We start from the raw sequence: 48,330 nt of genomic DNA on the forward strand, positions 1-48,330 counted from the left end.
TCACAAAATGTTGCGCACCATCTTCTTCATGCTCAAGCGTGGCGAACACTACCGGGATTCCGCCATCAACTATGAGCAGCTCTCCGTGCAGCGCAACGCTTCTCGCTGGATCAAGGCTCTGACTCCCTTCGGCTTCATCCCCGCAGCCGCTTGATTCACGACAACCCATTTCCATGACCGGTGCCGGTCAGGGCTTCGTGCGTCTTCAAGGAGGGTTCTTTCTTAACCACTCGGTGACCCCGCACTCCTTGACCGACAGGCTTTAGTCAGCGAGTCCTCGGCGGGCCGGAAAGCGAATTCACCATGCCCACCGCAAGCACCGGGCACGAGGCGTTGCCGTGAAACCGCAACGACCCGGCGGCGAACTTTGCGCTTCGTTAGCACTCTCATGCAGCGAGTGCTAAAATCTACCATGTGAACAGCAAGGAGGAGTCGATCCAAATGACACAAGCTTTGACGTTACCAGCGGTCTCCGCTGTCGGCAGTATCGACGCGTACATCCAGGCGGCCAGGCGCATTCCGCTGCTTACCGAGGAGCAGGAGTTTGGTCTGGCGACCCGTTTCCGCGATGAAAACGATCTGGACGCCGCGCGGCAACTGGTTCTTTCGCACCTGCGTCTGGTGATTTCCATCTCGCGCGGCTACCTGGGGTATGGGCTGCCACACGCCGATCTGATCCAGGAGGGCAACATCGGGCTGATGAAGGCCGTCAAACGCTTCGACCCGGCACGCGGAGTTCGCCTCGTTTCCTTTGCCATTCACTGGATCAAGGCCGAAATTCATGAATACGTCCTGAAGAACTGGCGGATGGTGAAACTGGCAACCACCAAGGCGCAGCGCAAGCTGTTCTTCAACCTGCGCAGCATGAAAACCGACAGCCAGGCGCTAGGTCAGGTGCAGGTTGCGGATATGGCCCACCGCCTGAGCGTCAAGCCGGAAGAGGTTGTCGAGATGGACACTCGCCTGTCGGGTCACGACCTGGCTTTCGACGCGCAGATCGATGACGATGAAACGTTTTCGCCGGCCGCCTACCTGGCCGATACCTCGGGAGAACCGTTGCACGTGCTGGAAGCCCGTGCCCGCGAGCGGGTGCATAGCGATGGGCTCCAGAATGCATTGGGCTGCCTCGATCCGCGCAGCCGCCGGATTGTCGAAGCGCGCTGGCTGGCGGAGGAAAACCCCTCTACCTTGCACGATCTCGCGGCGGAATTCTCGGTGTCTGCCGAGCGTATTCGCCAGATTGAAGCGAAGGCGATGCAGAAGATGCGCGCCAATCTGGCGCCGCTGGTGGCGAACACCTGAGGGGCTCGCCCGCGCCGCGGCTTTGCGATCAAAACCTGATCAGCTTGCCAAGCTCACGGATGAAGGCTTTTGGATCGGGGTCGTCGGCGTAGCGAAAAACCACCAGGCCCCGCCGGTCGATCAGGTTGATATGACGGCTGTCGCTGCCGCCAAGAACTTCCAGCACCTTGTCATCGGTAGCCTTGACCAGGAGCAGGTCGGGATGTTCGGCCAGCAGCTGCGCCGCTGGCTTCGTCGAATCGGTGATCAACCACAGGCGATCGAGACGGGCTATGTTGCGTCCCTGCGCGGTGCGCGCCTGCCGGGTCAGGTAAAGCGTGTGCTCGCAGCGGGCGTCGCATCCACCGGGCGCGGTAAGAATCAGCAGCCACTTGCCGCCGACTTCCGGATGCTGGAGCGGCTGGCCATCAGTGGTTTGCAGCCATTCAAACGGTAGCGGCACCGGGTCGAGCGACTCGCCTGCCGTCGCCGTGATTTCTGGTGGAGATACATAACGAAAGTACAAGGCCGCCAGAAGCGGCAAGACGCAAATCGCGACGATCGCCAGCAGGGTCAAGCGGCCCCTGAGCTGACCGGACGAGGAGGCAGCGGCCAAGGCGGGGTGGGCTTTCAGCGCATCTGCATTCGATTCTTCTGTGGTCATTTCCGTCGCCATGCAAAGAGCCCGTAGGCCGCGGCCATAAGAGCAAAAACCAGCCACATCATGGCGTAGCCGTAATGTCTGATCGCCGGATTGTCGGGGGTATCCCAGTCACGGATCAGGCCATCGTCGCCGGAGCCGACTTGCAGCAGAATCACCGGTAGCGCGTCGAGACCGCTGCGCCGCCGGTACTCCGGTTCACGGACATGCTGCCAGATCGGTCCTTCCGGCACGGTTTCCTGCAATTCGAAGGCTCTGGTCTCGTAGCTGCGGGTGACCCCGGCCAGTTCAACCTCGCCCGCTGCCGTCGGCACCGATGGGAGATCGGAACGCAAGCGCGGCGCCGCGATCCAGCCCCGATTGACCAGCACTACCCTCTTGCTGCCGGCCAGCTGCAAGGGGGTGAGCACGTGATAGCCCGGACGACTGCGATAGATCTTGTTGTCCAGAAAGAAGGTCTTTTCCGCGAGCCAATGACCGCGCACCGTTGCCGCCCTGTCGACCAGCTCCTCGCGCTGGCGCTGCTGCGCCGACAAGGCAATCGGGACAGAGATCAACGCGGCCTGTTCGCGCGCGAAACGTTCCCCACGGGTGTCTGCACGCCACAGTTGCAGGCGGGCCATGGCCAGGCAGACGACAATCAGCAGCATGATCAGCGACCAGCGCAGATACCCGCGTTTTCGAGGAACGATTGGCATTGCCAGAGCAGTCTGACCGGGTTGTGGCCCCAAGCGAACCGCGAGTCCGGTAGACTGGGGTTTTGAGGAGGAAGGCCCATGCGCATCGTAGTCATACTGATGCTGATCGGCATCGTCGCCAGTCTCGGCAGTGCGCTGGTGTTTATCTTTCGCGATCAAGGCCAGGGAAAGACCCGGGCGGTCAAGGCGCTGTCCTTGCGTGTGGGTCTTTCGCTGGCCCTGTTTGCGTTGTTGATTGCATCGCAACGCTTGGGCTGGATCGACCGCCTGTGATCGAAGAAGGGCCGTGCGGCAATGTTCGCCAGGCGCCGCACGGCCCCCCGTCCTACAGCCAGTAGATGACTACAAACAGACCGAGCCAGACGACGTCAACGAAGTGCCAGTACCAGGCGACACCCTCGAAGGCGAAGTGACGCTCGGCGGTGAAATGTCCTTTCATCGACCGCAGAAGAATCACCGTCAGCATGGTCACACCCAGGGTCACGTGAAAACCGTGGAAGCCGGTCAGCATGAAGAAGGTTGAACCGTACACGCCGGTGGTCATCTTGAGATTCAGATGGCTATAGGCTTCAAGGTATTCATACACCTGCAGGCTGAGAAACAGCACGCCGAGCAGGATGGTCAGCACCAGCCCGATGATCAACTGCTGCCTCTTGTTGGCGACCAAACCCCAGTGCGCCCAGGTCACCGTGACGCCCGAAGTCAGCAGCAGCAAGGTGTTGACGGCCGGAATTCCCCACGCGTGCATTTGCGTAAACGGATCCTTGGCCGCCGGTCCGGCACTCGGCCATTGGTCCCTGAAGCCTTCCCACAACGCGGCCTGTTCAGGACTCGCAAGGTCGGGAATCGCCAGCACCCGGATATAGAACAGCGCGCCGAAGAAAGCCACGAAGAACATCACTTCCGAAAAGATGAACCAGGCCATCGCCAAACGGAACGAGCGATCCACCTGCAGGTTGTAGCGCATGCTCTCCGATTCGCCGATCACGCGACCGAACCAGCCGAACAACATGGTCGCCAGAACGGCGAAACCGCCGATCAGCACATAGCCGCCGTGGGCAATGGAATTCATCATCAGCACCGCGCCGCTGGCCAGCAGCAGCAGCGCAATCGAGCCAACCAGCGGCCAGTGGGAAGGCTGAGGAACGAAATAGCGGCTTGCGGATACGGGGTGACTCATCTTGACTTCCTCCAGATCATATTATCGTTATTACCCTGTTGCCTTGTGCATGCGTCCGATCAGTGACCACTGATGGAGATTGCCACGGTCACCAGAACCAGTACAAAAACCAGCATGAAAACCAGCGCGGTGACCAGAATCCGCAGCGGCGACAGCGCCGGCGCGTCGTCCCCCAGCGGTTTGTGTCCGCGCACGCCCAGCAGACCCCAGGCTACGGTGCGAATGGTGCGAAAGCGCCCGCCTGTCGGCGGCGGTGCCTTGGGCGTTGGCGCCGGCATCGATCACTTCCCGCTTTCTGCAGTCGCCGCCGCCGAGTTGGCGCTGCCCGCCGGCACTTCAAAAAACGTATACGAGAGGGTAAGCGTGTTGACCTCTTCAGGCAGCCTCTGGTCAAGCAAGAAGACGACCGGCATCTCGCGCACTTCATGCGCCGCAAAAGTCTGTTGCTTGAAGCAGAAGCAATCGAGCTTCTTGACGTACCCCCCCGCATACTGCGGCCCGTAGCTCGGAATGGCCTGGCCAATCACCGTCCGGTTGAGCGTATTCTCGACGCGGTACACCACATGCACGATCTCGCCCGTTCTGGCCACCATGCTGCTCGTTTCCGGACGGAAGACCAAGCCACCCGCATGACTATTGGCATCAAACTCAAGCGTTACCGGGCGGGGTGGGATCGATGATGCAGCGATCCGTTCCGCTCGATCTATGTCGTAGAGCCCCGTCCACTCGCAAAACGCCCGGTACAGGCGCGGCTGCACGGACACGAAGAGCAAGCTGCCAACGACGACCGTCAGCATGACGGTAACGATGCGCCGGTTGCTACGCGCTCGCGCCCGTGGCCGCGCAGCCGCCACCGTTGCGAGTGGCCCACTGGCGGTATTCACGTATTGCTCAGCCACTGCCGGATGACGAAGCTTAGAAAGACGGCCGCAGCGAACAGGGCAAGAGCGATCGCGATGCGCCGGTTGCCCTGCTCGCGCGATTGGTCACGAGTCATCCGTGCGCCTCGGCCTGATTGAACACTGGCGGATCTTCAAAGGTGTGGTAAGGAGCTGGCGACGGCAACGTCCACTCCAAGCCGTGCGCACCATCCCAAGGCCGGCTCGACGCCTTGGCACCGCCTTTGATGGCCTGAATGACGACCACCAACACCAGCAGCTGGCTGAAGCCGAAGCCGAAAGCACCGATCCCGGAAATCACATTGAAATCCGCGAACTGTTGTGCATAGTCCGGAATCCGCCGCGGCATGCCTGCGAGACCCAGGAAGTGCTGCGGGAAGAAGGCGATGTTGAAGAAGATCATCGACGACCAGAAGTGGAGTTTGCCAAGACCTTCGTTATACATGTGACCGGTCCACTTCGGCAGCCAGAAGTAGAGGCCAGCGTAGGCGGAGAAGAGAGCCCCGGCAACCATCACGTAGTGGAAGTGTGCGACGACGTAATAGGTGTCCTGCAGCTGGATATCCACTGCGGTCATAGCCAGCACCAGGCCGGTCAGTCCGCCGATCGTAAACAACACCAGGAAGCCAAGCGCAAAGAGCATCGGTGTCTCGAAGGTCAGGGACCCGCGCCACATGGTGGTAACCCAGTTGAACACCTTCACCCCGGTCGGGATAGCGATCAGCATCGTCGCGTACATGAAATAAAGTTGACCGGTGAGCGGGATTCCGGTCACGTACATGTGGTGTGCCCAGACGAAGAAGGAAATCAGGCCGATCGCGGCAATGGCATAGACCATCGAGGCATAGCCGAACAACGGCTTGCGCGAAAACGCCGGAATTACGTGCGAAACGACGCCAAACGCCGGCAAGGCGATGATGTAGACTTCGGGATGGCCAAAAAACCAGAATATGTGCTGAAAGAGAACCGGATCACCGCCACCGGCCGCATTGAAGAAGCTGGTACCGAAATGGCGGTCGGTCAGCAACATGGTCACCGCGCCGGCCAGGATCGGCATCGAAGCGATTAGCAGGAAGGCGGTGACCAGCCACGTCCAGCAGAACAGAGGCATCTTCATCAGCGTCATGCCGGGCGTGCGCATGTTGAGAATGGTGGTGACGATGTTGATCGAGCCCATGATCGAAGACATGCCGAGGATGTGCACCGCGAAGATCGCCATGTCCATCCCCATGCCCATCTGGATCGATAGCGGCGGGTACAGCGTCCAGCCGGTTCCGGCGGCGCCTCCGGGCACGAAGATCGAAGCGGACAGCAGGATGGCAGCCGGCGGCAACAACCAGAAGCTCCAGTTGTTCATCCGTGCGAAGGCCATGTCGGAAGCCCCGATCATCATCGGGATCATCCAGTTGGCGAAACCGACGAAGGCCGGCATGATCGCCCCGAAGACCATGATCAGAGCGTGCAGGGTCAGCATCTGGTTGTAGAACTCGGGCGACACGTACTGCAGTCCCGGAGTGAACAGCTCGGCGCGGAGGATCAACGACATCGCCCCGCCGACAAGGAACATCGCGAAGCTGAACCACAGGTACATCGTACCGATGTCCTTGTGGTTGGTCGTCGTTACCCAGCGCTTCCAACCGGTTGGGTGCCCGTGGCTGTCGTGATCGTGATGGCCGGCATAACCGGCGTGTGACGTGGCTTGCATACTCGGAATCTCCTGGTGGCCTGTGGCGCGATTACTTGCCGCGAAGCGCCTTGACTTCGGCGGGCTGAATGATTTCGCCGAGTTTATTGGTCCATGCGTTGCGCTCGTAGGCGACAACGGCCGCGATATCGGTGTCACTCAACTGCGCTCCGAAGGCCGCCATTGCGGTACCCGGCTTGCCGTTGATGACCAGCTCCAGGTGAGCCTGTTTGGGACCCATGACGATCTTGGAGCCGTCGAGAGCGGGGAACACCGGTGGCAATCCCTCGCCGTTCGCCTGGTGGCAGGCCGCGCAGTTGGCGGTGTAGACCTTCTCACCATGGGCAAGCAACTCGTCAAGCGCCCAGACCTTGTCCGGATCCTCGGCGACCGCCGCCAGTTGCGTCTTCTGCTCGGCAACCCAGGCCGCGTACTTTTCCTCGGAGACGACTTCGACCACTACCGGCATGAAGCCGTGATCCTTGCCGCAAAGCTCAGAACATTGACCGCGGTAGATCCCCTCCTTCTCGGCGCGAAACCAGGTGTCACGCAAGAACCCGGGGACCGCGTCGGTCTTGACGGCGAACGCCGGGACCGACCAGTTGTGGATCACGTCGTTGGCAGTGGTCAGGATGCGCACTTTCTTGCCGACCGGCACCACCAGCGGCCGATCCACCTCCAGCAGATAGTGCTCTCCCTTGGGTGCCTTGTTCTCGATCTGGTCTCGTGGCGTTGCCAGCACGCTCATGTACTTGACCCCGGCGGCGTCCCCGGTAAGGTACTCGTAACCCCACTTCCACTGGTACCCGGTAACCTTGACCGTGAGATCCGGCTGCGAGGTGTCGCGCATGTTCACCAGGGCAGACGTCGCCGGAAAAGCGATCGCGATCAGGACCAGCGTCGGCACAATGGTCCATGCCAGCTCCACGGCTGTGTTGTCGTGAAAAGTGGCGGCCTGGTGCCCTTTAGACTTGCGATGAAAGACCAGCGAATAGGCGACGACTGCGAAGACACCGACGAAAATGACCACGATTACCCACAACAGGAGACTGTGCAGCTCGTAGACACGCTTGGCCACGGCCGTGACAGGCTCCTGCAGGTTGAGTTCCCAGGCCGCGTTGGCGACGCCACTGAGCACCGCGAGCAATCCCGCGCACAGCCGTCCGGCGAACGCCGGTCGCAAGCGATTGGTATCGCGATTATTGTTTGAGTTTCGTGCCATCTTCTCCCTCTCACCATCAGGTTACGCGGCGCGCGGCACAGCGGCGGCGCAAGCACCTGACGTTGTCTAAAACGTGCCAATAAGGATCCTGTCGAACCCCGTTCCAGTTTTTCACCAGCGGCGAAGGTTAACACAATCCAATTGATCTGGATCAATGTCGCGGGCAAAAATCTTACGGGAATGGCACCAGAAGCACGCCCTGAGCCAAGCTCAGGTCGGCGTCCCGCCAGCAGTCGATGGCCACCACGTTGCGCACACCGAGGACCGTGCGCGCACGACACACGTGCCGGTGGCAGTGATGTGTAGCACCACCGGTTGCCAATCACCGATCCGGCTGCAGGAGACAGCAATTTCTTCAGTGCTGCAGCCGCCCGCCTTGCTGGGCCGCGTCGCGATCACCAGCCAAGACGAATGCAATCATGCTGTTGGGCCGGGTTGTTGGCAACGGCGTCTGGCCCCGTGCTAGAATTTCGCGGTCGATACCTTGATTTGGGTCAACTCCAGCCAGGCCGCGCCTGAGTCTGGCCATCCGGGAGGGGGGTTGATGAGCCTGGTTGCTGCACAGACACTGACCGTGCGAACGTGGGTGGCCCGCCCGAACAACTCGCTTTCGGTATCCGCACGCAACTGGGTGTTTGCCGTTACGGTCGCCGTTTCCAGCAGCATCGCCCTGGTCTTCTCTTATTTCGGCGCCTGGCCGGTAGTTCCTTTCACAGGCCTGGAGCTGGCGTTGCTGTGGTACGCGTTGCGACATGTCGAAGCGGCCGCCAGAGATTTCGAGAAGATCACTCTTGAGTCCGGGCGGCTGATCATCGAGAGCCGACGGGGCCAACTGGTCGAGCGTCATGAGTTTCATCCGTACTGGGCACGTTTGCATTGTTTCAAGCCGGCGGGACAGTACAACCACCGCTTGCTGATCGGCTCGCATGGCAAGCAGGTCGAAGTCGGCCGCTTGCTGACCGAGGAACAGAAGATGGCGCTCGCCACCGAGCTGAAGAACAATCTGGGAGCGGTCTGGCCCGACCACCCGCGCTAGCTAGGGGATGCGATTGAACAGGCTTTATCGTCTGCTGCGGCTGCCGGGCTGCTCGCCAGCGCTGCTTGCGGCGGCGCTTCCTTCGCGCGCAGGCGCTGATTACAGCGCCAGCTTCGCGACGCAGGTCGCCGGTATCGGCCACGAGTCGCTGCCAGTGCACGGCTATTTCCTGGCCATTCTGGCGGTGTTGTTCGTGGCGCTTTTTGGCATCATGGTGTACACCATGGCCAGACACGGCAAAAGGGGCAGCGATCACCTGGAGAAGGTCGCCGGGTCGAGCGGGGCGGTTCAATGGTTGTGGGTAATGGTACCGTTCGCCATTCTGCTGTTCGTCGACTACGTGCTGATCAGGCTCCACTTCACGAGTTGAGCGACGGCGTCGCTACCGGACGATGGATTGGCTGGGCAAGGGTGTTCGAGCAGGCGGTGCGGAGACGATGCAAGGGCCTCGACCGCGTGCCGCGGTATTCGTGGGCAGGATAAAACAGGAAGGCATATGGCAGTATTGAGTACCAGTCCCCGACGTTCGCTGGGGCAGCGCCTGGGGGCTTTCTTCGAATTGTGCAAGCCGCGGGTCAACAGCCTGATCGTGTTTACCGCCATGATCGGGATGTTTCTGGCGGCTCCCGCATTTCCTCCGTTCGGGGTTTTTGTTGCGGCGTCGGTCGGTATAGCGCTGGTCGCGGGCGCCGCGGCGGCGATCAATTGCCTGATCGAGCAGCAAATTGATGCGCTGATGGCGCGTACCCGTGCTCGGCCGACGGCCCGCGGCGAAGTCTCGGCGACCGAAACGCTGACTCTGGCCACGCTGATCGGCGGCCTCGGACTGTGGATTCTCTACGCTTTTGTCAATCCGCTGACGATGTGGCTGACGCTGGCCACCTTTCTCGGATACGCGGTGATCTACACCGTCGTGCTGAAGCCGGCGACACCGATGAACATTGTTATCGGCGGCGCTTCCGGCGCCATGCCACCGCTGCTCGGCTGGGCGGCGATTACCGGTCAGGTGGGTGCCGAAGCGCTGATCCTGTTCCTGATCATTTTCATCTGGACGCCGCCGCATTTCTGGGCCTTGGCGTGCTACCGATGCGCCGACTATGCCAAATCCGGCTTGCCGATGCTGCCGGTGACCCACGGCATCCGCCTGACCTGCCTGCACAGCCTGCTCTACGTGGTGATGCTGAGCAGCGCGACCATCCTGCCCTACACCCTCGGCATGAGCGGTCCATGGTATCTGGCGGCGGCGCTGATTCTCGACGCGATCTTCCTCGTCTACAGCGTCACCCTGTGGCGCGATTACAGCGACAAGCTGGCCAGATTGACCTTTCGCTATTCGATCATCTACCTGACGCTGCTTTTCGCCGCGCTGCTGGCGGACCACTTCCTGCGCTGATCGCTCAAGCCGCGAGCGCCGCCAGCAGTTTCTCGTGGATGCCGCCAAAGCCGCCGTTGCTCATCACCAGAATTTGATCGCCGGGGCGACTGCGGCCAGCAATCTGCGTCACCAGCGCGTCAAGATCGTCTTCGACGACGGCCTTGTCGCCGAGTGGCGCGAGTGCCTCGGCGACGTTCCAGCCGAGCCCCCCCGCGTAGCAGAAGACCAGGTCGGCGGCGGCGACACTTGCTGGCAGCGAGGCCTTCATGACCCCCAGCTTCATGGTGTTCGAACGTGGCTCGAGGACCGCCAGGATGCGCGCCCCTCCGACCTTGCGCCGCAAGCCGGCGATAGTGGTCGCGATCGCCGTCGGATGATGCGCAAAATCGTCGTAGACATCGACGCCGCGGGCGCTCCCCCGCAGTTCCATACGACGCCTGACACTCTCGAAGCTGGCCAGCGCCGCCAGTCCCTTGGCGAAAGAGACGCCGACGTGCCGGGCGGCCAGCAGGGCGGCCAGCGCGTTGTGGCGATTGTGGTCGCCGGTCAGTTGCCATTGCGTGCTGCCGAGCAGTTGCTCGCCGTGCCGCAAGTGCAGTGAGCCATTGACGTCATCGCCGTCGACGCACCAGCCTCGCGGATCATTGAAACGCTCGACCGGCGTCCAGCAACCGCGCGCCAGGACCCGCTCCAGACTGGCTTCAGCGGCATTCGACACCATCAGCCCGTTTCTCGGCAGGGTGCGCACCAGATGGTGGAATTGCGTCTCGATCGCCGCCAGATCGGCGAAGATGTCCGCATGATCGAACTCCAGGTTATTCAGGACTGCGGTTCGCGGATGGTAGTGCACGAACTTCGAGCGCTTGTCGCAGAAAGCGCTGTCGTACTCGTCGGCCTCGATCACGAAGAACGGCGAGTGGACATCGTTTCCGGACAGCCGCGCCGAGACTCCGAAGTTCAGCGGCACGCCACCAATCAGGAAGCCGGGGCTGAGACCTGCGTACTCCAGAATCCAGGCCAGCATGGCGGCAGTCGTCGTCTTGCCATGCGTTCCGGCGACGGCCAGCACCCAACGTCCCTGCAGGACGTACTCGGCCAGCCACTGGGGCCCCGAGAGGTAAGGCAGGCCGCGGTCGAGGATTTCCTCGAGCAGCGGATTACCGCGCGAAATGGCGTTGCCGACCAGGTAGCAATCGGGTTCAAAAGACGTCTGAGCAGCGTCGTAGCCTTCGATCAGTTCGATTCGCGCCGCTTCGAGTTGCGCGCTCATCGGTGGGTAGACGCTGCTGTCGCAGCCGGTCACCCGGTGCCCTGCCGCCCGGGCAAGCTGCGCAACGCCACCCATGAAGGTGCCACAGATGCCGAGGATATGAATATGCATGTCAGCGATCCAAGTTAAAATTGGCCCGGGGAAGGCGCGATTGTACGCCTCCCCGCGTGCTGCTTCCCCTTGCCTACCGTTGCGAAACTATCCATGAGCAGCCGACACGATCGCCAGCGCAAGGCCCCCCAGCGCGGCCTGATCGCCAGTGTCGCGGCACGGCTGATGGCCGAAGACGGCATCAGCGCACCCGCGCTGGCCAAGCGCAAGGCAGCGCGCAGCCTCGGTTTTCCGGACAGTTCGCCGATGCCTGACGACCGGGAAGTCGAAGCCGAGCTGCGGGCCTACCAACGCCTCTTTCAGGACCAGGAGCAGCGGGCAAGAAACCTGCACTTGCTGCGCGTCGCCGCCCGCTTGATGGCCACCGTGCAGCGCTTCAATCCCTACTTGAGCGGGCCGGTGCTCGACGGTACTGCCGGCCGCTACGCGGAGATCGACATTCAGCTATTCACCGACGGGGCCAAGGACGTGGAAATCTTCCTGCTCAACGAACGCATCGCGTATCGCCACAGCCAGCCGCGCACCGACCGTGCGGAGGCGGTACTGACCATTTCCTCCGACGACGCGATCGCCAACCTGGTGGTCTATCCGCGTGATGACGAGCGCGTCAGCTTCCGGACGCGCGATGGCCGGGTGCGCGAGCACGCACGCCTCGAAGTGGTCATCAGGCTCCTGGGTGCGAACTCCCGGGCTGAGCGATGAGCCGGCGAAGCACCGTCCTGATCGGGCTGTTTGCCACGATCGTCGCGATTCTTGCCGGGTTCTACGGTCTATCGCAGCGTTTGGGTTCGATTCAGCAGACGACGCCGGCGTCTGCGACAACCGCGATGGAGCTGTTCTTCGCCAGCGCGCTGGACGATGCGCTCGGGCAGCGACAGGCGCTCTCCCAGTGGCAGGGAAAGACGCTGGTGGTCAATTTCTGGGCTACCTGGTGCCCGCCGTGCCTGGAAGAAATTCCGTCATTTTCTCGTTTACAGGGCTCCTATGCAGAAAAAGGCGTGCAATTTGTCGGTATCGCTCTGGACTCCTTGGAGCATGTCGGGGCCTTTTCGGAGCACCAGGCGGTCAGTTACCCGCTGCTGATCGGCGGCGTGCAAGGCGTCGAACTGGCGCAGCAGTTCGGCAACGCGAGCCTCGGTCTTCCCTACACCGTCGTGATCGGCCCAGAGAAGGAAGTGCGACTGGTGCGCATGGGACCGTTGTCGGAGGTCGAGCTGGACCGCTTTCTTCGGATAACGACGTCTCGCTGAAGACTTGTTGCTGGACAATATGCCGCCATTTGCGGCAAACTTGCCCCCATGAAGAAGCAAAAGAACACCACGGCGGAAACTGACAAGGCATCGGCGCTTCCCCGCCTGCTCGTTCTGCACGGACCCAATCTCAATCTTCTCGGCACCCGCGAACCCAAGTACTACGGTTCGACCACGCTCGCCGAGATCAACATGGCTCTGGCTCACCGCGCCGAAGGCGCCGGCGTCGACCTGGAGGCATTTCAGAGCAATCACGAGGGAGCGCTGATCGAGCGCGTGCACGCCGCTGGCGAACAGGGCGTCGCCTACATGATCATCAATCCGGCGGCGTACACCCATACCAGCGTCGCCCTTCGCGACGCCGTTGCCGGGACCGCCATCCCCTTCATCGAAGTGCACCTCTCCAACGTGCACGCGCGCGAATCTTTCCGCCACCGCTCGTATTTTTCCGACCTGGCGATTGGCGTCATTACCGGCCTTGGCAGCGAGGGTTACCTGCTGGCGCTCGAGTACCTGCTCAGCAGGATTTCTGCCGAGTGAGACCTTCGGCCGGCGGCTGCGGTCGCGTGGCGCCCATCACACCAATTGCCGCCCACACGAATATTCATCCGGAGAGAGTTCATGGATTTGCGCAAGCTCAAGAAACTGATTGATCTCGTCGAAGAGTCGAGCATCACCGAACTCGAGATCAACGATGCCGAGGAGAAGGTCCGCATCGTCAAGAATGGCGGGGCAATGGCTCACCACGCCTATGCGATGTCACTGGCCGGCCCGGCGCCGATGACCGCTGCCGGCCCGGGTCCAGCGACCGCATCACTGCCCGCGGAGCCGGACGTTCCCGAAGGCGACGTTGTCAAGGCGCCGATGGTCGGTACCTTTTACCGGGCGTCGAGCCCCAGCGCCGCGCCCTTCGTCGAGGTCGGCAGCGTGGTCAAGGCGGGCGAAACGCTGTGCATCATTGAAGCGATGAAACTGCTCAACGAGATCGACGCCGAACGGGCGGGAACGGTATTGGCCATTCTGGTAGAGAACGGCGAACCGGTCGAATACGGTGAACCGCTGTTGATCATCGGCTAGGGAGAAGCTTCGCTCATGTTCGGGAAAGTCCTGATTGCCAATCGCGGAGAGATTGCCCTTCGCATCCAGCGTGCATGCCGCGAGCTCGGCATCAAGACCGTGGTCGTGCACTCGGAGGCGGACCGCGAAGCCAAGTACGTCAGGCTGGCCGACGAATCGGTGTGCATCGGTCCGCCGCCTTCCGCGCTGAGCTACCTCAACGTCCCGGCGATCATCTCGGCGGCCGAAGTCACCGATGCGGAAGCGATACACCCGGGCTATGGTTTTCTTTCCGAGAACGCCGATTTTGCCGAGCGAGTGGAATCGTCCGGCTTTGTTTTCATTGGTCCGCGCCCGGAAACCATCCGCCTGATGGGCGACAAGGTATCGGCCAAGATCGCCATGCGCGCGGCCGGAGTTCCCTGCGTTCCCGGCTCCGAGGGGGAGCTGCCGGAGGATCCCAGGGAAATCCTGCGCCTTGCCCGCGAGGTCGGTTACCCGGTGATCATCAAGGCTGCCGGCGGCGGCGGCGGTCGCGGGATGCGGGTCGTCCATACCGAAGCGGCACTGGCCAATGCGGTGACCATGACCCGCGCGGAGGCGCAGACTTTTTTCGGCAATCCGAACGTCTACCTGGAGAAGTACCTGGAAAACCCGCGGCACGTCGAAATCCAGGTGCTTGCCGACAGCTTCCGGAATGCGGTCTATCTTGGCGAGCGCGATTGTTCGATGCAGCGCCGCCACCAGAAGATCATCGAGGAGGCGCCAGCCCCGGGCATCCCGCCGCGCTACATCGTGCGTATCGGCGAACGTTGCGCCGAAGCGTGCCGACGGATCAACTATCGCGGCGCGGGAACCTTCGAATTTCTCTATGAGAACGGCGAGTTCTATTTCATCGAGATGAACACCCGCATCCAGGTCGAGCATCCGGTCACCGAACTGATCAGTGGCGTTGATCTTGTCGCCGAGCAGATTCGCATCGCTAACGGCGAACGACTTCGCTTCAAGCAGCGCGATCTCGACTTCCGCGGTCACGCCATCGAATGCCGAATCAATGCCGAGGACCCGTTCACCTTCGTGCCGTCGCCGGGGAAGATCACCTTCTATCATCCGCCCGGTGGCCCGGGCATCCGTGTCGACTCGCACATCTATCAGGGTTATACGGTTCCGTCGCACTATGACTCGATGGTCGCCAAGGTGATTTCCTACGGTGACAGTCGCGACCAGGCCATCCGTCGGATGCGCACGGCACTGTCGGAGATGAGCATCGAAGGCATCAAGACCAATATCGCCCTCCATCAGGAACTGATGCACGACGCCCGTTTCATGGAAGGCGGTACCAGCATTCACTATCTCGAACAGCGGCTGGCTGCCAAGAACGAGGTCCAGAAGGGCAGCTGACCGGCGCCAATCATCATGCCCTGGCTATCACTCAGTATTCAGACCGACGGCGCGCACGCTGAAGCACTGGCCGACGCGCTGCTGGCCGAAGGCGCGATGGCTGCCAGCATCGAGGACGCCGACGCCGGGACGCCCGATGAAACCCCGCAGTTCGGCGAGCCCGGATCAATCGCACGGCCAGGCTGGGAGCGCTCCCGCGTCGTCGCGCTGGTCACGCCGGAAACCGATGCGGCGCGCCTGGTCACCGTCTGCGCGGCGACCGCCGGACTCGACGAGGTGCCCGACTACACCCGGGAGGAGATTGCCGATCAGGACTGGGTGCGGGTGACGCAGGCCCAGTTCGAGCCGATTCGCGTCTCCGAACGGCTGTGGATTGTTCCCTCGTGGCACCAGGCTCCCGACCCCGGGGCGATCGTCCTGGTGCTCGACCCGGGAATGGCTTTTGGCACCGGCTCGCATCCGACGACTCGCCTGTGCCTGGAATGGCTGGAGCGCTGCGTCGCCCCCGGGCAGTCGGTTCTCGACTACGGTTGCGGTTCCGGGATTCTGGCCATCGCCGCGGCCCGGCTCGGCGCGACCGAGGTGCTCGGCGTCGATATCGACCCGCAGGCGGTGAGCGCTTCGATCAGCAACGCCGAGCGCAATCAAGTCGGGGCACGTTTCCAGAATGCGGAACGTGCGCTGGCAGGACAGTTCGACATCGTCGTCGCCAACATCCTGGCCAATCCGCTCAAGGTACTGGCGCCGGCGGTCTGTGCCCATGTGCGCCCGGGCGGAAGCCTGGCGCTGTCAGGGATCCTGTGCGAGCAGGCCGATGAACTGATCGCCGCCTACGCCTCCTTCCTGCCGCTGCGGGTTGCGGATACGCGCGACGGCTGGGTTTGCCTCGCCGGCGTAAAGGAATAGCTGATGAAAACGTGCTGCCCTGGCTGCCAGACCGTCTTTCGCGTCACCTCCGAGCAACTCAAGGCGCGCGCCGGCAAAGTGCGCTGCGGGCAATGCCGCAAGATATTCAGCGCCCTCGAAAGTCTGCTCGACGACAGCGAACCGATCATCGGTGCGCCGCTTCCGACTGAGTCGCTGGCTCGCGAGCAGGCTGCCGTGCTGTCCGCAACGTCGGTCACCCCCACGGTAGCGGTTCTGTTGCGCAGGCAGGAGACGGGCACCGGCGCCGGGATCGCGGCCGCTGATGAAAGCCCTGCCGAGCAAGCCCCTGCCGACACCACCCCCGCCCGCATGACCGCCGACTCGCTGCCCGACTCAGTAGTGGCGCCACAGCCTGTCGCGCAGGCCGACTGGTCGGCCGCCACACCTGACGAGGCCGCTGGCGCCGCGGGAAACGGCGACGCCGACGGCACGGTCGCGCCGCGCAAGACCAGGGACTTCGCCAGCTACGTCAGGTGGCCGAGGAGGCCGTTCCTGATCGCCATCGTGCTGCTGGTGCTGCTGCTGGTCGGCCAGCTGGCCTTTCACTTTCGCGGCACCATCGTCCTGATCGCGCCGACCCTGCGACCGGCACTGACCATGCTGAGCGAAGCGTTCGGTACGGACATCCCGCTGCCGCGTCACGCCGACCTGGTGAGCATCGAGACCTCCGAACTGCAGAGCGAACCGGGGCGCAGCAAGCTGCTGGCCCTGCAGGCAACACTACGCAACCGCGCCAGCTATGCGCAAGCCTACCCGGCGATCGAACTGACGCTTACCGATACCGACGACAAGGCCGTTGCCCGGCGCGTCTTCATGCCGGAAGAGTATCTCCCGGCGAGCGCGCTGGCCGACAAGTCGTTCCGCGCCAATGGCGACGTCGAGGTTCGCCTGTCGCTTGACGCCAAGACGGTCAACGCGGCGGGCTACCGGCTGTACGTCTTCTATCCGTAATCGCCACCTTGGGGGCGAGCATCGGAACCGATCAGCAACGGCGGCAGATTCCATCCCCTCAACACCTCGTTCAGATTGCCAAAAAATCCATGTCCACACTCATTTGCGGCTCGATCGCCTTCGACAACATCATGGTCTTTCATGATCGCTTCAAGAACCATATCCTGCCCGAGCAGATCCACATCCTCAACGTCGCTTTCCTGGTTCCCGAGATGCGGCGGGAGTTTGGCGGTTGCGCCGGCAATATTGCCTATAACCTCAAGCTGCTCGGCGGTGACCCGCTGATCATGGCCACCGTCGGCGACGACGCCGACCGCTACCTGCTGCGACTCGACGACCTCGGACTATCGCGGGCGCACGTGCGGCGGATCGCCGACAGCTTTACGGCGCAGGCCTTCATCACTACCGACCTCGACGACAATCAGATCACCGCGTTTCACCCCGGCGCGATGACCTATTCGCACCTCAACCGGGTGAGCGATGCGCCGGGCGCAACGCTCGGGATCGTTGCCCCTGACGGGCGCGACGGCATGCTGCAGCACGCCCGGGACCTAGCGACAGCGGGCATTCCCTTCGTTTTCGACCCCGGCCAGGGTTTGCCGATGTTCTCGGGCGACGACCTGATGCAGTTCATGAAGCTGGCCAGTTACGCCTGCTTCAACGACTACGAAGCGAAGCTGCTGTGCGACCGGACGGGTCAATCCCTCGAACAGCTGGCTGGAGAAGTCGAAGCGCTGGTCGTGACCCTCGGCGGCGAGGGTTCACGCATTCACGCCGGCGGTCGGTGGCACGAGATTCCCTGCGTCAAACCCTACGCTGTTATCGATCCCACAGGATGCGGCGACGCCTACCGCTCGGGCCTCCTGTACGGCATCGCTGCCGGCTGGGATTGGCAGCAGACCGGCCGGCTGGCGGCGGTAATGGGAGCGATCAAGATCGCCCATCGCGGTGGCCAGAACCATCGCCCGACTCGCAGCGAGATCGCCAAGCACTTTGTCAAGGCGTTTGGCAGCGCTCCCTGGTAGAGGCCCTTGCCGGGCTGGTGGCAGCCGACCGGAACAGCCATCCGTCACCGCCGATGGCGAGCCCGCTGGCGACCTAACCCAGCTTGCACTCGTTGGCCAGCGGCTGCCCGGTCCTGGCATCCATCAACACGCTCTTCCAGGGCAGGTCTATCCACAGCAGGCCATTCTGCCGGTCTTCGTAACGCGGCAGGCCGGAGGTCGAGTCGTAGCGCAGCAGTGTGCGGCGTTGGCCCTGCCAGCCGAGCTCGATCAGATTGCTGTTGATCGCGTCGCGCTGGACCTGGACCCTGCGTCCGGCCTCGCAACGATAGACCCCGCTGGCCAGCTGGAACTTCAGTTGCTGCCCCTCGCTGCGGACCGCCGGCTGACGACCCGGTGCCGCCGGCTGCGGTGCCGTGGTCAGGCAGGCGGGCAGCATGGTGCCCAGGACAGTGATGATGATCGGGTGATACCGCCTCACGCTCTAGCCTCAAGTACTTGACGAGATCCGCAAGGTAGCATCACAAGCAGCTGAAAGGCCAGCGATTTCGCTGTTCCGCGCGACTTGCGAGGTGCGCGCGGGCGGCTCGCGGCGCCGGTGGTGCTGGCCTTTCGGCAGATGCGCCGGGCTCGCGTCTGGTCGCAATCCCGGGCCCGAGTGCGGCGATTGACTGCGGTTGACAGGGCCGAGCGGGCCAGAGACACTCTGGCCGGTGCCCACCATCCCCAACCTTTGTGCCCCGGACGATGAATGAACGCGACGCCCTGCTGACCACGGCTCTACGGGCGCTTGAGACCGTCGACGCGGACCGTCAGACCTGGACCGACAGCGATCGCTCGTGGGCCAGCCAGGCTGCGGCGGAAGTCGTCGGCGAGGCGGCAAGCGCCGCCGTCTTCGTCGCCCGCCGCGCAGATCTCGCGCTGGAGCGTCTGCGGGCCCGCGACGCCGGCTTCGCCCAGGTCGTCGACGGCCTCGTGTGGCGGCCGTGGATCGGGGCACTCGTAATGACCGTGGCGTTTTTTGCAGGCGTCGCCAGCGACCGTATCGGCTCCGGGCGAGAGGTCAATCTCCTGGCGCCACCGGTAATCGGACTGCTGACCTGGAACTTGGCGGTCTACCTGCTGATCGTCGTCGGCTGGCGTTGGCGCAGGAGAACTCCGAGCCGCCAGCCGGGGCCCCTGCGCCGCCTTCTCGGCGGTGGCTTACTGGCTCCGGAACGATCGCTGCGCCAGCGCGGGGCGCACATCCCGGCAGCGGTGCTGGCCCGCCTGATCGGCGACTGGAGCACAACCGCGGCGCCGCTGCATGCCGCTCGCGCCGAACGCATCCTCCATTTCTCCGCGGCGCTGTTCGCCGTCGGGATCATCGCCGGACTCTACTTGCGAGGGTTCGCCTTCGAATACCGCGCGGCCTGGGAAAGCACCTTCGTCGGCGCCGAGGCCGCGCACCGCATCCTGACGGTGATGCTGGCGCCTGGCTTGTGGCTTACCGGCGGGGCCTTGCCCGACGTCGACGCCCTGGCCGCGATTCGTTCCGGGGCCGCGCCGGCGACCGCGAATGCGGCGCCCTGGCTGCACCTGCTGGCGGCAACCATCGTCGTCGTGGTCGTCGTGCCGCGAGTTCTTCTTGGGCTGCTTAGCGCCTTGGTCGAGCGACGCCGGTCCAGGCAACTGATTACCCGCTTCGACGACCCGTATTACCAGCGACTGCTGCACGGCTACCACGCCGGCCCGGTTCATCTGAAGGTAGTTCCCTATAGTTACCGCCCCCTGCCGGCCGCGATGGCCGGGCTCCAGCTCCTGGCCAACCGGGTTTTCGGGAGCCACGCGACGATGATCTGTGCGACACCGGTGCGCTATGGCCAGGAGGATTCGTTGCCGCCTGCGTCGCGGCCCGACGGCAGCGGTCCGACGGTCGCGCTGTTCAGCCTGGCAGCGACCCCCGAACGTGAAACGCAGGGCGCTTTCATCAGTGCCTTGCGCTCTGCCGGCGGCAGCGCGCCGCTGCTGGTGCTGGTCGACGAAAGCCCGTGGCACGCCCGCTTCGACGCTGACAGCAAGCGCCTCGACGAGCGCCGTTCGGCATGGCGGGCCGAACTCGCTGCCGCCACCCCCTTCGCCGAAAGCACTGGCAAGGCCGACCGCTGCATGGCACCGGTATTCGTTGATCTGGCGCAGCCCGATCTGGCCTCGGCACAAGGCGAGATCGAGCGCCGCCTGGAGGGCTCGTGATGAACGACGGTCTGATCTCCCTGTCACTGATTTCGCACACCAACGCCGGCAAGACGACGCTCGCGCGCACCTTGCTCGGGCGCGACATCGGTGAAATCCGCGACGCGCCGCACGTCACCATCGACAACACCGCCCATTCGCTGATCAGCACACCCGCCGGCGACGAACTGCTACTCTGGGACACGCCGGGATTTGGCGACAGCGCGCGGCTTGCCAAACGTCTGCGTCAGCAGGGCAACCCGATTGGCTGGTTCCTCGGACAGGTATGGGATCGCTTTCGCGATCGTTCGTTCTGGTTTTCGCAGCAGGCGGTAGCCAATGTCCGCGACCAGGCGGACGCCGTGCTGTATCTGGTCAACGCCTCCGAGGAGCCGGCCGACGCCGGCTACCTCGAACCCGAGTTGGCCGTCCTGGAGTGGATCGGCAAACCGGTGATCGTTCTCCTGAACCAGACTGGCCGCAGCCGGCCTGGCGACGAAGAGGCCGCCGAGCTCGATCGCTGGCGACAGCTGATGGGCGGCTACCAGGTCGTTCGCGCGGTGCTGCCACTGGACGCTTTCGCACGCTGCTGGGTGCAGGAGATCACCCTCCTGCGCGAAGTCCGAAAGGCACTGCCAGCCACACGCGAGGCCGCCTGTTCGCGCCTGATCGACGCCTGGCAGCAGCGCCGCGAGGCGCAATTCGACGCCTCGATGGGCGTCCTCGCCGAGACCGTGGCGCGCGCCTCGCTGGACATCGAAACACTGCCCGAAACGCGGATCAAGGGCGCTTTGCGCGATCTTGGCCGGGCGATGGGGGTGGGCCACAAGGACGGCGACGAAGACAAGGCGAGCGCTTTGCGGGCACTTGGCGGGCGTGTTGATGCCGACCTCAGGGCGGCGCTTGATCGCCTGATCGGCATTCACCAACTCGCTGGCCAGGCCAGCGAAGATCTGCTGCGACGGATGGCGCGCACGGTGACCCTCGAAGCGCCGGTCAACGAGAAGAAAGCGGCGCTGATGGGCGGCGCGCTGTCCGGTGCGCTGACCGGAATTGGTGTCGACATCGCGCACGCCGGACTCACCCTCGGCGCCGGCATGCTTACCGGCGCGGTCCTGGGCGCGCTGGGTGGGGCCGGTATCGCGCGCGGCGTCAACATCGCGCGCGGCCGCCGCGGCACCACCTTGCGCTGGGACGACACCTTTCTCGTCGAACTCGTGGTCAGCTCGCTGCTGCGCTACCTGGCGGTGGCGCATTACGGGCGTGGGCGCGGCGAATGGCGCGAGACCGAGTATCCCCCATTCTGGCCGCCTCTGGTCAGCGCGGCAGTGGCCGAGGCCAGCGACGCGCTAATCGCGAGCTGGTCGGTGCACGATCCCGGCCAGGCCCCGATCGTCATCGCCACGCGTGCTCGGGCGGTAATTGACGAAATCGCCCGGACGATCCTCGAGCGCCTTTATCCGGGAACACTCGACAGCGCGGCCGAGTCGTCGGCAAACGACGCCGGAGGCTGATGATCATGGAGTGGATAGCGCTGGTCATCGCCGGTGTCTTGGAATGGGGCTGGCCGGTCGGCCTCAAACTCGGCTGGTCGGACACCGGGGCGCTCTGGGGCTGGCTGGCCTTTGCCGCCGCGAGCATGGCGGCGAGCGGCACGCTGTTACTGATCGCCCAACGTCGGATCGCCATGGGCACCGCCTACGCAGTATGGACCGGCATCGGCGCGGTCGGCACCTTCCTGCTGGGCATCGCCATCTTTGGCGAGGCGGCGAGCATCGAGCGCTTTGTTTTCGTGGGCCTGATCGTCGCCGGCATCGTCGGCCTCAAGATCGCTTCAAAATAGGCGCCACGAACAATGGACTGGGTAGCACTCCTCGTCGCCGGCGTCTTCGAGTGGGGATGGCCGGTCGGCGTCAAGCTCGGGCAGACCGAGCGCGGCATGCATTGGGGCTGGATCGGCTTCGCCATCGTCTGCATGGTCGCCAGCGGCGCACTGTTGCTGTACGCGCAGCTGAGCATTCCGATGGGCACCGCGTATGCCGCGTGGACCGGCATCGGCGCGGTCGGCACCTTCGCGCTCGGCATCGTGGTGTTCAAGGAGCCCGCCAGGCTGGCGCGCTTCTTCTGCATCGGGCTGATCGTCGCCGGCATCCTGGGCCTCAAGCTGGTTACTTAGTTCTACCTTGCCGGATTCGTTTCACATCATCGGACTGGGTCATGTAACAAGATCTATGCTGTCAAGATTCTTCAATCCATTCATGGAATTGTGAATTCCATGGGCAATGCCAAGCGTGCCAGCAGCATGCCTGACTACCAGGTGCGGCGCTGGCCGGCGTGGCGCCATCACATTCACTGGCGTTCAAGCTCGAACGACGACGGATCAGGCAGGGCCTCGAGAAGAACTTCGGCCAAATGAGCACGCTCTTCCGGGGACAGCGCGCAAGCTTTTCGCTCCAACCCGTTCAACAAAGCGGACATGTGGTGTGCTCCGTAGCGTTGCCGGCGACATGCTACGTGTGCCGTGAGCAAAAGTCGTGAACGCCGCTGACGACCCACTCGCAGTCAGAGCTTGGGCCGCGACTCCCCGACTCAGCGCTGACCCAACCCCGGGCGAGGGCACGACGGATCGTCGAGCCGTCGCATGCCGAGTTTGACCATGATGCTCTCGGCCGGGCAAAAGCGGGTGAAGCCGCTCTGCAGCAGGTTGGCGCCGACGAAGACGGTGAACCACAGGAAGTGTTTCGAGACGAATAGCGGACTGGCTTCGACGCCCAGGGCGAGCGAGACAAGGATGAAGCTGCCGGCCATGATGCGCACGGCGCGATCGGTAGTCATGTCTGGTACTCCTTTCGGAAGGCTGCGTAGTAAAGCACCGGGATTACCACCAGCGTTAGCAGGGTGGAAACGAGTATGCCGAAAATCAGGCTGATCGCCAGCCCGTTGAAGATCGGGTCGTCGAGGATGAACAGCGCGCCGAGCATCGCCGCCAACGCGGTCAGCGCGATCGGTTTGGCGCGTACAGCCGCCGACTGGATGATCGCTTCGCGAAAGTCGATTCCCTGGTCGACCTGCTGCGCGATGAAATCGACCAGCAGGATCGAATTGCGAACGATGATCCCGGCCAGCGCGATCATCCCGATCATCGAAGTCGCGGTGTATTGGCTGTGCAGCAGCGCGTGCCCGGGCATCACACCGATCACCGTCAGCGGAATCGGCGCCATGATGATCAGCGGCACCAGGTAGCTCCTGAAGTGCGCGACGACCAGCAGGTAGATCAGGATCAGCCCGACGCCGTAGGCAATGCCCATGTCGCGGAAGGTCTCGTAGGTCACCTGCCACTCGCCATCCCACTTGATGCTGTATCCGGCGTCCGGCGCGGCCGGCTGCGTGATGAACCACTCACCGAGCGTCCCGGCAGCGTGATCGACCCCCTCCAGCGCCCGACCGGCGATCTCGCTGCGCGCGGCGAACATGCCGTAGAGCGGCGAATCGAGCCTGCCGCCCATGTCGGCAACGACGTAGACCACCGGCAGCAGATCCTTGTGGTAGACCACCTGTTCGCGCGCCAGTTGACGCACTTCGACCAGCTCGGAAACGGCCACCAGCCGCCCCTCTTGCGAGCGGACGCGCAGCTTGAGCAGCGTGTCGAGCGAACCCTGCTGCTCGGCCGGCAGCGTCAGGCGGACGGGAATCTCGTACTTCGAACCGGTGTTATGCACCGGCGTGACATCGTCGCCGGCCAGCGCCATGCGCAGCACGTCAACCACGTCGCTCTGCCTGACGTCGAGCATCGCCGCCTGGTTCTGCCGGACGCGCAGCACGGTCCGCTGGCCACCGGCATTGACCGAATCGTCGATCGCCACCAGATCGGGCGTTGCCTCGAGGATTTTGCGCACTTCCTTGGCGACTGCGCTCTGACCGCGGTAATCCGGGCCATAGACTTCGGCGACGATCGGCGACAGGACCGGCGGCCCGGGCGGCACTTCGACCACCTTGGCGTTGCCACCGGCACGCCTGCCGATTGCTTCGACCGCATCGCGGATCGACACCGCGATCTCGTGACTCTGGCGTGAACGCTGCTGGTGGTCGACCAGGTTGACCTGCAGGTCACCCAGCTCCGGCGCCGCGCGCAGGTAATACTGACGAACCAGGCCGTTGAAATTGATCGGGCTGGCGGTACCGGCGTAAGCCTGGTAGTCGCTCACCTCGGGCACCCTGGCGACTTCGGCACCCAGCGCCCGCAGCACGCGTGCCGTTTCCTCGACCGGCGTCCCGACCGGCATGTCGAGAACCACCTGGAATTCGCTTTTGTTGTCGAACGGCAGCATCTTCAGGACCACCAGTTGCAGCGCCGCCAGCGCCAGCGATCCGGCGATCAGCAAGATGATCGCCAGCAGCAACCAGCGGCGCGCTGCCGCGCCTCGCCGCGGATCGAGAAACGGTGTCAGCAGACGGCGGAACAGGCGATCCAGCAGGATCTGACCGCGCGTGCTGGTGGCACTGTTCGGCGCGCCGTCCGGGCCATCGCCGGCCACCGCCGCGTGCGGCGTCGTGGCCAGCAGCCGTGCCGCCAGCCAGGGCGTGACGACAAAGGCGACAGCCAGCGAAATGAACATCCCCAGCGACGAGTTGATCGGAATCGGACTCATGTACGGCCCCATCAAGCCACTGACGAAAGCCATCGGCAGCAGCGCGGCGATCACCGTGAAGGTCGCCAGGATCGTCGGGCCGCCGACTTCGTCGACCGCCAGCGGGATGATTTCGAGCAGCGGCTTGTCGGGCTGCAGCGCCTGCCAGCGGTGGATGTTCTCGACGACGACAATGGCGTCGTCAACCAGGATGCCGATCGAGAAGATCAGCGCGAACAGCGAGACGCGATTGAGCGTGAAGCCCCAGGCCCACGAGGCAAACAGCGTTGCGGCGAGGGTCAGGCTGACCGCGACGCCGACGATCAGCGCCTCGCGCCGGCCCAGGGCAAAGAACACCAGCAGAATCACGAAAGCGGTCACGAAGACCAGCTTGCCGATCAGTTTCTGCGCCTTGTCGGTCGCCGTCCGGCCATAGTTGCGGGTGGTCGTGACTTCGATACCCTCGGGGATCAACGTCCCCTTGAGCGACTCGGCGCGGGCGATCACCGCGCTGGCGACGTCGGCGGCATTGACTCCCGGCTTCTTTGACACCTGCACCGTCACCGCCGGAAACTCGCCGTCGCGGTTACCGAACCAGACGTACTGGTGGGGTTGGTCGGGACCTTCCTCGACAGTCGCGACGTCGCCGACAAACACCGGCTTGCGCTCACCGGCCTTGCCGCGCACGGCGACGACCAGTTGCCGGACGTCGGCCGCTGATTCGAGATAGGTGCCGGTCTCGACCAGCACTTCGCGGTTGTCGGCAACCAGGCTCCCGGAGGACGCCCGGCTGTTGCCGAGACGCAGCGCGACGGCCAGATCCTGCGGCGTGACGGCAAAGGCGTTCATCCGCTCGCTGTCGATCGACACCCGCAAGACGTGGTCTGGACCGCCGAGCGTCGACACGTCGCGAGTACCCTTGATCCGCTTGAAATCGACCTCTGCGGCGCGTGCCACCTGCTGGAGGTCGAAAGCCGAACGTGCCGGGTCGGCAGTCCAGAAGGTCAGCGAGACGATCGGCACGTCGTCGATCCCGCGTGGTTTGACGACCGGCTCGACGACGCCGAGGTTCGGCGACAGCCAGTCACGATTCGAATTCACCGTGTCGTACAGGCGAACCACCGCGTCCATGTACTTGACGCCGACGGCGAACTGCACGGTGACCACCGCCATTTCCGGTCGTGACACCGAGTAGACGTGCTCGATTCCCGACATCCGCGACAAGACCTGTTCCGCCGGCGTCGCCACCAGATTCTCGACGTCCTGCACCGACGCGCCGGGAAAGGCGATGAACACGTCGGCCATCGTCACGTCGATCTGCGGCTCTTCCTCACGCGGCGTCACCAGCGTCGCGAAGACGCCCATCAGCAGCGCGACCAGTGCCAGCAGCGGAGTCATCTGCGAGCTGGCGAAGAAGCGGGCGATACGGCCGGATACGCCCATTGCTACTAACTCGGGCGCTTGCCGGACTTCAGCTCGACCGCCGCCTTGACCGGATCGAGGACCACCCGCTCACCGGCGTGCACACCGGCCAGCACCTCGACTTCCCGGTCACCGACCGACTCGCCCAGGCGTAGCTGGCGCAGACTCAGCGTGCCGTCCGCCAGCTGGACGTAGACCGCGGCCACGGCGCCGCGGCGGACGACGGCGGCCTGCGGGACGGTGAGCTTGCTGGCGCGGCCTAGAACGAAGTGCACCCGCGCGTGCATGCCGGGGACGATTCCGGCCATCCCGGCCGGCAGGCCAACGCGTACCGGCGAGGCGTGCGTCGCCACATCGGCGGTCGGCAGCACGGTGACGCTGCTGGCCTCGACCCATTTGCCGAGTTCGGGAAACTCGACCCTGGCCCGGACGACGCCGCGCATCTGCGCCAGGCGGTACTGCGGGATGCTGGCGGTGACCCGCAGACCGTCCGGGTCGTGAATGGTCAGCAGCGGCTTGCCGGGCGTCGCCATTTCGCCAAGCTCGGTCAGGCGCTCGGCAACGATTCCCGAGATCGGTGCGCGTACCGTCGCATGGCCTACCCCGACGGCAGTCTGTCCCCGCGCCGCCTGTGCGGCGTCCAGGTCCGCCCTGGCCTTGTCGACCGCCGCCTGGCTGACGAAACCCTGCTGGCGCAGGCTCAGCGTCCGCTGGTAGCTGGCGCGGGCATTGATGTACAGCGCCGATGCGCCGGCCGCCGCCTCGCTGGCCTCGCGGGCATCGATCTTCATCAGCAGCTCGCCTTTCTGTACCGCCTGGCCCGCGTCGACATGCACTTCGACGACCCGACCGGAAACCTGGGCCGCCAGCGTCGCCTGGTTGACCGCCTCGACGACGGCCTCGACGGGCAGCGTCAGGTCGACCGGATGCGGCTCGACGACCACCGTCGGCAGCGGCTGCGCCTGGGCAGCGAGCGAGGCGGCGCTGGCCAGCGCCGCGAGCAGCGCGCGCCACCAGGGCAATCCGGGTCGGGGATCATTGATCATGTCCATAAGCGTATCCTGATATACCGACAAAAACAAGGGGGCGCGGTCACCTTTGAGGTCGCCGTCGAGCACTTCCTCTTGACGCCTGGGCGGCTTGAATGAGACAAAGCGGAAGTCCGCTCACCCAGCTCCCGCCATGAAACGTTTCCACTTTGTCGTCCTGGTCAGCGCCTTGCTGGCCAGCGCTTGCAGCCACGCGCCGTCCGCCACCCGACCGGGCGCCTCGGGCGGCGCCGAATTCCGCCAGCCGGAGGGCGCGTCGGGTTTGATCGCCCAGCCCGGCTGGCACGGCCAGAAGTTCGCCGTCGCCACCGCGCATCCGCTGGCCAGCGAGGCCGGACTGGAAATCCTGCAAGCCGGAGGTTCGGCGGTCGATGCGGCGATTGCCGTCCAGATGGTGCTGACGCTGGTCGAACCACAGTCGAGCGGCATCGGCGGTGGCGCCTTCCTGCTGCACCACGATGGGCGGGAAACGGTCGTCTTCGACGGTCGCGAAACGGCGCCGGCAGCGGTCAACGAAACGCTGTTCATCGAGGACGGCAAGCCGATGAGTTTTCGCGAGGCGGTCGTCGGTGGTCGCGCGGTCGGTGTCCCGGGAACCGTGCGGATGCTGGAGATGGCGCACGGCGCGTACGGCAAGCTGCCCTGGGCGCGGCTCTTCGAGCCAGCGATCGAACTGGCCGAAGACGGCTTCCCGATCAGCCTGCGCCTGTACCGCCTGCTCAAGGCCGACCGCCATTTGCGCAAGGATCCGAAAGCCGGCCCGTACTTTTACGAGCGCGATGGCGAGCCACGCGCCGTCGGTACGCTATTGCGCAACGCCGAGCTGGCGAACGTCCTGCGGCGGATCGCCGCCGAGGGCTCGCGGGCGCTTTACGAAGGCGACATCGCGCAGGCAGTGGTCGATCGGGTGCACGATCATCCCGACAATCCGGGCCTGTTGAGCATGGCCGATATGGCGGCGTACCAGGCCAAGCGGCGCCAGCCGCTGTGCACCGACTACGCGCCGAGAGGCATGCGGCAGGCCCGCAGTTACCGGATTTGCGGCGTCCCGCCGCCGAGCTCCGGGGCGATCGCGATCGACCAGATCCTCGGCATCCTGAACGATACCGAGGCGCGCTTCCTGCGCTTCGATAACCCGCTCTGGATGCACTATTACACCGAAGCTGCGCGCCTGGCTTTCGCCGATCGCGCCCGCTACGTGGCCGATCCCGACTTCGTCGCGGCACCGGCCGGCAGTTGGCAGTCGCTGATCAGCCCGTCGTACCTGGCCGAAAGGGCGCGGCTGATCGGTCCGCAGAGCATGCGGGTGGCGCCTCCCGGCACGCCGTCGCCACCGACCACCCACTATTCGTCGATGCCGGAACAGATGGAGTACGGCACCTCGCATATCAGCGTGGTGGACGCCTGGGGCAACGCGCTGGCGATGACCAGCACCATCGAGGACGCTTTCGGCGCGCGCCAGATGGTGCGCGGCTTCCTGCTCAACAACGAGCTCACCGACTTCGCGTTTAGCCCCACCGACAGCAGCGGCGCGCCGATTGCCAACCGTGTCCAGCCCGGCAAACGCCCGCGCTCGTCGATGAGCCCGACGCTGGTCTTCGACAATGACAGTGGCCAGCTGGTGATGAGCGGCGGCTCGCCGGGTGGGGCAATGATCATCCACTACACGGCCAAACTGCTCTACGCGACGCTGAACTGGGGGCTGACGCCGCAGCAGGCGATCGACCTGCCCAACTTCGGCTCGCTGAACGGCCCGACGCTGCTCGAAGACCAGCGCTTCAGCCCGGCTTTCGTCGACGCCCTGAGAAGCCGCGGCCACGAGGTCAAGGAACTCGACTTGAGCAGCGGCCTGCAGGCGATTCGGAAAGGCAAGGACGGCTACACCGGCGGCGCCGACCCGCGCCGTGAAGGCAGGGTGATGGGCGAGTGAACCCTGGCGCCACTCTTGCCTTGCCGGTCCCGGCAGATGGGGTGCCGCCCTCATCGAAGATCATCACCGGCTGACCAGCGTGTCCGTCAGACCATCGTTCTGGCCGTTGCTGATCGCGGCCGCGATCGCCGGCTGCGCCACCGACGGCAGCTACGAGTCGCGCCCGTCACCAAGCCCGCGAGCGGACACTGCTCCGGCACCGCCACCCGACGCCGGACGGTCGTCGCCACCCGCTCTGCCACCGGCGACGACCGCGCCGCGACCAACGCCAGCGCCGCCCCCGCCAGCAGCCGCCCAACCGAGCGAACGCGAAGGCCGCGCGCTGCTCGACCGGCTGCTGCCGACCAACATCGGCGACCGCAGTGGCTGGGCGGGCGATATCGTGACGGCGTTCGCGGCGCTGCGGATTGTGCCAACTCCCGACAACGTCTGTGCAGCGATAGCGATTATCGCCCAGGAGTCGAGCTTCCAGGCTGACCCGCCGGTTCCCGGGCTGGCCGGCATGGTCTGGAGGGAGCTCGAAAAACGCCGCGAAAAGTACGCGCTTCCGAAAGTCGTCCTGGATCTTGCGCTGCTCAAGTCCTCACCCGACGGCAGCAGCTACAAGGCACGAATCGACGCGCTACGCACCGAAAAGCAGATGAACACGCTGTACAACGACATGATCTCCGAACTGCCCGGCGGCAAGACGCTTTTCGCCGGCTACAACCCGGTCCGTACCGGTGGGCCGATGCAGGTCAGCGTCGAGTTCGCCGAGGAGCAGATCCGCAAGCGCCCCTATCCCTACCCCCGCCGCGACAGCGTCCGCGACGAGGTATTCACTCGCCGCGGCGGCGTCTACTTCGGAATTGCCATCCTGCTTGACTACCCGACCAGTTATAGCCAGATGCTCTACCGCTTCGCCGATTTCAACGCCGGTCGCTACAGCAGCCGTAACGCGGCCTTCCAGGATGCCATCGTGCGACTCGGCGGACAGAGCCTGACGCTCGATGGCGACCTCTTGCGCTACAAGGACGGTGTTCCGGCACCTGAGACCAGCGACACCCAGCGGGCGCTGCTGGCCCTGCGCCCGCGTCTGCAACTCGGCGAGGCCGAGATCCAGCGTGATCTCAAGCTCGAGAAGACCTTTGCTTTCGAACAGTCGGCGCTCTACCAGCGGCTCTACGCCATCGCCGACGTCTCCGGCGGCGAGCGAAGACCGCGCGAGATGCTGCCCAGGATCGACCTGAGAAGCCCGAAGATCAGCCGGCAGCTGAGCACCGAGTGGTTTGCGCGCCGCGTCGACGGCCGCTATCGCCGCTGCCTGGAGCGGTACTGGAACGATCCTTCCACCTGAGACTCCAGCGCCGTACCTTGTGCACCGGATCGGCACCACCGCCGGAGGCGTAGAAAGTAGACCACGCAGTCTTTGACGACCGGGAAACGATTGGCTATACTGCCGACCTCGTTGGCCAAGTAGCTCAGTTGGTAGAGCAGCGGACTGAAAATCCGCGTGTCCGTGGTTCAATTCCGCGCTTGGCCACCAGAATGCCTGAACAGGGCCTGCCCACCCGGCAGGTCTTGTTCTCCAGCAGCCTCCCGACCTCATGTTCCCCGTGCCTTGCCGGAGCCGGAAGTTCCGAGATCGAACTCGGACGGGGGTCGAGTGGGCCCGTCTGTCGCTGATCATGGACAGCGTCGGCCGAACATCCATGCAGCGCTCCCTGATGACCCTATTCTTCACATTTCCTGAGCCGACGGTGTCATCTCACTTGCGGTGCGAGGGCGGGGCTCCGGTACTGGGTGGTGCGGCGGCGAAGACCCTGCGGATGCCTTTGCTTCGCTGACCGCGCCTGCGATGAACGACTTTGTCGATCAGGGCGAGCAGACCCCTGAGATAACCGCCGACCGCGGACCGCCACCCGACGGGCAGGATCGTGGCGGACACGCGGCCTTTGGGCTGCGGCCCGGAATCCATCGATCGACCGCGCAGCGGGAGAAGGCACAGTGATCAAGGCTGACGACAGGTCATTTTTCGGCGAACTGTATAACAGCCGAAATGTCCTGCAGCAACTTGTCGCGCAGCAGTTGATCCTGCGCTACCGGCGCACCGCACTAGGCTATCTATGGACGCTGATCAACCCCTTGCTGATGATGTCGGTGATGGCCGTGGTCTTCTCCGCGCTGTTCAAGGCCGATCTGAAGACGTTCACGGTCTTTCTGTTTGCCGGGATGATCCCGTGGAATTTCTTCAACTCGGCAGTCACCCAGTCCGGCTCGTCGTTCATCAACAATGAGGGGCTGATCAAGAAAATCTACCTGCCGAAGATCGTCTTCCCGCTGAGTGTTGCTGTCGCGCTGGTGATCGATAGCGTGCTGTCTTTCCTGGCGTTGTTCGCGATCATCATCCTGATTGGCGGCTCTCTCTCGTGGGCTGTACTGTTTACGCCGATCGCCTATCTGCTGCTGTTCCTCTTCGCCCTGGGGATTTCGCTGATCGTATCGATCACGACGGTCTTCTTTCGGGACCTGCAGCATGTGATTCTGATTGCCATGCAGGGACTGTTTTTCCTGACGCCGATCCTTTACCAGCACGACGCGCTGGTCGGGCGAGTCGGCTGGGTGGTTGGTCTGAACCCGGTAGTCCCCTTCATCGAGTTGTTCCGAGCCCCGCTCTATATGGCTACCTTGCCCAGCGCTGGCGTGATCATGCACGCCACCGTTCTCGCTTGCCTGGCGATGGCCGTTGGCCTGGTGGTTTTCAGACGGCACGAGAAGAAAATCGTTTTCAGGCTGTAGGCAGACATGTCAAGCATTCGTGTTGAAGATCTATCGATCAAATTCCGTATTTACCACGATCGCTCGCCGTCGCTGAAGGAGTATTTCGCGAACCTCTTCAAGCGGCAGCGCCCGACCGCCTATTCCGACTTCTGGGCAGTAAAGGACGTTTGCTTCGAGATCACGGCTGGCGATCGTGTAGGTATCATTGGCCATAACGGCGCCGGCAAGAGCACCTTGCTGAAAGCCTTGTGCCGGGTTTATGAGTCGTCGGACGGGAAGATTTCGGTTGCTGGGCGAATCGCTCCGCTGCTCGAAATTGGCGCCGGTTTTCATCCCGAGTTCACCGGCCGGGAAAACATCTACCTCAACGGTGCGATTCTTGGCTACAGCAAGCAGCAGCTGAATGCCATCGAACAGGAAGTAATAACCTTTGCCGGCCTGGAAGAGTTCATCGATACCCCGGTCAAGTACTACTCGACCGGGATGTATACCCGCCTGGCCTTCTCTCTGGCGACGGCGATGCACCCGGACATCCTGGTGCTGGACGAGATCTTTGCTGGCGGAGACGCCGCGTTCATGGCCAAGGCAAAGGCCAGAATGCACGACCTGATCGACAAGGCGAACATCATGATCATGGTGTCACACGACCATCTGCTGGTGAAATCACTCTGCAACCGGGTCCTGTGGATGGATCACGGCAAGCTGGTGGCCGATGGCCCACCGGAAGAGATCGTCGAACGTTACCTGGCCGGCAAGCTCGATGGATAGGTGCCGACGAACCCGGACTGCTGCTGGTCGCCGTACACGCGCTGCTGCGCCCGCGACGCACCAGCCCGGCGTCTTGACCCGCAGCGCTGGAATGAACCATGGCATTACTCCCGTCGCAAGCTGATTCAGGTGATGGCGAGGCTGCAGCACTCGCGCCCGCATGGGTTCCCGCACCTGCCGAGGACGAAGTGGCGTCGGCCGGTTCCTCGTCCGGCCGGATCAGGAATGTCGAAGCGGTCCCCGGCAAGCGCCCCGACAACTTCGTCCGGTTGCGGGAGTCATGGCTCGGACGGCTCTACATCGGACATCTGAAGCCCTACGCCGCCGTTCGCTGGGCTGTTCAATGGCTGTGGCGTCACGGCTATCCGATCTATGTCAATCAGATCGCCACCCGCGGGAAGCGGGGGCAAGCCAGGCGTTGGCGGCGGCTCACGCCGCTGCGCGCGTTCGCGACGAAAATGGCGATTCGTACCGACCAACTGGTCCCCGCAAGCCGCGTTGAAACACCCGAGCCGAGCGTCTTTCCGGCTGACGATCGCGCGTTCCTGGCTTCGCCGCATGCGCAGTACGAGTTCCCCGAGATCATCGTCGCGACGCTCGACGACGCCACCACCTACGGAGGCACCAATCTCGTCCTGGTCGGTCGCGACGACGTTGTCTGCCATGACTTGTACGATTTCGCTCGCGACTACACCAGCGAAGAACTGCACGGTCGCACCCTGATTTCTCCGCGGCGTCGGCGCATCCGATGGCTGTTGAATGATGAGGAACCGGAAGCCGTTCCGCTGGCCGCCACCTTTGTCGACGCCTGCGCCGGCAATTATGCTCATTGGCTGACCGAGGTCTTGCCGCGGATTGCTCTGTTCTGCACCGACGAGCGCTTCAAGGACGTGCCCCTGGTGGTCAATAGCGGGCTGCACGCCAATATCATGGAGTCCCTGCTGCTGGTGGCCGGAACTGACCGTGAAATCATCACCCTTGGCGTTGGCCGGGCGCTGACCGTCAAGCAACTCCATGTCACCGCGGCGGCCGGCTATGTGCCGTTCGGACGGCGCAGCAACCGGCTTTCCGGACATTCGCATGGCGTCTTCAGTCCGCCGGCTTTCGAGAGACTCCGACACGGCCTGACCACGCACCTGGGAAAAGCAGCAGGCGGATCGTGGCCGGAAAAAATATTCATTCGGCGCGCTTCGGGTCCGAGAATGCTCGCCAACAGCGCCGAGATCGAAAGGCTGATGGTCGCCAGCGGCTACGCGATCATCCAGCCCGAGACCTTGTCGTTCATGCAGCAGGTGCGCTTGTTCGCCAACGCCAGGATAGTCGTTTCGCCTACCGGAGCCGCGTTGGCCAATGCCATTTTCTGCCAACCCGGAACGCAGGTCGGGGTATTCATGGCCAAGCACGAAGAAATGATCTATCGCTACTGGTTCGACATGCTGACGCCCCTCCAGATCGGCGTCAGCTACGTCCTCGGCAATCTCGTCGAAGTCAGCAAGCTTGGCATACACGGCAATTTCACGGCCGCCCGAGCGGACGTTGCCGATTTATTGGAGGCCCTGGAACAAAGATGACCGGCGTGCACCCATCTGCCCATGTTTCGCCAAGAGCGAGGCTTGGCGACGACGTCGAGATCGGCCCGTTCTCGATCATTCACGACCATGTGGTGATCGGCAACCGGGTCAGGATCGGCGCCTACTGTGAACTGGGAATCGCGACAGCGCTAGGCGATGGCAGCCCGCTGATGATCGCCGATGACTCGCTGGTTCGATCGCACTCGGTGTTCTACGAGTCGTCGTCATTCGGCCCCGGTCTGACTACCGGTCATCACGTTACCGTGCGCGAAAAGACGATCGCTGGTCCCGGGTTTCAGATCGGAACCCTGAGCGAGATCCAGGGTGATTGCCTGATTGGCGATTACGTTCGCTTTCAGTCCAATGTCTTTGTCGGGAAAAAGACCACGATTGGCAATTTCGTCTGGATCCTGCCCTACGTGGTACTCACCAACGACCCGACTCCACCGAGCAATGTCCTGATCGGCTGTACTGTCGAGGACTATGCGAGCATTTCGGCGGCGTCGGTGGTGCTGCCGGGGGTCACCGTCGGCCATCACTCGCTGGTTGCCGCACAGTCCTGCGTCAGCCGCGACGTTCCGCCGAGCATGATCGTCGCCGGAGTGCCAGCGCGGGTGATCGGCAGTACCCATGGCATCAAGTTGCGGGATGACTCCGGGCGCGCGGCGTACCCCTGGACGCGCCACTTCACGCGCGGTTATCCGGCGACTGTCGCCGCCGGCTGGTCGGCGGACAATGGAGAACAACCGTGATCGAGAGTTGCAAGACGATTGACCTGCCGCGGATCAACGATCCGCGCGGCAACCTGACCTTCGTCGAGGCCGGGCGCCACATCCCTTTTGATATTCGCCGGGTTTACTATCTGTACGACGTTCCGGGTGGTGCCGAGCGTGGCGGACACGCGCACAAGGCTCTTCACCAGCTGATCATCGCCATGTCCGGATCATTTGACATTCATCTTGACGATGGCCGCGCGAAAAAGACCGTACACATGAATCGCAGCTATTACGGTCTCTATATCTGCCCGATGATCTGGCGCGAACTCGATAATTTTTCATCGGGTGCGGTGTGCATGGTTCTGGCCTCGAACTATTACGACGAGTTCGATTACTACCGCGACTACGGCGAATTCGTCGCCGACGCGCAGAGGATAGGCAAATGAGATTGCTTCCGTTTCTGGACCTGGGGCGCCTGCATCGGTCGATTCGTGACCCTCTCGACGAGGCTTATCGACGGGTCGTCGACTCGGGCTGGTTCATTATGGGCCCGGAACTCGAAGCCTTCGAGGCCGAGTTCGCGCGGTACTGCGAGGTACGGCACTGCATCGGCGTCGGCAACGGGCTCGAAGCGCTCCATCTCTTGCTGCGGGCATACGGCATCGGGCCCGGTGACGAAGTCATCGTTCCCTCCAACACCTTCATCGCCACCTGGCTGGCAGTGACCGAGTGCGGCGCGACGCCGGTGCCGGTGGAGCCGAACATCGAAACGCACAACATCGACCCCGGGCTGATTGCCGCAGCGCTCAGCAAGCGCACTCGGGCGATCATTCCGGTCCACCTGTACGGGCAGCCGGCGAATATGGATCCCATCAACGAACTGGCCGCCAGACACGGCCTGATCGTGATCGAGGATGCCGCGCAGGCGCAAGGTGCCCGCTACAAGGGGCGCCGCGCCGGCTCGCTTGGCGCTGCGGCGGCGACCAGCTTCTATCCCGGCAAGAACCTGGGCGCGCTCGGTGACGGTGGCGCCGTGCTGACCGACGACGACGCAATAGCCGAACAGGTCAGGCAGTTGCGCAACTACGGCTCGAAAGTGAAGTACCAGCATGATCTCGCCGGCTACAACAGTCGCCTGGACGAACTGCAGGCCGCGTTTCTGCGGACGAAACTGGCTGTTCTCGATGGCTGGAACGTCCGTCGCGGCGAGATCGCAGGCCGCTATTCGCAGCTTCTGGCGAACACCGCGATCTCCTTGCCCGCCGTACCCGACGATGCCGACCCCGTCTGGCACCTCTATGTCATCCGCAGCAAGAATCGGGACGCCCTGAAAGCGAACCTGGAGCAGCAAGGGATAGCGACGGTGATCCACTATCCGGTTCCTCCACATCGGCAAGGGTGCTATCCGGAATTCGCCGGACGGCAATTGCCGGTCAGCGAGACGCTGGCCAATGAAGTCCTCAGCCTGCCAATGGACCCCCTGATGACCTTCGCCGACGTTGAGCGCGTGGCCGACGCGATACGCAACTTCGCGTCTGTCGACGGGGAAATGCTTGGCCAGTGATTCCTGCAAGTCGCTGCACTCCCTGACCGAGCGGCTGGCGATCGCCATCGGTCAGGGTGAACTGGATCACGCACTGCGTGCCATCCACGACTTTGTCGAGCGGATCATTACCGAGCCGCTGTGCACTTCCCAGGTCTATGGGTCGAGGAAGCTCGACGAGCTCTGCCAGAAAATCGGAAGAGCCAACCTGGAGGCGATCGGCGCGCCTCCGGGCGACGCCGCGGATCCCCCGCCCGAGTCGCGGCTGGTCGTGTACATCGTCACCAGGTTGCAGAAGTCGGGTGGTCACTCCCGCGTCATCGAGGACTTCATCGCCGCGCAACCCGAAGCGCGACATCTGATCCTGGCCACCGATCTTGGCGGGAAGTCGGATATCGACTATCTGCTGAACGGTGTCGGCAAGAATTCCAAAGTGCTTCTTGAAGGCGCCGGCGCGGGCAATTTCCAGCAGCGCCTGACCTGGTTGCAAAGCCGCCTGCTGAAGACCAGACCGCACAAGGTCTACCTGTTCAACCACCATCAGGACAGCGTTGCGGTCGCCGCGGTACAGCCGGCGATGAAGATTGATGGAAGCTTTTATCATCACGGCGACCATCAATTGTGCCTGGGCGTCCTCTTGTCGCACCTGCAGCACATCGACCTGCACCCGATGGGTTATCACACCTGCCGCGAGGTGCTGGGCATCGACAACACCTACATCCCGCTGACCGCCGACGACAAGGGAGATCGCCCGAGCGACTGGCCGTTCATGCCCGCTGGCCGGCTCACCACCTGCACGGCGGCCCGCTCGAACAAGGTTGAAGTGCCGTATTTCGTGAGTTATCTCGAACTCGTTCCCGAGCTTCTGAAAGCGACCGGCGGCAAACATATCCACATCGGTCGCCTGACCCCCTGGGCGCTGTTCAGGATCCGCCGTGGCTTGAAGCGCCGGGGAATTGCGGCTGAACGCTTCATCTACACGCCCTGGGTTCCCAGCGTCTGGAAAGCGCTGCACGAATTTCGCGTTGATCTCTACGTAGCGTCGTTTCCCTACGGCGGCGGCTTGACGCTGATCGAAGTGATGGGCGCAGGGATTCCCCTGGCCCTGCATCGGCACATCTTTTCAAAGGTTGTGAGCGGGATCGGGCTGGCCTATCGTGGGGCTTTCAGCTGGCGCTTCCCCGAGGACTTGCTCGCTTACTGCGGTTCGGTAACGGTCAGCGACCTGGTGCAGGCCGGCCGGGCTGGCCGCCGGCAGTACGAAACCTTCCATCGTCCCGAACGGCTGCAGGCGATCCTGAACGGAACGGCCGGCGAGCAAGCGGTGCCTGACGATGCATCGGACGATTTCGTCGTCGAGGCGGACGAATTCGCATCATGGATGGAACGTCAGCTGAGCCTGGGGCGGGTGCTTGCACGGGCGGCTTATCGGGGATTCAGGCGCTTGAGATCCTGGTGGTAAAGCGCATCGATCCGTGCTGGTAACGGCCGCTGAGCTGATCAATGCGCCAGAGGGCAAGCAAGCGATGTTTACGGGGCAAGGCACGGCGCCCTACAATGGGCGGCGGCATCCGGTGCTGCCGGGGAGCGCCCGCACCGCGTGAACAAGGCCCACCAGCCAGCGCACCTGGCGGACCGTGCAGTTCATGTAGCACCTAGATAGCAATGCTTGATCCGACGCATCATAGGCCGAAGCCTGTTCAGAGGTTCTCCAAATTCCCGCAGGTCATTCCAACGTGAGTTCTCCAGGACGAGCCGCCGCTGTCGACGTGATTGTTGTCAATTACAACGCTGGCGGCCTGCTGGTCGACTGCGTTCGCTCGCTGCTGATAGATGAGGTTCACCAGATTATCGTGGTCGATAATCGCTCGTCCGATGACAGCGTCGCGCGTCTGGAAGGCCTGTCCGTCGCGGCCGGCACGCTGAAGATCATTCGTAACGACCGCAATCTCGGTTTTTCGGCGGCGTGCAACATCGGCGCTCTGGCGTCCGCGGCGGACTACCTGCTGTTCTTCAACCCGGACGCGACACTCGATGCACAGGCCTTGTCGCGGATGCTCGCGGTCTTTGACGACGACGAGCGGGTCGGCATGGTCGGCGGCATGCTCTGCAATCCCGATGGCTCGGAGCAACCGGGCGGCCGGCGGACGTTCCCGACGCCCGGACGCGCCTTCTTTCGCGCCTTTGGCTTGTCCTGGCTGCAACGGGTCTCGCCGCGCCTGTTTCCCGACTTCCTCCTGCACCAATCGCCACTCCCTGCGAAAGCGGTTGCGGTCGAAGCGATCTCCGGTGCCTGCATGCTGGTCAAGCGCGCAGCCATCGACGACGTCGGGCTGTGGGACGAGGCCTATTTCCTCCACTGCGAGGATCTCGACTGGTGCATGCGATTCTCGCAGAAGGGCTGGCGGGTGATGTTCGTTCCCGGTGCGCGCGTGCTGCACGTGTGGGGTGGCTGCAGTCGCAGCCGACCGATCTTCGTCGAGTGGCACAAGCACCACGGCATGCTGCGCTTCTATCGCAAGTTCTACCGTCAGCGCTACCCCGGCCTGCTGTGGTGGCTGGTGGTGGCGGGGGTGTGGCTGCGATTCGCCATGCTTGCCGGTTACTACAGCGTTCGCCACGGCTGCCGGAAGCTGGGGATGGCCCGTGCCGGCTGAACCGCCCGTCGGCGTCCTCGGCGCGACCAGCCCGGTTGGCGAATGCCTGTTGGCGCAACTGGCACAAGCGGGTCGGCAGGCGCAGGCGTACTCGCGGAGCCCGCGCGTCGATCCACCGGGCGGAGCTGTCGAATGGCGCCAATTGCCGGACCCGCGCTCCCGCTCATCGCACGCCTCGAACCCGGAGGACGGCGACAGCCCGCGCTGCTGGATCTGTGCCGCGCCAGTCTGGGTGCTGCCAGAGCATTTCGCGCTCCTGGAAACGCATCAGGCGCGGCGCGTGCTGGCGCTGTCTTCGACCAGTCGCTTCACCAAGCAGGACTCGGCCGACCCGCACGAGAACGCCGTGGCGCGTCGCTTGGCTGACGCGGAGAGCCGCTTTCAGACTTGGGCGGAGAGTCGCGGCGTCGAGTGGGTGATCCTGCGCCCGACGCTGATCCATGGCCTCGGTCGCGACAAGAACCTCTGCGAAATCGCCCGCATCATACGCCGCTTCGGTTTCTTTCCGCTGCTCGGCAGCGCACACGGTCTGCGCCAGCCGATTCACGCGCAGGACGTCGCCACTGCCTGCCTGGCGGCCTTGCGCGCGCCGGCGACCGCGAATCGCGCGTACAACATTTCCGGTGGCAGTACCGTCGCCTACCGGCAGATGGTCGAGCAGGTCTTTGCCGCGCTCGGCCGCCGGCCGCACCTGCTGCGGGTACCTTTATGGGCTTTCGGCGGTGCCGTTGCCCTGATACGCTGCCTGCCGCGCTACCGGCACTGGTCGACGGCCATGGCCGAGCGCATGAACAGCGACCTGGTGTTCGATCACAGCGACGCGGTTCGCGATTTCGGGTTTTCGCCGAGGGTGTTCGCTCCGACCAGCGAGGACCTGGCGAGATGACCCGCTGGCGCCTTCCCGCGGGCATCTCCAGTTACCTGGTGCTGATGACCCGTCCGACCAAGCAGGGCCTGATGCTGCTGGCGGATGCGCTGGTTCTGGCCTTTGCCGTCTGGGCGGCGTACGCCGTTCGCCTGGGCGAATGGTTCGTCCCGAACCGTTCGCAAGTGCTGTTGATGGTCGTCGCGCCGATCCTGGCGATGCCGGTCTTCCTCAAGCTGGGACTCTACCGCTCGGTGATCCGCTACCTCGGCGAGCAGGCGCTGTGGTCGGTGCTCAAGGGCATGTCGCTGGCCGCGCTGCTGTGGGCGGTATTGGCCTTCATGACCCAGATGACCGGCCTGCAGGGCGTACCGCGGGCGGTGCCGCTGCTCTACTGGCTGATCGGCTTCGCGCTGGTGGCGGGTTCACGCTTCGGCGCGCGCTGGCTGCTGTGGCTGCCTACGCGCAGCCGCTTTTCGGGCAAACAGGTGCTGATCTACGGCGCCGGCGACGCCGGGCGGCAACTGGCGGAGTCCTTGCGCCGCGGGCGGGAGCTGTTCCCGGCGGGCTTCCTCGACGACGACCAGGCGCTGCACGGCAAGGACGTCGGTGGCTTGCGGGTCTATCCGCCGGCGCACCTGTCGACGCTGCTTGAACGCTTCGATATCCACGACGTGATCGTCACCCTGCCGTCTGTGTCCAGCGCCCGCCGCCGTGAAGTGGTGGCCTTCCTGGAGCACCACCCGGTGCGGGTGCGCATCCTGCCGGCGCTGACCGATATTGCCAACGGCCGGCACCTGGTCAACATGGTCCGCGAAGTCGACATCGGTGACCTGCTCGGTCGCGACCCGGTGGCGGCCGACCCGACCCTGCTCGGGCGCTGCATCACCGGCAAGGCGGTGCTGGTCACCGGCGCCGGCGGCTCGATTGGCTCGGAGCTGTGTCGGCAGATCGCCGCCCTGCAACCGCGCAGCGTAATCCTGCTCGAAGCCAGCGAGCATGCGCTGTACCAGATCCACCGCGTCCTGCAAGGCGTTCTGGGTTGCGAGTTGGTGCCCTGTCTTGGCTCGGTGGGCGACGCCGGTCTGGTATCGCGTTTGCTGGCCAGGCACCGGATCGCGACCATTTACCACGCTGCCGCGCACAAGCACGTGCCAATGGTCGAGGCCAACGTCCTGGCCGGAGCACGCAACAACGTCCTGGGCACCCTGACGCTGGCCAGCGCGGCATTTGACGCCGGGGTCGAAACCTTCGTGCTGGTTTCCACCGACAAGGCCGTTCGCCCGACCAACATCATGGGCGCCAGCAAGCGCTGGGCGGAACTCGTCGTCCAGGGGTTCGCCAGGCAGGCGGCGGCGCGCGGGACCGGGCAGCGGTTCTGCGCCGTACGCTTCGGCAACGTCCTGGGGTCTTCGGGCTCGGTCATTCCACTGTTCAAGGAACAGATCGCCCAGAGTGGGCCGGTGACCGTCACCCATGCCGACGTCACCCGCTACTTCATGTCCATCCATGAAGCGGTGCAATTGGTCATCCAGACCGGCAGTCTGGCCAGCGGTGGCGAAATCTTTCTGCTCGACATGGGCGACCCGGTACGGATCGTCGACCTGGCGCGCAACATGATTCGTCTGGCTGGCTATACGGTTCGCGACGACGACAACCCCGAAGGCGACATCGAGATCATCATCACCGGCCTGCGCCCCGGTGAAAAGCTCTACGAGGAACTGTTGATCGCCAGCAGCAACGCGGTCGCCACCAGTCACCCGAAGATCATGAAAGCCGACGAGCCGTCGCTCGATCCGGAGCCTCTGGCCGCGCTCATCGAACAGTTGCGGGCGGCGCTGCGCAACAGCGACGAAGAGGCCGTGCGGACCATGCTGATGCGCGTCGCCGGCGACCCGGACTGCAGCCCCCAGACTGCTGCTGGCGCCATGCAGACGTAGCAGTCGGCGCCAGCGCGGCGAGACCGCGACCGCCGCCAGCGGGGCAGCAGCGCCGCACACGGCCGCTGCTTTCCTCGCCAATCCCGGCCCAGCCTGCGCCCCCTTTGATAGAATGCCGCTTTGCCCCGATTGCGCCAAGCGCCATGAGCCGCAAGATCCTCGTCACCTCCGCCCTGCCGTATGCCAACGGCGCGATCCATCTTGGTCATCTGGTCGAATACATCCAGACCGACATCTGGGTTCGTTTCCAGAAGATTCGCGGCCACCAGTGCTGGTACGTTTGTGCCGACGACACGCATGGCACGCCAGTCATGCTGCGCGCGGAGAAGGAAGGGATCACGCCGGAGGCGCTGATCGAGCGCGTTCATGCCGAGCACACCCGCGACTTCGCTGGCTTTCACGTCGGCTTCGACAACTACTACAGCACGCATTCCGAGGAAACCCGTGCCTGCGCCAACGAAATCTACGCCCGCCTGCAGGCCGCCGGGCTGATCGAGACGCGCGTCATCGAGCAGTATTACGACCCGCTCAAGCGGATGTTTCTGCCCGATCGCTACATCAAGGGCGACTGCCCGAAGTGTGGCGCGCGCGACCAGTACGGCGACAACTGCGAGAACTGCGGCGCGGCGTACACCGCCAACGAGCTGCACAACCCCTATTCGGTCGTTTCCGGCGCCAAGCCGGAGTTGCGCCAATCCGAGCACTACTTCTTCCGACTCTCCGACCGCCGCTGCCAGGGCTTTCTGCGGCGCTGGACGCAGGGCGAGGGCCGCCTGCAGAGCGAGGCGGCGAACAAGCTGCAGGAGTGGCTGGGAGAAGTCGGCGAGAGCAAGCTGACGGACTGGGACATCTCGCGCGAAGCGCCGTATTTCGGCTTCGAGATTCCCGGTGCGCCGGGCAAGTACTTCTACGTCTGGCTCGATGCGCCGATCGGCTACATGGGAGCGTTCAAGAATCTGTGCGCCCGCGAAGGCCTTGATTTCGACGAATACTGGGGCCCGGATTCGAACACCGAGCTGTACCACTTCATCGGTAAGGACATCCTCTACTTCCACGCGCTGTTCTGGCCGGCCGAGCTGCAACACGCCGGTTATCGGACGCCAAGCAAGATCTTCGCGCACGGCTTTCTGACCGTCGATGGCGCCAAGATGTCGAAGTCGCGGGGCACTTTCATCACCGCCGAGAGCTATCTGGCACAGGGCCTCGACCCGGAGTGGCTGCGCTACTACTACGCGGCCAAGCTGTCGAGCTCAATGGAGGACATCGACCTCAACCTTGACGACTTCATCGCCCGGGTCAATTCGGATCTGGTCGGCAAGTTCGTGAACATCGCCAGCCGCGCGGCCGGCTTCATCGTCAAGCGCTTCGCCGGCCAGTTGTGTACCTGCGACGAATCGCTGCCGGCGATCCAGGCCATCCGCGATCGCTCGCCACAGATCGCCGATCACTACGAAGCGCGCGAATTCAGCAAGGCGATCCGCGAAATCATGGCGCTCACCGACATCGCCAACCAGTACGTCGACAGCGTCAAACCCTGGGAACTCGCCCGCCAACCTGGTCGCGAGAGCGAACTGCAGGTGGCGTGCACCAGCGCCATCAACCTTTTCCGACTGCTGGCGATACTGCTCAAGCCGGTCTTGCCGGCGCTTGCCGCCAAAGCCGAAGCCTTCCTCAACGTCGCGCCCTTCGTCTGGCAGGACGGCCACACCGTCCTTGCTGCCGGGCATGCGATCAACGCCTACCAGCACCTGCTGACGCGCGTCGACAAGAAACAGGTTGACGCGCTGATCGACGCCAACCGCCAGTCGCTCGGCGCCACGCCGCCTTCGGTGCCGCCAGCAGCGGGCGAACCGCAGCCCGAACGGCCGGCGGACGAGCCGAGTGCCGCCGTCGCTGGGCTTGGCGGCACGCAGATCGGCATCGATGACTTCCTGACCGTCGACCTGCGGATCGCCCGCATCGTCGAGGCAAACCGCGTCGAAGGTGCCGACAAACTCGTTAGGCTGTTGCTCGACATCGGCCCGCTCGGCACCCGGCAGGTGTTTGCCGGCATCAAGGCGGCGTACGAGCCGCCTGCGCTGGTCGGCCGGCTGACAGTGATGGTCGCCAACCTGGCGCCGCGCAAGATGAAGTTCGGCGTTTCGGAAGGCATGATCCTCGCCGCGTCCGACGCCGACGGCCAGACTCCCGGGATCTTCCTGCTCTCCGCTGATGCGGGTGCCGAACCCGGCATGCGCGTCAAGTGAGCCGGCATGGATAGCCGGGGACGCCCGCGCGTCACCCTCAAAGTGATGTTCTTCGCGCTGCTCGACGGCGCCGGCATCGTCATTCTGGCGAGTGGCGCGATGTGGTTGTTCAGAGGCCAGACCTTGTTCATTCCCGACTTTCCGACCAGCGTGCCGACGGCCGTGATCACCGTCGTCGCTGGAATTGCCCTGATGCTCTGGGCAACCGCCCAGATCCTTCGCGAGCTGATCCAGTCCACGGCTGCAGGCGGCGCCGACGGATCCTGACGGCAAGCCTGGCAAACAGCCGGCCTGTCGTCTTGGCGCCGGTGGACGGTGGCATGCATTCCCGTTTCTCCTGGAGCAGCACATGGCTAGGCCTTCGCGAGCGGCGGATCTTTGTCGTGGTTATTCGACATCCTCCCGGCACTCGCTGCGGCGGTGCCGGTCGGCCCGCTGTGGGGGACCCTGGCCGCCGCCAACACCGCTGCTTGACATGGGCGTTGATCGCCCGATAAGCCGGGCCGACTGACCCAGGCAGAAGTAATTCGCCCAGCCAGTCAGTTTGCGGTGCCAGGCGAGCCTGGCCTTATGCAGCTGGTTGGCGGCGTCCAGGACTCACCATCGGCAACGGCCACGACGCGGCCGGTCCGCAAGTCGCCATCGTTCCGCTGATCGTTCCGCCTCCCCGGATACAAGCATTCCCAGAGCATCATCAATCGGCCGAATCCCCTATGAATGCTTGGTGCCCGGTCGGAATCGACTCCCTCTCCGGAAGCTTTGCCAGTAGCCTGGCTACGCATAACGCATTTTCGGGTTACCCCGAAATTTAACCCGCTTTTTGCGGCGCGGCCCCCTCTGATCTGCCACCGCGTTACCAAGAACGCCACCAGCTGCCGTTACGAGACTGGGGGGGGCGTTACCTGCTGGTCGTCCTCGCGAAAGACAATCGCTCGTAGACCTGGCTGCCCAACCACTTCGATACCAGCTCCTGCATTTCTGGTTTACCCATGTAATCGGTGAACAGTTCCTCGTTCAGCTCCATTCGCTCGATAAACAGCGACTCCAGCACCTGCCTGAACACCAGCTGAAACTTGTCGAGGGAGTTGACCTCGGCCGCCTTCTGCAGCGACTCGTTCACGCTCGCCGCTTCGGCGATCTGGTCGAAGAACAGTTGATCCGCTTCGTTGAGCTCACCACCGAAGCGCTGGTTGATGATGTCGATCAGGCGCGACAACGACACGTGTTCTTCGCGCACCATGCCCGACCCCACCTCGCGCGGGCCATCCAGCGGTTTGGCATAGCCCTCGTTCAGGCTGATCGATCCTTCGCTGATCTTCTGCAGGCGGTAGTAGTCGAGTTCGACCTCCTCATCGAACTGGTAGCCGGGGCCGTTCTTGCGCTTTGGCAGCTTCAAGGCCAGATGCCGCAGGTAGGTAAACAGCTTCTCAAGATCACTGTCCTGGTACGGAATGACCTGACTCAGAAAACTGTAGAGGTTGCGAAAGGCCTGCAACTTGCCACGCCAAAGTTCAGCTTCTTCCTCCGCGCTTTCCTGAAGCTGCTTGAAGCGTGCCGCCGCCTGGTCCAGCAGCGCATTCATGGCTTTGTGGTCGCCCGGGCTTTGCCGGCGCTTGGGTGCAAAGAAGATGAGCGAAAACTCGCCGACCTCGGTTTGCAGATAGATCCCGGAGGCGTCCAGATCCGCCTTGACCTCGTAGAGCTTGTCTGGATCGACCTGTTCGCCCATCACCGAGCCGTCGTAATACTGGCGGAAGGCCTCCTGGATCTCGGCGGGATCATTGACGAAATCAAGCACGAAGGTCTCGTCTTTCAGGGGGTGCGTGCGGTTCAGCCGCGACAGGGTCTGCACCGCCTGAATACCCGACAGGCGCTTGTCCACGTACATCGTGTGCAACAGCGGCTGATCGAAGCCGGTCTGGTACTTCTCGGCCACCAACAGCACACGATATTCCGGCTTGGCAAATTTGTCGGGGAGCTCCTTCTCCTTCAGGCCGCCGTTCATCTCCACTTCGGTGTAGGTCTTCTCGGCAATCTTGTCGTCTTCCACGGTGCCCGAGAACGCCACCAGGCTCCTGATCGGATAGCTCTTCTCCTGAATGTAGCGATCGAATTCCTGCTTGTAGCGCACTGCTTCCAGCCGCGATCCAGTCACCACCATCGCCTTGGCATGCCCACCGATCTTGTGGCGCGTGAAGTGCTGAAAATGCTCGACCATCACCTCGGTCTTCTGACCGATGTTGTGCGGGTGCAGGCGCATGAACCGGGCCAGCGCCCTGGCCGCCTTCTTGCGCTCGACGTTGGGGTCGTCCTCGGCCTTCTTGATCAGCTTGTAGTAGGTCTTGTAGCTGACGTAGCTTTTCAGCACGTCCTCGATGAAGCCTTCCTCGATGGCCTGGCGCATGGTGTAGCGGTGGCAGGGCTCGCCATGGCGGCCGAAGATCGCCAGCGTCTTGTGTTTGGGCGTGGCGGTGAAGGCAAAGAAACTCATGTTCGGCTGCTGGCCGCGTTTGGCCATCGAGCGGAACAGCCGCTCCAGTTCGACCTCGCCTTCCTCTTCAGCCATCGCCTGAGCCTTGCGGCGCAGTTCGGCGCCACCCAGCACACCCTTAAGCTCCGTCGCCGTTTCGCCGGATTGCGAGCTGTGGGCCTCGTCGATGATCACCGCGTACTTGCGGGTCGGCAGATGGCTCTTGCTGCCTTCCCCGCGCTCCTCGCTCAGCTTGGCCAACTGCCCGGACACGAAGGGGAATTTCTGCAAGGTGGTGATGATGATCGGCACGCCGGCTTCGAGCGCCCCGGCGAGTTGGCGCGAGTCCTCGTCGATCTTCTGCACCACGCCCTGACGGTGGTCGAACTGGTAGATCGTGTTCTGCAGCTGGCGGTCGAGCACCACGCGGTCGGTGATGACCACGACGCTGTCGAACAGCCGCTCGTCGCGTTCGTTGTGCAAGCTGGATAGCCGATGCGCCAGCCACGCGATGGTATTGCTCTTGCCACTGCCGGCCGAGTGCTCGACCAGATAATTGTGCCCCACGCCCTCGCTGGCCGCCGCCGCCACCATTTGACGCACCGCCTGCAACTGGTGATAGCGCGGGAAGATCAGGCTTTCCTTCCGGACCTTCTTGCCGTCGTCCGCCACCGTCTCCTGCGCATCCACATGCAGAAAGCGGGCAAGCAGGTCGAGCAGACTGTCGCGCTGCAGCACTTCTTCCCACAGGTAGGCCGTCTTGTAGTTGCGCCCTTCGCGGTCGGGTGGGTTGCCGGCGCCGCCGTCCATCCCCCGGTTGAAGGGTAGGAAATAGGTTGCCGAGCCAGCCAGGCGCGTGGTCATGTGCACCTCTTCGGTGTCCACCGCGAAATGTACCTGGGTGCGTTTGGTGAAGGCGAAGATCGGCTCGCGCGGGTCGCGGTGCTGGCGATACTGGTGGATCGCGTTGGCGGCGGTCTGGCCGCTGAGCGGGTTCTTGAGTTCCAGCGTGACCATCGGAATGCCATTGACCGACAGCACTACATCCAGCGATTGTTCCGAACGCGGGCTGAAATGCAGCTGGCGGGTCAGCCCCAGGCCATTGGCCCGATAGCGCCCCTCCAGATCCGGGTTCAAGCCGTGCGCGGGGCGAAAGAAGGCTATGCGCAGCGTCTTGCCGAAGCACTTGAAGCCGTGGCGCAGGGTGGTCAACGCGCCATGGGCGTCCAGCCACTTGCACAGCGATTCCAGCACGCGGGCGCCAGTTTGTTCGCCGTGCAGCGCCTCCAGTTTTTCCCATACCTTGGCCTGGGTAGCCTGAATGAACGCCAGCGCCTCATCCGGGAAGATTGCGCGTTCGCGGTCGAAGCCCTTGCCGTCGACCCGCGCATACCCCCCGGCCAGCAACACCGACTCGATGGCGGTCTCCCCCTGTGTCAGACTAGTTGTCGCCTCGATAGGATCTGAAACCGGGGGCAATGACGAGGTGAGGAAATGGCAAGATACGGACAAGTGATGAAGGATCGGGTGGTAGCGAAGCTGCTACCA

The 48,330-nt window shown here is 63.7% G+C and carries 46 protein-coding genes, 1 tRNA gene and 1 pseudogene; 33 read left to right on the forward strand and 15 right to left on the reverse strand.

Features of this window, described 5'->3' with window-relative positions; genetic code table 11:
* Together Q1L50_RS17305 and rpoH are read left to right on the forward strand one after the other, a co-directional pair.
* Positions 1-154, forward strand: a pseudogene (locus Q1L50_RS17305) (IS110 family transposase); the annotation flags it as partial.
* Between the two features lie 287 nt (positions 155-441).
* Positions 442-1,302: an RNA polymerase sigma factor RpoH gene (rpoH, locus tag Q1L50_RS17310; protein ID WP_300341177.1), complete on the forward strand. Its 861-nt coding sequence runs from the start codon at positions 442-444 to the stop codon at positions 1,300-1,302.
* 28 nt (positions 1,303-1,330) lie between these two features.
* On the opposite strand, the gene Q1L50_RS17315 is transcribed toward rpoH, so the two are convergent.
* Both Q1L50_RS17315 and Q1L50_RS17320 read right to left on the reverse strand, forming a co-directional pair.
* The gene (locus Q1L50_RS17315; protein WP_300341179.1) at positions 1,331-1,945 is read right to left on the reverse strand and encodes a hypothetical protein; all 615 of its coding nucleotides are present in this window, start codon (positions 1,943-1,945) and stop codon (positions 1,331-1,333) included.
* Complete coding sequence (locus tag Q1L50_RS17320) at positions 1,942-2,640, reverse strand: SURF1 family protein (protein ID WP_300341181.1); 699 nt, start codon at positions 2,638-2,640, stop codon at positions 1,942-1,944. Before Q1L50_RS17320 ends, Q1L50_RS17315 begins: the two co-directional genes overlap by 4 nt.
* A 78-nt stretch (positions 2,641-2,718) precedes the next feature.
* On the opposite strand from Q1L50_RS17320, the gene Q1L50_RS17325 reads away from it, so the two are divergent.
* Positions 2,719-2,913, forward strand: coding sequence for a twin transmembrane helix small protein (locus tag Q1L50_RS17325; protein ID WP_300341184.1), 195 nt, complete (start codon positions 2,719-2,721; stop codon positions 2,911-2,913).
* A 52-nt stretch (positions 2,914-2,965) separates the two neighbouring features.
* Here Q1L50_RS17325 and Q1L50_RS17330 read toward each other — a convergent pair whose 3' ends face one another.
* The 6 genes from Q1L50_RS17330 to coxB are packed head-to-tail and all read right to left on the reverse strand — an operon-like array spanning position 2,966 to position 7,625.
* Positions 2,966-3,820, reverse strand: a complete 855-nt coding sequence (locus Q1L50_RS17330) for a cytochrome c oxidase subunit 3 (protein ID WP_300341186.1) — start codon at positions 3,818-3,820, stop codon at positions 2,966-2,968.
* A gap of 59 nt (positions 3,821-3,879) precedes the next feature.
* A complete protein-coding gene (locus Q1L50_RS17335) occupies positions 3,880-4,098 on the reverse strand; it encodes a DUF2970 domain-containing protein (RefSeq protein ID WP_300341188.1) in 219 nt (72 codons plus the stop codon).
* A 3-nt stretch (positions 4,099-4,101) separates the two neighbouring features.
* Entirely contained in the window at positions 4,102-4,719 is a 618-nt protein-coding gene (locus Q1L50_RS17340; RefSeq protein WP_366145260.1) for a cytochrome c oxidase assembly protein, read from the reverse strand.
* The gene (locus Q1L50_RS17345) at positions 4,701-4,817 is read right to left on the reverse strand and encodes a cytochrome oxidase small assembly protein (RefSeq protein WP_300341194.1); all 117 of its coding nucleotides are present in this window, start codon (positions 4,815-4,817) and stop codon (positions 4,701-4,703) included. Before Q1L50_RS17345 ends, Q1L50_RS17340 begins: the two co-directional genes overlap by 19 nt.
* Positions 4,814-6,424, reverse strand: a complete 1,611-nt coding sequence (ctaD, locus tag Q1L50_RS17350) for a cytochrome c oxidase subunit I (RefSeq protein ID WP_300341197.1) — start codon at positions 6,422-6,424, stop codon at positions 4,814-4,816. Before ctaD ends, Q1L50_RS17345 begins: the two co-directional genes overlap by 4 nt.
* 31 nt (positions 6,425-6,455) lie before the next feature.
* Positions 6,456-7,625, reverse strand: coding sequence for a cytochrome c oxidase subunit II (gene coxB, locus Q1L50_RS17355; protein WP_300341200.1), 1,170 nt, complete (start codon positions 7,623-7,625; stop codon positions 6,456-6,458).
* 544 nt (positions 7,626-8,169) lie between these two features.
* Here coxB and Q1L50_RS17360 point away from each other — a divergent pair.
* The 3 genes from Q1L50_RS17360 (at position 8,170) to cyoE (ending at position 10,054) form a co-directional block, all read left to right on the forward strand.
* Complete coding sequence (locus tag Q1L50_RS17360) at positions 8,170-8,661, forward strand: DUF2244 domain-containing protein (protein ID WP_300341203.1); 492 nt, start codon at positions 8,170-8,172, stop codon at positions 8,659-8,661.
* Positions 8,662-8,674: 13 nt separating this feature from the next.
* Positions 8,675-9,031, forward strand: coding sequence for a cytochrome c oxidase subunit II transmembrane domain-containing protein (locus Q1L50_RS17365; protein ID WP_300341206.1), 357 nt, complete (start codon positions 8,675-8,677; stop codon positions 9,029-9,031).
* Positions 9,032-9,157: 126 nt separating this feature from the next.
* Complete coding sequence (gene cyoE / locus Q1L50_RS17370; RefSeq protein WP_300341209.1) at positions 9,158-10,054, forward strand: heme o synthase; 897 nt, start codon at positions 9,158-9,160, stop codon at positions 10,052-10,054.
* A gap of 4 nt (positions 10,055-10,058) precedes the next feature.
* Here cyoE and mpl read toward each other — a convergent pair whose 3' ends face one another.
* Positions 10,059-11,417, reverse strand: coding sequence for a UDP-N-acetylmuramate:L-alanyl-gamma-D-glutamyl-meso-diaminopimelate ligase (gene mpl / locus Q1L50_RS17375; RefSeq protein ID WP_300341211.1), 1,359 nt, complete (start codon positions 11,415-11,417; stop codon positions 10,059-10,061).
* A gap of 93 nt (positions 11,418-11,510) precedes the next feature.
* Between mpl and Q1L50_RS17380 the strand changes: the two genes are divergently transcribed.
* The 8 genes from Q1L50_RS17380 (at position 11,511) to Q1L50_RS17415 (ending at position 18,027) form a co-directional block, all read left to right on the forward strand.
* Positions 11,511-12,119: a hypothetical protein gene (locus Q1L50_RS17380; RefSeq protein WP_300341214.1), complete on the forward strand. Its 609-nt coding sequence runs from the start codon at positions 11,511-11,513 to the stop codon at positions 12,117-12,119.
* Positions 12,116-12,667, forward strand: a complete 552-nt coding sequence (locus Q1L50_RS17385; RefSeq protein WP_300341216.1) for a TlpA disulfide reductase family protein — start codon at positions 12,116-12,118, stop codon at positions 12,665-12,667. Before Q1L50_RS17380 ends, Q1L50_RS17385 begins: the two co-directional genes overlap by 4 nt.
* Before the next feature lie 48 nt (positions 12,668-12,715).
* Positions 12,716-13,207: a type II 3-dehydroquinate dehydratase gene (aroQ, locus tag Q1L50_RS17390; protein ID WP_300341219.1), complete on the forward strand. Its 492-nt coding sequence runs from the start codon at positions 12,716-12,718 to the stop codon at positions 13,205-13,207.
* Between the two features lie 81 nt (positions 13,208-13,288).
* Positions 13,289-13,744 (forward strand): acetyl-CoA carboxylase biotin carboxyl carrier protein, encoded by a 456-nt coding sequence (gene accB, locus Q1L50_RS17395; protein ID WP_300341222.1) that lies wholly within the window; start codon positions 13,289-13,291, stop codon positions 13,742-13,744.
* Between the two features lie 15 nt (positions 13,745-13,759).
* Positions 13,760-15,124, forward strand: a complete 1,365-nt coding sequence (gene accC / locus Q1L50_RS17400) for an acetyl-CoA carboxylase biotin carboxylase subunit (RefSeq protein WP_300341225.1) — start codon at positions 13,760-13,762, stop codon at positions 15,122-15,124.
* A 15-nt stretch (positions 15,125-15,139) separates the two neighbouring features.
* Positions 15,140-16,030 carry a 50S ribosomal protein L11 methyltransferase gene (prmA, locus tag Q1L50_RS17405; RefSeq protein WP_300341228.1) on the forward strand — a complete coding sequence of 297 codons (891 nt, stop codon included), beginning with the start codon at positions 15,140-15,142 and terminating at the stop codon, positions 16,028-16,030.
* 3 nt (positions 16,031-16,033) lie between these two features.
* Positions 16,034-17,002, forward strand: coding sequence for a DUF3426 domain-containing protein (locus Q1L50_RS17410; protein WP_300341231.1), 969 nt, complete (start codon positions 16,034-16,036; stop codon positions 17,000-17,002).
* Between the two features lie 89 nt (positions 17,003-17,091).
* Positions 17,092-18,027, forward strand: coding sequence for a carbohydrate kinase family protein (locus Q1L50_RS17415; RefSeq protein WP_300341234.1), 936 nt, complete (start codon positions 17,092-17,094; stop codon positions 18,025-18,027).
* Between the two features lie 73 nt (positions 18,028-18,100).
* Here Q1L50_RS17415 and Q1L50_RS17420 read toward each other — a convergent pair whose 3' ends face one another.
* Positions 18,101-18,487 carry a hypothetical protein gene (locus Q1L50_RS17420; RefSeq protein ID WP_300341237.1) on the reverse strand — a complete coding sequence of 129 codons (387 nt, stop codon included), beginning with the start codon at positions 18,485-18,487 and terminating at the stop codon, positions 18,101-18,103.
* A 266-nt stretch (positions 18,488-18,753) separates the two neighbouring features.
* Here Q1L50_RS17420 and Q1L50_RS17425 point away from each other — a divergent pair, with 266 nt between their 5' ends.
* Genes Q1L50_RS17425 through Q1L50_RS17440 form a run of 4 tightly spaced genes read left to right on the forward strand, consistent with a single transcriptional unit; the run spans position 18,754 to position 22,393 of the window.
* Positions 18,754-20,238 (forward strand): DUF2868 domain-containing protein, encoded by a 1,485-nt coding sequence (locus tag Q1L50_RS17425; RefSeq protein WP_300341240.1) that lies wholly within the window; start codon positions 18,754-18,756, stop codon positions 20,236-20,238.
* Entirely contained in the window at positions 20,238-21,731 is a 1,494-nt protein-coding gene (locus tag Q1L50_RS17430; protein WP_300341242.1) for a DUF3482 domain-containing protein, read from the forward strand. The genes Q1L50_RS17425 and Q1L50_RS17430 overlap by 1 nt, the downstream gene beginning before the upstream one ends.
* A 5-nt stretch (positions 21,732-21,736) precedes the next feature.
* The gene (locus Q1L50_RS17435) at positions 21,737-22,060 is read left to right on the forward strand and encodes an SMR family transporter (protein ID WP_300341294.1); all 324 of its coding nucleotides are present in this window, start codon (positions 21,737-21,739) and stop codon (positions 22,058-22,060) included.
* Positions 22,061-22,072: 12 nt separating this feature from the next.
* The gene (locus Q1L50_RS17440) at positions 22,073-22,393 is read left to right on the forward strand and encodes a multidrug efflux SMR transporter (RefSeq protein ID WP_300341245.1); all 321 of its coding nucleotides are present in this window, start codon (positions 22,073-22,075) and stop codon (positions 22,391-22,393) included.
* A 173-nt stretch (positions 22,394-22,566) separates the two neighbouring features.
* Here Q1L50_RS17440 and Q1L50_RS17445 read toward each other — a convergent pair whose 3' ends face one another.
* From Q1L50_RS17445 to Q1L50_RS17460, 4 genes are all read right to left on the reverse strand, one after another.
* Positions 22,567-22,695, reverse strand: coding sequence for a hypothetical protein (locus Q1L50_RS17445; protein WP_300341247.1), 129 nt, complete (start codon positions 22,693-22,695; stop codon positions 22,567-22,569).
* Positions 22,696-22,806: 111 nt separating this feature from the next.
* Entirely contained in the window at positions 22,807-23,052 is a 246-nt protein-coding gene (locus Q1L50_RS17450) for a DUF2892 domain-containing protein (RefSeq protein WP_300341250.1), read from the reverse strand.
* Positions 23,049-26,288 (reverse strand): efflux RND transporter permease subunit, encoded by a 3,240-nt coding sequence (locus Q1L50_RS17455; RefSeq protein ID WP_300341252.1) that lies wholly within the window; start codon positions 26,286-26,288, stop codon positions 23,049-23,051. The genes Q1L50_RS17450 and Q1L50_RS17455 overlap by 4 nt, the downstream gene beginning before the upstream one ends.
* A 5-nt stretch (positions 26,289-26,293) precedes the next feature.
* Positions 26,294-27,319 carry an efflux RND transporter periplasmic adaptor subunit gene (locus Q1L50_RS17460; protein ID WP_300341255.1) on the reverse strand — a complete coding sequence of 342 codons (1,026 nt, stop codon included), beginning with the start codon at positions 27,317-27,319 and terminating at the stop codon, positions 26,294-26,296.
* 130 nt (positions 27,320-27,449) lie between these two features.
* Here Q1L50_RS17460 and ggt point away from each other — a divergent pair, with 130 nt between their 5' ends.
* The 15 genes from ggt to Q1L50_RS17535 all read left to right on the forward strand — a co-directional run bounded on the left by ggt (position 27,450) and on the right by Q1L50_RS17535 (position 44,579).
* Positions 27,450-29,246, forward strand: coding sequence for a gamma-glutamyltransferase (ggt, locus tag Q1L50_RS17465; protein WP_300341258.1), 1,797 nt, complete (start codon positions 27,450-27,452; stop codon positions 29,244-29,246).
* A gap of 79 nt (positions 29,247-29,325) precedes the next feature.
* Positions 29,326-30,582 carry a DUF1615 domain-containing protein gene (locus Q1L50_RS17470; RefSeq protein WP_300341261.1) on the forward strand — a complete coding sequence of 419 codons (1,257 nt, stop codon included), beginning with the start codon at positions 29,326-29,328 and terminating at the stop codon, positions 30,580-30,582.
* Between the two features lie 113 nt (positions 30,583-30,695).
* Positions 30,696-30,771: transfer RNA gene (locus Q1L50_RS17475), tRNA-Phe, on the forward strand.
* A 461-nt stretch (positions 30,772-31,232) separates the two neighbouring features.
* A complete protein-coding gene (locus Q1L50_RS17480) occupies positions 31,233-32,024 on the forward strand; it encodes an ABC transporter permease (protein ID WP_300341263.1) in 792 nt (263 codons plus the stop codon).
* A 6-nt stretch (positions 32,025-32,030) separates the two neighbouring features.
* Positions 32,031-32,774, forward strand: coding sequence for an ABC transporter ATP-binding protein (locus tag Q1L50_RS17485; protein WP_300341266.1), 744 nt, complete (start codon positions 32,031-32,033; stop codon positions 32,772-32,774).
* Between the two features lie 98 nt (positions 32,775-32,872).
* A complete protein-coding gene (locus tag Q1L50_RS17490) occupies positions 32,873-34,345 on the forward strand; it encodes a glycosyltransferase family 61 protein (protein WP_300341269.1) in 1,473 nt (490 codons plus the stop codon).
* A complete protein-coding gene (locus tag Q1L50_RS17495; protein ID WP_300341272.1) occupies positions 34,342-35,097 on the forward strand; it encodes an N-acetyltransferase in 756 nt (251 codons plus the stop codon). Before Q1L50_RS17490 ends, Q1L50_RS17495 begins: the two co-directional genes overlap by 4 nt.
* Positions 35,094-35,507 (forward strand): FdtA/QdtA family cupin domain-containing protein, encoded by a 414-nt coding sequence (locus Q1L50_RS17500; RefSeq protein WP_300341275.1) that lies wholly within the window; start codon positions 35,094-35,096, stop codon positions 35,505-35,507. Before Q1L50_RS17495 ends, Q1L50_RS17500 begins: the two co-directional genes overlap by 4 nt.
* Positions 35,504-36,625: a DegT/DnrJ/EryC1/StrS family aminotransferase gene (locus tag Q1L50_RS17505; RefSeq protein ID WP_300341278.1), complete on the forward strand. Its 1,122-nt coding sequence runs from the start codon at positions 35,504-35,506 to the stop codon at positions 36,623-36,625. Before Q1L50_RS17500 ends, Q1L50_RS17505 begins: the two co-directional genes overlap by 4 nt.
* Positions 36,615-38,066: a hypothetical protein gene (locus Q1L50_RS17510; RefSeq protein WP_300341281.1), complete on the forward strand. Its 1,452-nt coding sequence runs from the start codon at positions 36,615-36,617 to the stop codon at positions 38,064-38,066. Before Q1L50_RS17505 ends, Q1L50_RS17510 begins: the two co-directional genes overlap by 11 nt.
* Before the next feature lie 274 nt (positions 38,067-38,340).
* Positions 38,341-39,261 (forward strand): glycosyltransferase family 2 protein, encoded by a 921-nt coding sequence (locus Q1L50_RS17515; protein ID WP_300341282.1) that lies wholly within the window; start codon positions 38,341-38,343, stop codon positions 39,259-39,261.
* The gene (locus Q1L50_RS17520) at positions 39,251-40,147 is read left to right on the forward strand and encodes an NAD-dependent epimerase/dehydratase family protein (RefSeq protein ID WP_300341284.1); all 897 of its coding nucleotides are present in this window, start codon (positions 39,251-39,253) and stop codon (positions 40,145-40,147) included. The genes Q1L50_RS17515 and Q1L50_RS17520 overlap by 11 nt, the downstream gene beginning before the upstream one ends.
* Positions 40,144-42,066 carry a nucleoside-diphosphate sugar epimerase/dehydratase gene (locus Q1L50_RS17525; RefSeq protein ID WP_300341285.1) on the forward strand — a complete coding sequence of 641 codons (1,923 nt, stop codon included), beginning with the start codon at positions 40,144-40,146 and terminating at the stop codon, positions 42,064-42,066. The genes Q1L50_RS17520 and Q1L50_RS17525 overlap by 4 nt, the downstream gene beginning before the upstream one ends.
* A 143-nt stretch (positions 42,067-42,209) precedes the next feature.
* Positions 42,210-44,312: a methionine--tRNA ligase gene (gene metG, locus Q1L50_RS17530; RefSeq protein WP_300341286.1), complete on the forward strand. Its 2,103-nt coding sequence runs from the start codon at positions 42,210-42,212 to the stop codon at positions 44,310-44,312.
* A gap of 6 nt (positions 44,313-44,318) precedes the next feature.
* Complete coding sequence (locus Q1L50_RS17535) at positions 44,319-44,579, forward strand: hypothetical protein (RefSeq protein ID WP_300341288.1); 261 nt, start codon at positions 44,319-44,321, stop codon at positions 44,577-44,579.
* A 631-nt stretch (positions 44,580-45,210) separates the two neighbouring features.
* Here Q1L50_RS17535 and Q1L50_RS17540 read toward each other — a convergent pair.
* Complete coding sequence (locus Q1L50_RS17540) at positions 45,211-48,192, reverse strand: type I restriction endonuclease (RefSeq protein WP_300341291.1); 2,982 nt, start codon at positions 48,190-48,192, stop codon at positions 45,211-45,213.
* Between the last annotated feature and the right edge of the window lie 138 nt (positions 48,193-48,330).

The sequence above is a fragment of the Accumulibacter sp. genome (assembly GCF_029255145.1).
Lineage (GTDB): Bacteria > Pseudomonadota > Gammaproteobacteria > Burkholderiales > Rhodocyclaceae > Accumulibacter.

What these genes read in the sequence shown, in the direction of transcription:
- coxB (WP_300341200.1), bottom strand. Translation starts at nt 7,625, where the DNA reads ATGGCACGAAACTCAAACAATAATCGCGATACCAATCGCTTGCGACCG.
- Q1L50_RS17490 (WP_300341269.1), top strand. Translation starts at nt 32,873, where the DNA reads ATGGCATTACTCCCGTCGCAAGCTGATTCAGGTGATGGCGAGGCTGCA.
- aroQ (WP_300341219.1), top strand. Translation starts at nt 12,716, where the DNA reads ATGAAGAAGCAAAAGAACACCACGGCGGAAACTGACAAGGCATCGGCG.
- Q1L50_RS17380 (WP_300341214.1), top strand. Translation starts at nt 11,511, where the DNA reads ATGAGCAGCCGACACGATCGCCAGCGCAAGGCCCCCCAGCGCGGCCTG.
- accB (WP_300341222.1), top strand. Translation starts at nt 13,289, where the DNA reads ATGGATTTGCGCAAGCTCAAGAAACTGATTGATCTCGTCGAAGAGTCG.
- Q1L50_RS17435 (WP_300341294.1), top strand. Translation starts at nt 21,737, where the DNA reads ATGGAGTGGATAGCGCTGGTCATCGCCGGTGTCTTGGAATGGGGCTGG.
- Q1L50_RS17385 (WP_300341216.1), top strand. Translation starts at nt 12,116, where the DNA reads ATGAGCCGGCGAAGCACCGTCCTGATCGGGCTGTTTGCCACGATCGTC.
- Q1L50_RS17495 (WP_300341272.1), top strand. Translation starts at nt 34,342, where the DNA reads ATGACCGGCGTGCACCCATCTGCCCATGTTTCGCCAAGAGCGAGGCTT.
- cyoE (WP_300341209.1), top strand. Translation starts at nt 9,158, where the DNA reads ATGGCAGTATTGAGTACCAGTCCCCGACGTTCGCTGGGGCAGCGCCTG.
- rpoH (WP_300341177.1), top strand. Translation starts at nt 442, where the DNA reads ATGACACAAGCTTTGACGTTACCAGCGGTCTCCGCTGTCGGCAGTATC.
- Q1L50_RS17325 (WP_300341184.1), top strand. Translation starts at nt 2,719, where the DNA reads ATGCGCATCGTAGTCATACTGATGCTGATCGGCATCGTCGCCAGTCTC.
- Q1L50_RS17450 (WP_300341250.1), bottom strand. Translation starts at nt 23,052, where the DNA reads ATGACTACCGATCGCGCCGTGCGCATCATGGCCGGCAGCTTCATCCTT.
- prmA (WP_300341228.1), top strand. Translation starts at nt 15,140, where the DNA reads ATGCCCTGGCTATCACTCAGTATTCAGACCGACGGCGCGCACGCTGAA.
- Q1L50_RS17360 (WP_300341203.1), top strand. Translation starts at nt 8,170, where the DNA reads ATGAGCCTGGTTGCTGCACAGACACTGACCGTGCGAACGTGGGTGGCC.
- Q1L50_RS17335 (WP_300341188.1), bottom strand. Translation starts at nt 4,098, where the DNA reads ATGCCGGCGCCAACGCCCAAGGCACCGCCGCCGACAGGCGGGCGCTTT.
- Q1L50_RS17330 (WP_300341186.1), bottom strand. Translation starts at nt 3,820, where the DNA reads ATGAGTCACCCCGTATCCGCAAGCCGCTATTTCGTTCCTCAGCCTTCC.
- ctaD (WP_300341197.1), bottom strand. Translation starts at nt 6,424, where the DNA reads ATGCAAGCCACGTCACACGCCGGTTATGCCGGCCATCACGATCACGAC.
- Q1L50_RS17505 (WP_300341278.1), top strand. Translation starts at nt 35,504, where the DNA reads ATGAGATTGCTTCCGTTTCTGGACCTGGGGCGCCTGCATCGGTCGATT.
- Q1L50_RS17410 (WP_300341231.1), top strand. Translation starts at nt 16,034, where the DNA reads ATGAAAACGTGCTGCCCTGGCTGCCAGACCGTCTTTCGCGTCACCTCC.
- Q1L50_RS17535 (WP_300341288.1), top strand. Translation starts at nt 44,319, where the DNA reads ATGGATAGCCGGGGACGCCCGCGCGTCACCCTCAAAGTGATGTTCTTC.
- accC (WP_300341225.1), top strand. Translation starts at nt 13,760, where the DNA reads ATGTTCGGGAAAGTCCTGATTGCCAATCGCGGAGAGATTGCCCTTCGC.
- metG (WP_300341286.1), top strand. Translation starts at nt 42,210, where the DNA reads ATGAGCCGCAAGATCCTCGTCACCTCCGCCCTGCCGTATGCCAACGGC.
- Q1L50_RS17445 (WP_300341247.1), bottom strand. Translation starts at nt 22,695, where the DNA reads ATGTCCGCTTTGTTGAACGGGTTGGAGCGAAAAGCTTGCGCGCTGTCC.
- Q1L50_RS17455 (WP_300341252.1), bottom strand. Translation starts at nt 26,288, where the DNA reads ATGGGCGTATCCGGCCGTATCGCCCGCTTCTTCGCCAGCTCGCAGATG.
- Q1L50_RS17525 (WP_300341285.1), top strand. Translation starts at nt 40,144, where the DNA reads ATGACCCGCTGGCGCCTTCCCGCGGGCATCTCCAGTTACCTGGTGCTG.
- mpl (WP_300341211.1), bottom strand. Translation starts at nt 11,417, where the DNA reads ATGCATATTCATATCCTCGGCATCTGTGGCACCTTCATGGGTGGCGTT.
- Q1L50_RS17430 (WP_300341242.1), top strand. Translation starts at nt 20,238, where the DNA reads ATGAACGACGGTCTGATCTCCCTGTCACTGATTTCGCACACCAACGCC.
- Q1L50_RS17315 (WP_300341179.1), bottom strand. Translation starts at nt 1,945, where the DNA reads ATGACCACAGAAGAATCGAATGCAGATGCGCTGAAAGCCCACCCCGCC.
- ggt (WP_300341258.1), top strand. Translation starts at nt 27,450, where the DNA reads ATGAAACGTTTCCACTTTGTCGTCCTGGTCAGCGCCTTGCTGGCCAGC.
- Q1L50_RS17415 (WP_300341234.1), top strand. Translation starts at nt 17,092, where the DNA reads ATGTCCACACTCATTTGCGGCTCGATCGCCTTCGACAACATCATGGTC.
- Q1L50_RS17320 (WP_300341181.1), bottom strand. Translation starts at nt 2,640, where the DNA reads ATGCCAATCGTTCCTCGAAAACGCGGGTATCTGCGCTGGTCGCTGATC.
- Q1L50_RS17425 (WP_300341240.1), top strand. Translation starts at nt 18,754, where the DNA reads ATGAATGAACGCGACGCCCTGCTGACCACGGCTCTACGGGCGCTTGAG.
- Q1L50_RS17485 (WP_300341266.1), top strand. Translation starts at nt 32,031, where the DNA reads ATGTCAAGCATTCGTGTTGAAGATCTATCGATCAAATTCCGTATTTAC.
- Q1L50_RS17345 (WP_300341194.1), bottom strand. Translation starts at nt 4,817, where the DNA reads ATGACTCGTGACCAATCGCGCGAGCAGGGCAACCGGCGCATCGCGATC.
- Q1L50_RS17440 (WP_300341245.1), top strand. Translation starts at nt 22,073, where the DNA reads ATGGACTGGGTAGCACTCCTCGTCGCCGGCGTCTTCGAGTGGGGATGG.
- Q1L50_RS17460 (WP_300341255.1), bottom strand. Translation starts at nt 27,319, where the DNA reads ATGGACATGATCAATGATCCCCGACCCGGATTGCCCTGGTGGCGCGCG.